Origin of the sequence: Exiguobacterium sp. s150 (assembly GCF_018618435.1) — a bacterium.
Lineage (GTDB): Bacteria > Bacillota > Bacilli > Exiguobacteriales > Exiguobacteriaceae > Exiguobacterium > Exiguobacterium alkaliphilum.
The window spans coordinates 171850-229394 of sequence record NZ_JACSMC010000001.1; the positions used below are offsets into that span (position 1 = coordinate 171850).

General features: G+C 55.1%; 58 protein-coding genes, 1 pseudogene and 1 riboswitch (2 of these 60 only partly in view). Of the genes and pseudogenes, 3 read left to right on the plus strand and 56 right to left on the minus strand.

Annotated features, from left to right (window positions below):
* The 17 genes from topA to smc form a co-directional block, all read right to left on the minus strand.
* Positions 1–1132, minus strand: partial view of a type I DNA topoisomerase gene (topA, locus tag KNP76_RS00910; RefSeq protein ID WP_214842136.1) — the 5' portion only. 965 nt of this gene lie to the left of the window's left edge; the window shows 1132 of its 2097 coding nt (coding positions 1–1132); it begins with the start codon at positions 1130–1132; the stop codon falls past the left edge of the window.
* Positions 1133–1197: 65 nt separating this feature from the next.
* Positions 1198–1986: a DNA-processing protein DprA gene (locus tag KNP76_RS00915; protein WP_214842139.1), complete on the minus strand. Its 789-nt coding sequence runs from the start codon at positions 1984–1986 to the stop codon at positions 1198–1200.
* A gap of 56 nt (positions 1987–2042) precedes the next feature.
* A complete protein-coding gene (gene sucD, locus KNP76_RS00920; protein ID WP_034808921.1) occupies positions 2043–2960 on the minus strand; it encodes a succinate--CoA ligase subunit alpha in 918 nt (305 codons plus the stop codon).
* A 12-nt stretch (positions 2961–2972) separates the two neighbouring features.
* Positions 2973–4133 carry an ADP-forming succinate--CoA ligase subunit beta gene (sucC, locus tag KNP76_RS00925; protein WP_034808924.1) on the minus strand — a complete coding sequence of 387 codons (1161 nt, stop codon included), beginning with the start codon at positions 4131–4133 and terminating at the stop codon, positions 2973–2975.
* Positions 4134–4244: 111 nt separating this feature from the next.
* On the minus strand, positions 4245–4514 hold the full coding sequence (locus KNP76_RS00930; RefSeq protein WP_214839373.1) for an EscU/YscU/HrcU family type III secretion system export apparatus switch protein: 270 nt from the start codon (positions 4512–4514) through the stop codon (positions 4245–4247).
* Entirely contained in the window at positions 4511–5350 is an 840-nt protein-coding gene (locus tag KNP76_RS00935; protein WP_214842158.1) for a hypothetical protein, read from the minus strand. Before KNP76_RS00935 ends, KNP76_RS00930 begins: the two co-directional genes overlap by 4 nt.
* A gap of 11 nt (positions 5351–5361) precedes the next feature.
* Positions 5362–6114 carry a ribonuclease HII gene (locus KNP76_RS00940; RefSeq protein WP_034808930.1) on the minus strand — a complete coding sequence of 251 codons (753 nt, stop codon included), beginning with the start codon at positions 6112–6114 and terminating at the stop codon, positions 5362–5364.
* Positions 6115–6155: 41 nt separating this feature from the next.
* Positions 6156–7016, minus strand: coding sequence for a ribosome biogenesis GTPase YlqF (gene ylqF / locus KNP76_RS00945; protein WP_034808931.1), 861 nt, complete (start codon positions 7014–7016; stop codon positions 6156–6158).
* A 12-nt stretch (positions 7017–7028) separates the two neighbouring features.
* On the minus strand, positions 7029–7574 hold the full coding sequence (lepB, locus tag KNP76_RS00950; protein WP_034808933.1) for a signal peptidase I: 546 nt from the start codon (positions 7572–7574) through the stop codon (positions 7029–7031).
* Positions 7575–7653: 79 nt separating this feature from the next.
* Positions 7654–8007: a 50S ribosomal protein L19 gene (gene rplS / locus KNP76_RS00955; RefSeq protein ID WP_024370083.1), complete on the minus strand. Its 354-nt coding sequence runs from the start codon at positions 8005–8007 to the stop codon at positions 7654–7656.
* Positions 8008–8121: 114 nt separating this feature from the next.
* Complete coding sequence (trmD, locus tag KNP76_RS00960) at positions 8122–8838, minus strand: tRNA (guanosine(37)-N1)-methyltransferase TrmD (RefSeq protein WP_034808935.1); 717 nt, start codon at positions 8836–8838, stop codon at positions 8122–8124.
* Positions 8828–9343: a ribosome maturation factor RimM gene (rimM, locus tag KNP76_RS00965; protein WP_034808938.1), complete on the minus strand. Its 516-nt coding sequence runs from the start codon at positions 9341–9343 to the stop codon at positions 8828–8830. Before rimM ends, trmD begins: the two co-directional genes overlap by 11 nt.
* 52 nt (positions 9344–9395) lie before the next feature.
* Positions 9396–9671 (minus strand): 30S ribosomal protein S16, encoded by a 276-nt coding sequence (rpsP, locus tag KNP76_RS00970; RefSeq protein WP_034808940.1) that lies wholly within the window; start codon positions 9669–9671, stop codon positions 9396–9398.
* Positions 9672–9753: 82 nt separating this feature from the next.
* Positions 9754–11094, minus strand: a complete 1341-nt coding sequence (ffh, locus tag KNP76_RS00975) for a signal recognition particle protein (protein WP_214842160.1) — start codon at positions 11092–11094, stop codon at positions 9754–9756.
* A gap of 11 nt (positions 11095–11105) precedes the next feature.
* A complete protein-coding gene (locus KNP76_RS00980) occupies positions 11106–11429 on the minus strand; it encodes a putative DNA-binding protein (protein ID WP_034808944.1) in 324 nt (107 codons plus the stop codon).
* Positions 11430–11525: 96 nt separating this feature from the next.
* The gene (gene ftsY / locus KNP76_RS00985) at positions 11526–12527 is read right to left on the minus strand and encodes a signal recognition particle-docking protein FtsY (protein ID WP_034808947.1); all 1002 of its coding nucleotides are present in this window, start codon (positions 12525–12527) and stop codon (positions 11526–11528) included.
* A complete protein-coding gene (gene smc / locus KNP76_RS00990) occupies positions 12524–16081 on the minus strand; it encodes a chromosome segregation protein SMC (protein WP_214842167.1) in 3558 nt (1185 codons plus the stop codon). Before smc ends, ftsY begins: the two co-directional genes overlap by 4 nt.
* A 115-nt stretch (positions 16082–16196) precedes the next feature.
* On the opposite strand from smc, the gene KNP76_RS00995 reads away from it, so the two are divergent.
* Entirely contained in the window at positions 16197–16391 is a 195-nt protein-coding gene (locus tag KNP76_RS00995; protein WP_034808954.1) for a DUF1128 family protein, read from the plus strand.
* A 31-nt stretch (positions 16392–16422) separates the two neighbouring features.
* Here KNP76_RS00995 and rnc read toward each other — a convergent pair whose 3' ends face one another.
* The 11 genes from rnc to KNP76_RS01050 form a co-directional block, all read right to left on the minus strand.
* Positions 16423–17202: a ribonuclease III gene (gene rnc / locus KNP76_RS01000; protein WP_051622719.1), complete on the minus strand. Its 780-nt coding sequence runs from the start codon at positions 17200–17202 to the stop codon at positions 16423–16425.
* 56 nt (positions 17203–17258) lie between these two features.
* Complete coding sequence (acpP, locus tag KNP76_RS01005; protein WP_034808956.1) at positions 17259–17498, minus strand: acyl carrier protein; 240 nt, start codon at positions 17496–17498, stop codon at positions 17259–17261.
* Positions 17499–17556: 58 nt separating this feature from the next.
* Complete coding sequence (gene fabG, locus KNP76_RS01010; RefSeq protein WP_214842169.1) at positions 17557–18297, minus strand: 3-oxoacyl-[acyl-carrier-protein] reductase; 741 nt, start codon at positions 18295–18297, stop codon at positions 17557–17559.
* A complete protein-coding gene (fabD, locus tag KNP76_RS01015; RefSeq protein ID WP_034815067.1) occupies positions 18290–19210 on the minus strand; it encodes an ACP S-malonyltransferase in 921 nt (306 codons plus the stop codon). The genes fabG and fabD overlap by 8 nt, the downstream gene beginning before the upstream one ends.
* A gap of 18 nt (positions 19211–19228) precedes the next feature.
* Positions 19229–20224: a phosphate acyltransferase PlsX gene (gene plsX / locus KNP76_RS01020; RefSeq protein WP_034808962.1), complete on the minus strand. Its 996-nt coding sequence runs from the start codon at positions 20222–20224 to the stop codon at positions 19229–19231.
* Positions 20221–20790, minus strand: coding sequence for a transcription factor FapR (gene fapR, locus KNP76_RS01025; RefSeq protein WP_034815065.1), 570 nt, complete (start codon positions 20788–20790; stop codon positions 20221–20223). The genes plsX and fapR overlap by 4 nt, the downstream gene beginning before the upstream one ends.
* 85 nt (positions 20791–20875) lie before the next feature.
* Positions 20876–22906, minus strand: coding sequence for an ATP-dependent DNA helicase RecG (gene recG, locus KNP76_RS01030; RefSeq protein ID WP_214842171.1), 2031 nt, complete (start codon positions 22904–22906; stop codon positions 20876–20878).
* Complete coding sequence (sdaAA, locus tag KNP76_RS01035; protein WP_034808968.1) at positions 22893–23780, minus strand: L-serine ammonia-lyase, iron-sulfur-dependent, subunit alpha; 888 nt, start codon at positions 23778–23780, stop codon at positions 22893–22895. Before sdaAA ends, recG begins: the two co-directional genes overlap by 14 nt.
* 12 nt (positions 23781–23792) lie before the next feature.
* A complete protein-coding gene (sdaAB, locus tag KNP76_RS01040) occupies positions 23793–24455 on the minus strand; it encodes an L-serine ammonia-lyase, iron-sulfur-dependent subunit beta (RefSeq protein WP_214842173.1) in 663 nt (220 codons plus the stop codon).
* A gap of 62 nt (positions 24456–24517) precedes the next feature.
* Entirely contained in the window at positions 24518–26212 is a 1695-nt protein-coding gene (locus KNP76_RS01045; RefSeq protein ID WP_214842175.1) for a DAK2 domain-containing protein, read from the minus strand.
* 22 nt (positions 26213–26234) lie between these two features.
* The gene (locus KNP76_RS01050; protein WP_034808973.1) at positions 26235–26597 is read right to left on the minus strand and encodes an Asp23/Gls24 family envelope stress response protein; all 363 of its coding nucleotides are present in this window, start codon (positions 26595–26597) and stop codon (positions 26235–26237) included.
* 252 nt (positions 26598–26849) lie between these two features.
* Here KNP76_RS01050 and rpmB point away from each other — a divergent pair, with 252 nt between their 5' ends.
* Positions 26850–27038 carry a 50S ribosomal protein L28 gene (gene rpmB, locus KNP76_RS01055; RefSeq protein ID WP_015881349.1) on the plus strand — a complete coding sequence of 63 codons (189 nt, stop codon included), beginning with the start codon at positions 26850–26852 and terminating at the stop codon, positions 27036–27038.
* 57 nt (positions 27039–27095) lie between these two features.
* Here the strand turns inward: rpmB and KNP76_RS01060 are convergent, their stop codons facing one another.
* From KNP76_RS01060 to gmk, 14 genes and pseudogenes are all read right to left on the minus strand, one after another.
* Positions 27096–27683, minus strand: coding sequence for a thiamine diphosphokinase (locus KNP76_RS01060; protein ID WP_034808974.1), 588 nt, complete (start codon positions 27681–27683; stop codon positions 27096–27098).
* Positions 27683–28255, minus strand: coding sequence for an energy-coupled thiamine transporter ThiT (gene thiT, locus KNP76_RS01065; protein WP_034808975.1), 573 nt, complete (start codon positions 28253–28255; stop codon positions 27683–27685). The genes KNP76_RS01060 and thiT overlap by 1 nt, the downstream gene beginning before the upstream one ends.
* 75 nt (positions 28256–28330) lie before the next feature.
* A riboswitch (TPP riboswitch) is annotated at positions 28331–28430 on the minus strand.
* Between the two features lie 19 nt (positions 28431–28449).
* Positions 28450–29106, minus strand: coding sequence for a ribulose-phosphate 3-epimerase (gene rpe, locus KNP76_RS01070; RefSeq protein ID WP_034815060.1), 657 nt, complete (start codon positions 29104–29106; stop codon positions 28450–28452).
* 4 nt (positions 29107–29110) lie between these two features.
* Complete coding sequence (gene rsgA, locus KNP76_RS01075; protein WP_214842177.1) at positions 29111–29995, minus strand: ribosome small subunit-dependent GTPase A; 885 nt, start codon at positions 29993–29995, stop codon at positions 29111–29113.
* Positions 29996–30041: 46 nt separating this feature from the next.
* Positions 30042–31985 carry a Stk1 family PASTA domain-containing Ser/Thr kinase gene (gene pknB / locus KNP76_RS01080; RefSeq protein ID WP_214842179.1) on the minus strand — a complete coding sequence of 648 codons (1944 nt, stop codon included), beginning with the start codon at positions 31983–31985 and terminating at the stop codon, positions 30042–30044.
* Between the two features lie 5 nt (positions 31986–31990).
* Complete coding sequence (locus KNP76_RS01085; protein WP_034808987.1) at positions 31991–32725, minus strand: Stp1/IreP family PP2C-type Ser/Thr phosphatase; 735 nt, start codon at positions 32723–32725, stop codon at positions 31991–31993.
* Between the two features lie 8 nt (positions 32726–32733).
* Positions 32734–33819 (minus strand): dual-specificity RNA methyltransferase RlmN, encoded by a 1086-nt coding sequence (gene rlmN / locus KNP76_RS01090; RefSeq protein ID WP_214842181.1) that lies wholly within the window; start codon positions 33817–33819, stop codon positions 32734–32736.
* A gap of 2 nt (positions 33820–33821) precedes the next feature.
* On the minus strand, positions 33822–35150 hold the full coding sequence (gene rsmB, locus KNP76_RS01095) for a 16S rRNA (cytosine(967)-C(5))-methyltransferase RsmB (RefSeq protein WP_034808980.1): 1329 nt from the start codon (positions 35148–35150) through the stop codon (positions 33822–33824).
* A 1-nt stretch (position 35151) separates the two neighbouring features.
* Entirely contained in the window at positions 35152–36123 is a 972-nt protein-coding gene (gene fmt / locus KNP76_RS01100; RefSeq protein WP_256440919.1) for a methionyl-tRNA formyltransferase, read from the minus strand.
* A pseudogene (gene def / locus KNP76_RS15760) lies at positions 36112–36537 on the minus strand (peptide deformylase); the annotation flags it as partial. The gene fmt and the pseudogene def, both read right to left, overlap by 12 nt.
* An 11-nt stretch (positions 36538–36548) precedes the next feature.
* A complete protein-coding gene (gene priA, locus KNP76_RS01105; protein ID WP_034806386.1) occupies positions 36549–38873 on the minus strand; it encodes a primosomal protein N' in 2325 nt (774 codons plus the stop codon).
* Complete coding sequence (gene coaBC / locus KNP76_RS01110; RefSeq protein WP_214842183.1) at positions 38870–40060, minus strand: bifunctional phosphopantothenoylcysteine decarboxylase/phosphopantothenate--cysteine ligase CoaBC; 1191 nt, start codon at positions 40058–40060, stop codon at positions 38870–38872. The genes priA and coaBC overlap by 4 nt, the downstream gene beginning before the upstream one ends.
* Positions 40061–40119: 59 nt before the next feature.
* Positions 40120–40329 carry a DNA-directed RNA polymerase subunit omega gene (gene rpoZ / locus KNP76_RS01115; protein WP_034806394.1) on the minus strand — a complete coding sequence of 70 codons (210 nt, stop codon included), beginning with the start codon at positions 40327–40329 and terminating at the stop codon, positions 40120–40122.
* Positions 40329–40952, minus strand: a complete 624-nt coding sequence (gene gmk, locus KNP76_RS01120; RefSeq protein ID WP_081825825.1) for a guanylate kinase — start codon at positions 40950–40952, stop codon at positions 40329–40331. The genes rpoZ and gmk overlap by 1 nt, the downstream gene beginning before the upstream one ends.
* 156 nt (positions 40953–41108) lie before the next feature.
* Here gmk and KNP76_RS01125 point away from each other — a divergent pair, with 156 nt between their 5' ends.
* Entirely contained in the window at positions 41109–42797 is a 1689-nt protein-coding gene (locus KNP76_RS01125; protein ID WP_034806400.1) for an Rqc2 family fibronectin-binding protein, read from the plus strand.
* Between the two features lie 196 nt (positions 42798–42993).
* Here the strand turns inward: KNP76_RS01125 and KNP76_RS01130 are convergent, their stop codons facing one another.
* The 14 genes from KNP76_RS01130 to lspA all read right to left on the minus strand — a co-directional run.
* Positions 42994–43947 (minus strand): FUSC family protein, encoded by a 954-nt coding sequence (locus KNP76_RS01130; RefSeq protein ID WP_251137275.1) that lies wholly within the window; start codon positions 43945–43947, stop codon positions 42994–42996.
* A complete protein-coding gene (locus KNP76_RS01135; protein ID WP_214839428.1) occupies positions 43947–44777 on the minus strand; it encodes a DUF4097 family beta strand repeat-containing protein in 831 nt (276 codons plus the stop codon). The genes KNP76_RS01130 and KNP76_RS01135 overlap by 1 nt, the downstream gene beginning before the upstream one ends.
* Positions 44778–44881: 104 nt before the next feature.
* The gene (gene pyrE, locus KNP76_RS01140; RefSeq protein WP_214842185.1) at positions 44882–45508 is read right to left on the minus strand and encodes an orotate phosphoribosyltransferase; all 627 of its coding nucleotides are present in this window, start codon (positions 45506–45508) and stop codon (positions 44882–44884) included.
* On the minus strand, positions 45492–46196 hold the full coding sequence (gene pyrF, locus KNP76_RS01145; RefSeq protein WP_214842187.1) for an orotidine-5'-phosphate decarboxylase: 705 nt from the start codon (positions 46194–46196) through the stop codon (positions 45492–45494). The genes pyrE and pyrF overlap by 17 nt, the downstream gene beginning before the upstream one ends.
* Positions 46171–47097: a dihydroorotate dehydrogenase gene (locus KNP76_RS01150; RefSeq protein ID WP_214842189.1), complete on the minus strand. Its 927-nt coding sequence runs from the start codon at positions 47095–47097 to the stop codon at positions 46171–46173. The genes pyrF and KNP76_RS01150 overlap by 26 nt, the downstream gene beginning before the upstream one ends.
* A complete protein-coding gene (locus KNP76_RS01155; RefSeq protein WP_034806414.1) occupies positions 47094–47813 on the minus strand; it encodes a dihydroorotate dehydrogenase electron transfer subunit in 720 nt (239 codons plus the stop codon). The genes KNP76_RS01150 and KNP76_RS01155 overlap by 4 nt, the downstream gene beginning before the upstream one ends.
* Positions 47810–51010, minus strand: coding sequence for a carbamoyl-phosphate synthase large subunit (gene carB, locus KNP76_RS01160; protein WP_214842191.1), 3201 nt, complete (start codon positions 51008–51010; stop codon positions 47810–47812). Before carB ends, KNP76_RS01155 begins: the two co-directional genes overlap by 4 nt.
* Before the next feature lies 1 nt (position 51011).
* The gene (locus KNP76_RS01165) at positions 51012–52094 is read right to left on the minus strand and encodes a carbamoyl phosphate synthase small subunit (RefSeq protein ID WP_034806420.1); all 1083 of its coding nucleotides are present in this window, start codon (positions 52092–52094) and stop codon (positions 51012–51014) included.
* Positions 52072–53352 (minus strand): dihydroorotase, encoded by a 1281-nt coding sequence (locus KNP76_RS01170; protein WP_051622587.1) that lies wholly within the window; start codon positions 53350–53352, stop codon positions 52072–52074. The genes KNP76_RS01165 and KNP76_RS01170 overlap by 23 nt, the downstream gene beginning before the upstream one ends.
* Positions 53349–54254 (minus strand): aspartate carbamoyltransferase catalytic subunit, encoded by a 906-nt coding sequence (locus tag KNP76_RS01175; RefSeq protein WP_034806422.1) that lies wholly within the window; start codon positions 54252–54254, stop codon positions 53349–53351. Before KNP76_RS01175 ends, KNP76_RS01170 begins: the two co-directional genes overlap by 4 nt.
* 130 nt (positions 54255–54384) lie before the next feature.
* Positions 54385–55686, minus strand: coding sequence for a uracil-xanthine permease family protein (locus KNP76_RS01180; RefSeq protein WP_034815044.1), 1302 nt, complete (start codon positions 55684–55686; stop codon positions 54385–54387).
* A 48-nt stretch (positions 55687–55734) separates the two neighbouring features.
* Positions 55735–56268: a bifunctional pyr operon transcriptional regulator/uracil phosphoribosyltransferase PyrR gene (gene pyrR / locus KNP76_RS01185; protein ID WP_034806428.1), complete on the minus strand. Its 534-nt coding sequence runs from the start codon at positions 56266–56268 to the stop codon at positions 55735–55737.
* Positions 56269–56460: 192 nt separating this feature from the next.
* Positions 56461–57372: an RluA family pseudouridine synthase gene (locus KNP76_RS01190; protein ID WP_214842193.1), complete on the minus strand. Its 912-nt coding sequence runs from the start codon at positions 57370–57372 to the stop codon at positions 56461–56463.
* On the minus strand, positions 57372–57545 hold the end of the coding sequence (lspA, locus tag KNP76_RS01195) for a signal peptidase II (RefSeq protein ID WP_034815042.1). Its footprint extends 300 nt past the window's final position; the window shows 174 of its 474 coding nt (coding positions 301–474); its start codon lies beyond the right edge, outside the window — the gene reads right to left on this strand; the stop codon is at positions 57372–57374. Before lspA ends, KNP76_RS01190 begins: the two co-directional genes overlap by 1 nt.

Consider the following 57545-nt stretch of genomic DNA (forward strand, 5'->3'; position numbering starts at 1 on the left):
GCCGTTCCCAAATGAGTTTGTACAACCGGAGTTGGTCACGTGACAAGTACGGTTTCATCATGGCCGGGTCACGCAGCGCCGACGTCGGACGAATCGCTTCGTGTGCGTCCTGGGCGTTCGTCGCTTTTTTCTCTTTTTGCTTTTGAAGCGCGACATATTCTTCGCCGAACGTCGATTCGATATATTCTTTCGCTTCAGCTTTCGCCAAATCGGAAATTCGCGTCGAATCGGTACGCATGTACGTGATTAAACCGACCGTGCCTTCTTTTTTGCCAAGGTCGATCCCTTCATACAACTGCTGGGCGAGCATCATTGTCTTTTTCGCACGGAAGTTCAGCTTACGGGCCGCATCTTGCTGAAGCGAGCTCGTCGTGAACGGGAGGGACGGGTTTCGTTTGCGTTCCTTTTTCGTGACGTCGACGACGTTAAACGAGTCCCCAATCGTGTTGAGCACTTCGTTCGCGTCAGCCTCTGTCTTCAGTTCGACTTTCTTGCCGTCTTTTCCGAAGAAAGAAGTCTCGAACGTCTCCCCGTCATGATTGAGGTTCAGTTTGATTGTCCAGTACTCTTCTGGGTCGAAAGCGTTGATTTCCCGCTCGCGATCGATAATCATCTTCACGGCGACCGACTGGACACGTCCAGCCGACAATCCTTTTTTCACTTTCTTCCATAATAACGGACTCATCCCGTATCCGACGAGACGGTCCAAGATCCGTCGCGCCTGTTGGGCATCGACGAGGTCGTGATTGATTTTACGCGGGTGTTTGAACGATTCTTTAATCGCATCTTTCGTGATCTCGTTGAAGACGACACGACATTCCGTCGTCTCATCGACACCGAGGGCACGGGCTAAATGCCATGCGATCGCTTCCCCTTCGCGATCCGGGTCAGCCGCGAGAAAGATTTTCGTCGCTTTTTTAGCGGCCGTCTTCAATTCTTTCAAGACCGGCCCTTTACCACGAATCGTAATATACTTCGGTTCAAAGTCGTGTTCGACGTCGACACCGAGCTGACTCTTCGGTAAATCAATGACGTGACCCATCGAGGCTTTGACCGTATAATTCGATCCTAAATACCGTTTAATTGTTTTTGCTTTCGCAGGTGATTCGACGATCACCAAATATTTTGCCATACATCTGCTCCCCTTTTAGAGGTCATTTAAATCCCTACCATAATATTCATGTTCTCGATGATTTGTCAACGTACAATCATGAGATCGTTTAGAAATTGATCGGGATTCGTCAATGGAATCGCACCTTCTTCAATCAATCGATTCGGTCCGGCGGCGAGTCGATCGAGCGGGCTGCCCGGGACGGCAAACACCGTCTTTCCTTGCTCGAGCGCATGGCTGACTGTATTCATCGTCCCACTTTTTTCCCTACCTTGGACGACGACGAGCCGATCGCCAAGCCCACTGACGAGACGATTCCGTTCCAAAAATTGAAATTTTTTTACTGGCGTGTCCGGCACGTATTCGCTCAACAATAATCCGGTTCGTTCAATCTTGTCAAACAACGGACCATGCGCGGTCGGATAAAGGTGAGAAAATCCCGATCCGAGAACGGCGACGGTCGGTCGATTGCGGACGAGCGAGGCTTCATGTACGAGCCCATCGATGCCTTTCGCCCCGCCCGAAATCGATACAGTTCCTTCTATTAAAGGATGCAAAAACTCGACGAGCGGACGACTGATGCGATTCAATTCACGGCTACCGACCAATGCGGTGGTTCTTTCATGTAGTACCTCTAAATCCCCTCGATAAAACAAACAATACGGAGGATTCGGGATGACGAGCAAACGCGTCGGGAACAACGGGTCTTCCCACGTCATGAAGTTGGTGTACGTCTCGGTATTTCGCTTCGCCCGTTCCACTTTCTTCAAGACGGCAGAAGAAGCGTAATACGTATCGAGCGTACCGGATAAATAATGATGAACGAACTCGACAGGCAACCGTTCGGCTGCAAAACGTGCTATTGTTTGATTCATCACAATCTCCTTTATAAGAAAGAGGGATGAACATTCATCCCTCAGACCGATTTGGCTTACGTCGTCGGTTGACCCGTGACACAAGCGTCGTATATCCCTTTTTCTTTCAAAACGCGAATGAGCGTCTCGCCGATGACAGCCGGCGTCTCGGCCACTTCAATCCCGTTGGCGTTGAGTGTCTTGATCTTCTCGGCTGCCGTTCCTTTACCGCCAGAGATGATGGCGCCAGCGTGACCCATCCGTTTGCCTTCTGGGGCCGTCTGGCCGCCGATGAAGCCGATGACCGGCTTCGTCATGTTCGCCTTCACCCATTCGGCCGCTTCTTCTTCCGCAGTCCCGCCAATCTCACCGATCATGATGACCGCTTTCGTGTCTTCGTCTTCGTTGAACGCTTTGAGCGTGTCGATGAAGTTCGTGCCGTTGACCGGGTCGCCCCCGATGCCGACTGCCGTCGATTGTCCGATACCGGCTGTCGTCAATTGATGCACCGCCTCATACGTGAGCGTACCTGAACGCGACACGATCCCGACGTGACCTTTCGTATGGATATACCCTGGCATGATTCCAAGCTTCGCTTCCCCTGGCGTGATAATCCCTGGACAGTTCGGTCCGATTAAACGAGCCGGTTTGTCCTCGAGATAACGTTTCACTTGGATCATGTCGATGACTGGAATCCCTTCCGTGATGCAGATGATGAGTTCGATTCCGCTATCGGCCGCTTCCATGATTGAGTCAGCAGCGAACGCAGGTGGCACGTAGATGATTGACGCGTTCGCGCCCGTCGCTTCGACTGCCTCAGACACCGTGTTGAAGACCGGCACACCATCAAGGACCGTCGTACCGCCCTTACCAGGCGTGACGCCTCCGACTAGCTTTGTGTTATAAGCCAACATCTGTTCGCCGTGGAACAGACCTTGTTTCCCTGTGATCCCTTGAATGATCACTTTTGTATCTTGATTCGCCCAAATACTCATGTCGTTTCCCCCTTATCGAACGAGTGCCGCGATTTTTTCTGCACCGTCAGCCATCGAGCTCGCCGACGTGATCGCAAGACCAGATTCATCGAGAATGCGTCGTCCCGCATCCACGTTTGTTCCCTCTAAACGAACGACGAGTGGTAAATCGAGTCCGATTTCTTTCGTCGCCGCGACGATTCCTTCAGCGATGATGTCACACTTCATGATGCCACCGAAGATGTTGACGAAGATCCCTTTGACTTGGTCGTCTGACAAAATCAACTTGAACGCTTCCGTTACTTTCTCTTTCGTCGCACCGCCGCCTACATCGAGGAAGTTGGCGGGCTCGGCGCCGTAATGCTTGATGATATCCATCGTCGCCATCGCGAGACCAGCCCCGTTGACGAGACATCCGATATTCCCATCGAGCGCGATATAGCTGAGGTCGTGTTTCGACGCTTCGACTTCACGTGGATCTTCTTCCGTCGTGTCGCGCAAATCGAGAATGTCTGAATGACGGTAGAGCGCGTTGCTATCGAAGTTGAGTTTCGCATCGAGCGCGATGACGTTGCCGTCTTTCGTCGTCACGAGCGGGTTGATTTCCGCGATCGTGCAATCTGTCTCGACGTATACTTTGTACAACTTCATGACCATGTCACTGAACTTGTTGACGAGCTTCGTTGGTACTTCCATCTTGAAAGCGAGACGACGGGCTTGGAACGGACGGAGTCCGACGACCGGGTCGACGATTTCTTTATGAATCTTCTCTGGTGTATGTTCAGCGACTTCTTCGATGTCCATACCACCTTCAGATGAACCCATGATGACGATTCGGCCGATCGAACGGTCAAGCACAAGTCCTAAGTAAAATTCTTGATCGATTGCCGATCCTTCTTCGATGTAAAGACGTTGAACGACTTTTCCTTCCGGTCCAGTCTGATGCGTGACGAGCGTTTTGCCGAGAATTTCAGACGCATACTGTTTGACTTCCTCATCCGTCTTCGCAAGTTTGACACCGCCGGCTTTGCCGCGGCCACCTGCATGGATTTGTGCTTTGACAACTTTCAATTCACCGTCTAGCTTGGCGGCGGCTGAAACTGCCTCCTCTACCGTAAACGCCGGATAACCGGTCGGTACGGCGACTCCAAATGCGCGGAGCAGTTCTTTTGCCTGATACTCATGGATATTCATTTGATTTCCCCCTTAGTCCCCTTTAATATCGGCACGTCTATTGTAACGAAAAACTGAAAGCGCTGTCTATCGTTCTTGCATTAACTTTTCATCTTTTTTTCACAAATAGCGCTAGACATCTATGATTTTATCCTGTTCCATTTGATAAAGAAACACAAACAGCTCGGCGATGACCTGATACAGGTCGTCCGGGATGTGCTCTTCGATTTGTAGTGCGTCGAGAAGCGACAACAGCGCCGGGTCCTCGTGAATCGGGATCCCGTTCGCTTGGGCGAGGGCGAGCATTCGCTCGGCGACGAGTCCGCCCCCTTTGGCGACGACGCGAGGCGACTCCATCGTTTGCTCATACGACAAGGCGATGGCTTGCTTACGTTCGGTCATATTCGACGATCCACCTTTCCGAGCGGGGCGAACGGCTCTGGCACCGCTTCTATTTTTTGTTCGAACGCGAATCGGGACAGTTCATACCCCGCGTTATGTAACGCCAAAGAGAGTGTTGGCTCATAGGCGCGGACGAACGGACCTAAGTCGTGGCCTTCGTTATACACTTTAATCGTGATTTGCCGCTTATGGACGAGCAAATCGATCCCCGTCTCGCCGAACCGGGGCGTCTCGAGGAAGAGGACGATGCGAGCATGATCGGCGTCGAGCATCTCACGTTTCGGACCCTCGAGACGGAACTTGACGTTCTCGAACGGTCCTAAATGCGGTATGTGAAATCCATGAGCAGCGAACGGAGAGGTCTGCAACGCGTTGAACGTCTCTTGGGCGCGCACGAACGGCTCGAACTTCGTATCTTTCGTTTTGAACAGTTCGCCAATCAACTGCTTCACCTCGCTGCCGGCGCCGCTGTCGAGCAACTTTTGCCCTTGCACCTTGATCTGTTCTGGCGTCTCGAGCGGTTGCCGGGCGAACTTGGCGAGCTCTGAAGTGAGTAAGGCGAGCGGCGAGCGTGCTGCTTGCGCTTCGGTCGTCTGCGGGACGACTTTCAACACGAGTTTCGGCTCGAGTTCTGTGACGACCATCTTATACGTGACGTTCTCTTTCACGTCGGCGTTCACCCCGACGCGAAACAGGCCTTGCGGCAGTTGCATGACGGCCTCACCGCCGGGCAATAACTGGAGCACCCTGCCGACGACCGTATTGCCGACGAGCAGTTGGCGTGACGTCTGTTCCGTCACTTTGAACGGCATGACGCCTTGGTGATCGATGCGCATCGTTTCCCCTCCTACATCTGTTTGATTGGCGCGAACGACTTCCGGTGAATCGGCGTGACGCCACGTTCGGCAAGACCAGACAGATGGTCTTTCGTCCCGTAGCCGGCGTTGCGCTCAAAGCCGTAGCCCGGATAGAGGACGGCGTAATCTTCCATCATCTTGTCCCGGACGACTTTGGCGACGACACTCGCCGCCGCAATCGAGACGCTCCGCGTGTCACCCTTGATGAGCGACGTCTGCGGCAGCTCGAGTTCGAGGCGCATCGCATCGATCAAGAGCGCATCGACGTCATCGAGCCGCTCGACCGCTTCCTGCATCGCTAGCTTCGTCGCCTCATAGATGTTCACCTCGTCGATGACGTCGGCGGCCACGATGCCGACCCCGACCGTCGCCTCGGCCATGATCTGCTCGAAGGCGCGCTCACGGGCTCGTTTCGACATCTTCTTCGAGTCGTTCAATCCAGGATGATAAAACGAATCGGGCAATACGACCGCTGCCGCGACGACCGGACCTGCGAGCGGGCCACGGCCCACTTCGTCGACACCGGCGATGCGTTCGAATCCCGAGGCGATCAGTTCCCGCTCGAACGCCATCCGGCTCGTGTAATCGTCCCGCTCGGCCTGTTCGTGTAAGAACTGCCTATCTTTTTTGGCGATGAGCGCTAGGACGCCTTTACGCGTCTCAGTGTCGAACGACGCGCGCACCGCTTCCCACTCCTCATATCGGACGGTCTCGAGCCGTCGTTTAATTTCTTCAATCGTCATCGTATCCCTCCTATCCAAAAAAGCCCTGTTTGCACAGGGCTTCACGCCAGCTCATGATCGGCCGGTGTCTCGAGTGAGATTCGGCCAATCTTTTCGTGACGCAACTCGTTTAACAACAACTCGCTCGCTTTCTCGAAATCGACGTAGCCGCCGCTAATGAGACCGCGTTTCTTGCCAATCAACTCAAGCAGTTCGACCGCATCCTCCGGCAACTCCTCGAGCTTGAAGCGGTCCTTCAACTGTTCCGGATACCGCGTCCGTAGCTCGCGCGCCGTGTAGAGGGCGATATCGTCCAAGTTCAAGATTTCGTCCTTGATTGCCCCTGTCGCCGCCAAACGATAGCCGACGAGCTGGTCCTCGAACTTCGGCCACAAAATCCCCGGTGTATCGAGCAGCTCCATCTCGCCGCCTTTCATCTTGATCCATTGCTGGCGCTTCGTCACACCCGGGCGGTCACCCGTGATGGCGATGTTGCGCCCGGCGAGGCGGTTGATGAGCGTCGACTTCCCGACGTTCGGGATCCCGATGATGAGGGCACGGATTGGACCAGGGTTACGGCCTTTCTCACGCATCCGGTCGTGCTTGTCTTTCATGAGCTTCTCGGCGCCCGTCATGAGCTGCTTCAAGCCTTTGCTGTGCTTCGAGTCGACGGCGACGACTTCGACGTCGTCCCGCTTGAACGCTTTGAGCCAAGCGTCTGTGACGGCAGGGTCGGCCATGTCGGCTTTATTGAGGACGATGAGACGCGGCTTGCCCGCCGTGATCTCATCGACGATCGGATTTCGGCTCGACTGCGGGACGCGTGCATCGACGAGCTCGATGACGACGTCAATCAGTTTAATCTTTTCTGTTACTTGTCTTCTTGCTTTGGCCATGTGGCCAGGAAACCATTGAATTGCCAAAAAAACACCACCTTATTCTTCTACCGTCCCGAAGTCGTCTAGCGGCCAGAACACGAAGTTCGTTTTGCCGACGACGTCCTCTTTCGAGACGAGACCGATCTCTCGGCTATCTTTCGAGTTTTGTCGATTGTCACCCATGACGAAGTATTGACCGTCCGGGACGACCGACTCGCCCGTCACTTGTTCGAGCGTAAAGTTCTCGGTGAGCGGGAACCCGTTCATTTGGGCGCGGAAGTCATCCAAATACGGCTCTTCCATCGCCTCTCCGTTCAAATAGAGCGTATCGTCACGATATTCGAGCGTGTCGCCTGGGATGGCGATGACGCGTTTGATGTAATCTTTCGATTCGGTCGCATGGAAGACGATAATGTCCCCACGATCGAGCTCTCCGACATAGTTCGAGATTTTACTGACGATCATGCGATCGGCATTTTGGAGCGTCGGCATCATCGATTCTCCTTCGACGATGACAGGTACAAAGATGAACGTCCGGATCACGAACGCGATGACGAGCGCTACAACGATCGCCTTAATCCAACTGAACACTTCTTTCAACATGCCTCACTCCTCTATCCGTTTGAACTTATTGTACTAGAAAAAAAGAAGCTTGTCGCAAGCGACAAGCTTAATCCCCATCTTAACGACGGATTTCTTTAATACGTGCTGCTTTACCGCGAAGGTTGCGGAGGTAGTAAAGTTTTGCACGGCGGACTTTACCGTAACGAACGACTTCGATTTGCGCGACACGTGGTGAGTGAAGCGGGAATGCACGCTCAACACCTACGCCGTAAGAAATCTTACGGACTGTGAATGTTTCGCTGATGCCGCCACCTTTACGTTTGATGACTACGCCTTCGAACATCTGGATACGCTCACGCGTTCCCTCTACGACTTTAACGTGGACACGTACTGTGTCACCAGGACGGAAAGCAGGTACGTCCGATTTGAATTGTTCTTCTGTGATTTCACGGAACAGTTTTTGTGTGTTCATGAATGTATTCTCCTTTTTCTTCAATGTTCATGTCTTCATATGCCCAGGCATCCAACAGCGGAACATCGGTAATCGGCGGGTTTAACCCACATGCTCAAACATAGCATAAATTGATCAATCGCGCAACGACTCGAGGAAGATTTTATCGCGTTCTGTCAGCTCGGCCGCTTCGAGTAAGTCCGGTCGCCGCTCATACGTCTTTAAAAGCGACTGCTCACGTCGCCACGCCTCGATTCTCGCATGGTTGCCGGACAAGAGGACGTCCGGCACCTTCAAGCCTCGGAAGTCGGCAGGACGGGTATAGTGCGGGTATTCGAGGAGGCCGGTCGAGAACGAATCGTCCTCGTGGCTCGCCTGCGCCCCTAAGACGTCCGGCAACAGCCGGACGGTCGCGTCGATCATGACCATGGCGGCGAGCTCGCCCCCGGTCAAGACGAAATCTCCGATCGACACTTCATCGGTCGCGAGCTCGTCATGGATCCGTTGGTCGAACCCTTCATAATGGCCGCACAGGAAGACGAGGTGGTCTTCCCCGGCCCATTCCTCGGCGATTTGTTGGGTGAACGGCCGGCCCGTCGGCGTCGTGACGATGACGCGCGGACGATTTGCGTCGAGCGAGGCGAACGCATCGAAAATCGGTTGCGGCGTCAGCAACATGCCGGCACCGCCCCCGTACGGATAGTCATCGACTTTATGATGTTTGTTCGTCGAGAAGTCTCGAAAGTTCGTGAAGCCGATGTCGACTTGCCCGAGCCCTTTCGCTCGCCCGACGATGGAATGGTCGAGCGGGGCGAACATCTCGGGGAAGAGCGTCAACACGTCAATCTTCATCTTCAATCATTCCCGGAATCGGGGTGATGACGACCCGCTTCGCTTCGACGTCAATCTCGCTGACGACCGACTCGATGTACGGAATCAACGCATCAGACTTTCCAGGCCGTTTGATGACCCAGACGTCGTTCGCGCCCGTCTCGAAGATATCATCGACGACGCCGATGACCTCACCGTCGACGACGACGTCGCAACCGATAATCTCATGGTAATAAAACTCGTGCTCCGGGAGCTCGTGCACGTGCTCGGCATGGACGTACAGCTTCATCCCTTTATACTTCTCGACGTGGTTGATGTTCTCGAACCCTTTGAACGTGACGAGATGGAACTGCTTATGGGGACGATACGTCGTGATGGTCATCTCTTGCTTCTTCCCATCGACGTCGAGGAAGAGCGTGTTTCCTTTTTTGAACCGTTCTTCCGGGAAGTCCGTCGCAGCCAAAATCTTCACTTCGCCTTTCAACCCATGGGTGTTGGCGATCTTTCCTACGTACAACCAATCCATTGTATCCCTCCTCATAAAAATAGGCCGACCTCATAAAAGGTCGGCCGCAGGCTTACTTCGCGTTTTTCGCGTTGTGGAATTTCTCCATGATCCCTGCTTTAGAGAACAAGTTACGAACTGTGTCAGATGGCTTCGCGCCGTCTGCCAACCATTTGAGCGCGAGTTCTTCGTCGATGCGAACTTCTGCCTCTGGTTTTGCAACCGGGTTGTAGTATCCTACTTGCTCGATGAAACGACCGTCACGTGGTGAACGTGAATCAGCGACAACGATCCGGTAGAAAGGTGATTTTTTTGCGCCCATGCGCTTAAGACGAATTTTAACTGCCATGGTAATATACCTCCATCATGTGTTTAAGAATTGACAACTTTAATAGTATACTGCTTTTTCGTCCGACTGACAAAAGGTTTCTTTAGAAGAACGGAAGACCGAGGCCTTTTTTCTTCCCTTTCATTTGTCCCGACATTTGCTTCATCAGCTTCTTCATGTCGTCGAACTGTTTGATGAGGCGGTTCACTTCCTGGATGGAGCGACCGCTTCCTTTTGCGATCCGTTTCCGACGACTCGCATTGAGCACTTCAGGATGAGCGCGCTCGTGCTTTGTCATCGAGCGGATAATCGCTTCGACGTGATCGAGTTGTTTCTCGTCGATTTGGACGTTCTTCAACCCTTTCATCTTACCTGCACCAGGTAACATCGAAAGTAACTCATCAATCGGGCCCATGTTTTTCACTTGACCCAATTGCTCGATAAAATCATCGAACGTGAATGATGCATCGCGCATTTTGCTCTCGAGCTCTTTGGCGGCATCTTGGTCCATCTGCGACTCGGCTTTTTCAATGAGCGTGAGCACGTCACCCATCCCAAGAATCCGTGACGCCATGCGTTCCGGATGGAATGGTTCGAGGGCATCCAACTTTTCACCGAGACCGACGAACTTAATCGGCGCTCCCGTGACTGCCTTGATTGAAAGGGCTGCCCCACCACGCGTATCACCGTCGAGCTTCGTGAGCACGACGCCGGTAATTCCGAGCAAATCATTGAAGCTGTCGGCCACATTGACCGCATCTTGTCCCGTCATCGCATCGACGACGAGGAAGATTTCATTTGGTTTGGCGATCGATTTCACGTTTTCGAGCTCACCCATGAGCGTCTCGTCAATGTGAAGGCGACCGGCCGTATCTATCAACACGAAGTCGTGATGATTCGTTTTCGCGTACTCGAGCGCTTGCGTGACAATCTCTTCCGGTGTCACTTGATCCCCAAGCGAGAAGACCGGTAAATCGAGTTGCTTGCCGAGCGTCTCAAGTTGCTTGATGGCCGCGGGACGATAAATATCGGCCGCGACGAGGAGCGGACTCCGGTTGTGCTTTTTGCGAATCAAGTTCGCGAGCTTGCCGGTCGTCGTCGTTTTCCCCGCGCCTTGTAGTCCGACCATCATGACGACCGTCGGCGGTTTTTGGCTAAAGGTGATTGGGACGACGTCGCTACCCATCAGAGTCGTTAACTCATCGTGAACGATTTTGACGACTTGTTGTCCTGGTGTCAACGATTTCATGACGTCTTGGCCGATGGCCCGTTCTTTCACGTCGTTGACGAACTGTTTGACGACTTTGAAGTTGACATCGGCTTCTAGGAGCGCGAGGCGAACTTCACGCATCATCTCTTTGACGTCTGCCTCCGAGATTTTCCCTTTGCCGCGCATCTTCGCAAGTGACGCCTGCAATCGTTCTGATAATCCTTCAAATGCCATGCTCCAGCCCCCTACTCTAAATTCTCAAGCGCTGAAATCGTCGCTGTCACGTCGGGGGTTGTCCCGACTTGACGTTTGAGCGTCTGAAGCAACTGTTGGCGCTGTTCGTGTTTCTCGAACAGACCGAGCTTTGCTTCGTACTGCTCGAGCATCGTTTCCGTGCGCTTTATGTTATCGTAGACCGCTTGACGGCTGACTTCGAACTCTTCTGCAATTTCTCCGAGCGAAAAGTCATCTAGGTAATAAAGAGACATATAGTTGCGCTGTTTCGGTGTGAGAAGCGCCTGATAAAAATCGAATAAATAGTTCATCCGATTCGTCTTTTCTAGCGACATCCGTTCCACCTCCACATGTTAAGTGAAATCCCTTTACAACTAACAATAGTACAGCCGTCCTAACTTCTTGTCAAGTTTTTTTCTTAACAGTGAAAGTCAGGCGAGGTCATCGTTTGTCTGTTCTTTTTCCTCGAACACGTCACCGAACAGACCGAGGACGAACTGCTCTGGGTCGAACGGTTGCAAATCATCGATTTTCTCACCGAGCCCGACGTATTTGACCGGGATATCGAGCTCGTTTCGAATCGCGAGCACGATCCCACCTTTGGCCGTCCCGTCGAGTTTCGTCAACACGATGCCGCTCACGTTCGTCGCTTCTCGGAACGACTTCGCTTGCAACATCGCGTTTTGGCCCGTCGTCGCATCGAGTGCAAGGAGCACCTCGTGTGGTCCGTTCGGCACTTCCCGTTCGATGACACGCTTCACTTTTTCAAGTTCTTTCATCAAGTTGACCTTGTTTTGGAGACGTCCGGCCGTGTCACAAATGAGGACATCGACCCCGCGCGACTTCGCCGCTTGGACGGCATCGAACACGACCGCGGCCGGGTCAGACCCTTCCGCTTGACGAATGACCGGCACGCCGGCCCGTTCGCCCCAAACTTGGAGCTGGTCGATGGCCCCGGCGCGGAACGTATCGCCTGCCGCAAGCATGACCGAGCGGCCCTCTGATTTCAATTGGTGGGCGAGTTTGCCAATCGTCGTCGTCTTGCCGACCCCGTTCACACCGACGAACAGGATGACCGTGAGACCGTCCTGCATGTTGAGTTCACGCTCCGACTCGTCCTCTTGAAGACGTTTCGCCACGACCTCGACGAGCGCATCGCGGACGGCGGCCGGGTCTTTTAAGTTGCGGCGTTTCACTTCTTCTTTCAAGTCTTCAACGAGATCCATCGTCGTCGTCACGCCGACGTCCGCCTGGATGAGCAAGTCTTCGAGTTCATCGAAGAAGTCCTCGTCGACTTCACGAAAGCGATAGACGAGGTCGTTGACGGCGCTCGCGAATCCGTCACGCGTCTTCGTCAAACCGTCTGTAAACTTTTGCGACACCTCTTGGGTCGAGGTCGTCAATTTATCTTTTAACTTCTTAAAAAAACTCAAGTCAATTCCTCCATCTCTTGTTCCGTCTCGACGACGCGCTTCGCCTCGGCCAGTTCGACCGAGAGCACTTCGGAGACCCCGTTTTGTTGCATCGTCACGCCGTAAAGCGTGTCGGCCGCCTCCATCGTCCCTTTGCGATGGGTGATGATGACGAATTGTGTATCGATTGAGAGCGTGCGGACGTATTCACCGAAACGATGGACGTTCGCTTCGTCGAGTGCCGCCTCGACTTCATCAAGGACGCAAAACGGCACCGGACGCGTCTTCAAGATCGCGAATAACAACGCGATCGCGGTCAAGGCACGTTCACCGCCAGAAAGCAGGCTGAGCGTCTGCAACTTCTTGCCCGGCGGTTTGGCGACGATATCGATCCCGGTATTGAGCAAGTCATGTTCATCCACTAGTTTCAAATCGGCCTCGCCGCCGCCAAACAGTTCGATGAACGTCTGTTTGAAGTGGGCGCGGACGGACGTGTATGTCTCCTTGAAGAGACGGGTCACTTCCTGGTCCATCTCGGAGATGATCGCATACAAGTCCTCTTTCGCGCTGACGAGGTCGTCGCGCTGTTCCGATAAGAACGTGAAGCGCTCGTTGACGACGTCGAACTCTTCGATCGCATTGATGTTGACCGGACCGATCTCCTCGATTTGACGGACGAGCAACTTGAACTCCTCACGCGCCTCTTCTAAGGCGATTTCGAGTGCCGGGAGGAGCTCGTAGACGAGTCCACGCTCCTCGAGGGCATCGAGTTTCCACTGTCGTTTCAACTCGAGTTCGTTATGTGTCGACTCGATTTTCCGGACGTCACTTTCCATGCGCCGGAGCACGTCCGTCGCCTGTTGCTCACGTTGACGAATAATCCGGTGCGATTCTTCGAGTGCTTTAAGTGAAGCCGTCTCGGTCTCGATGTGACGTTTGAGCGCCTCCATCTCGCCCTGCGCCGCCTCGTGGGTGAGACGGAGTTCAGCAGACGAGACGATTTTTCCGGTCGCGAGACGGTCGAGCTCGGCCTCGATTTGACCGATCCGTTCGGTGAGCTTCACACGTTCTTGATTGAACCGCTCGACTTCCGCCTCGACCCGTTCGAATTCGAGCGCATAACGCTGGCGGTCGAGCTCGAGTTGACGCATCTGTTCGCGCAAGTCCCCCGTCGTCTCGACACTTTTCGCTTGTTCGACACGGAGTGACTCGAGCTGTTTGCGGAGGACCGTCTCTTTCGCTGCTGTCGCCGCGATCTCCTCGGTCAGACGAGCGAGCTCGGACGTCGACGCATCAATCGTTCGTGCGTATCGATTCATCTCATGGTCGAACAGTTCGAGTTGTGCTTTCGCGTCTTGGCTGACGCGTTCGAGGTCACGATAACTCGCCTCGCGTTCGCGAAGGGTAATCTCTTGCTCACGTTTTTCTGTCCGTACCGTCTCGAGTTCTGCCTCGAGACGTTTAATCTCGTCCGTATACTCCGTCACCCGTAACTGCTGCTCATGGAGCATGGCGAGCCCTTGCGTCAATCCTTGCTTCAAGTCATCGAGCTCGCGTGACTGCGTGAACAACGCCACACCTTGTTTCCGGCTCCCCCCCGTCATCGAACCACCGACGTTGACGATGTCCCCGTCGAGGGTGACGATGCGGTAGCGATACCCCGTCGTCTGGGCAATCCGGTTCGCCACTTCGAGCGACTTCGCGACGACGACCGCGCCGAGAAGCGACCGCTTCAATCGATCATACGACTCGTCTGTCGTGACGAGGTCGGCGGCGACCCCGACGAACCCGTCCATCGCTTCGAGGCGATGCACGACCTCACTCGGAACGTACCGCTCCTTCACCGTCGTCATCGGGACGAACGTCGCCCGACCGGCGTTCGCCCGGCGCAACTTGTCAATCTCGCGCCGGCCGACTGCCTCGTCGGCGACGACGATGTGTTGTTGCGTCTGTCCGAGCGCCGTCTCGATGGCGGCTTCGTAAGACGGCTGGACTTGAATCAGTTCGGCCACGGCACCGAGGACGCCCGGGCCCCGGTCTTTCAGCACGAACTTGACGGCATGGAAGTAGCCTTCATACGATTGCTTCATCCGCTCGAGCATATCGATTCGGTCTTCGGTCTTCTGGCGACGGCGGTCGAGGTCATGGTACGACTGTTCGGCACGCGTCAACTTGTCTCGGAGCGCACGCTCACGAGTCGTCAACTCGTCTTCGCGTTCGAGCAACTGTTGCCATGCCGCCCGCGCAACCTCGAGCGTCGAGCGCTCCGCGTCGAGCGCGGTCGTCTGTTCGCTTCGCACGTCAAGCCGGTCCTTGTTCTCACGCAGGAGGCGTTCGGTCGCTTCTCTCGCTTGCTCGATATCTCGTTCTTCGCGCTTCTGCTGATTCGTCAACGTGGCTCGTGTCGTCGCAAGTTCGAACGCTTCGCCCTGAAGCTGCTCAATTTCCGACTCGAAATCGCGTGACGCCGCCACGAGTTTTTGATCGAGCGCGTCACGCGAAGTGTCGGCCACCTCGAGCGTCGACCGTTTCTTCGCCATATCGTCCCGTGCGATGGACAAGCGGGCCTCGAGCTGTTCCAGCTCAGCAGCCAACTCTTCACGTTGTCGTTCAAGGCGTTCTTTCGTCTCGGCACCATGCTCTTCACGAGCCTTTGCCAAGTTGATCTCGCCAACCAAACGTTCGAGCTCGGTCGCCTGTGACCGCTCGGTTTGATGCGACGACTCGAGATGATCCCGTTTGTCCGAAAGATTCGTCTCGAGTTCGGCTCGCTCCGCTTGTAGCGTAGCCAGCGACTCGTTCAAACGCTGTTGTTCTTTCGTCGCCGCATCGAGCTCCGTCTGACAGGTCGTCAACTTTTGACCGAGCTCGGTGATTTCGGCTCCGAGGATGCCGGTCTCGAGTTCGTCATGCCGTATTTTTGCGACTTGATATTCCCGTGCGAGTGCCGCTTGTTCACGTAGCGGTTCGACACGATCGGCGAGCTCATATAAGATGTCGTCGACACGAGACAAGTTGAGCTCCGTGTCTTGCAATTTGCGCTCGGCTTGCTTCTTCCGTTGACGATACTTCAGTACACCAGCCGCCTCTTCGATGACGGCACGACGGTCTTCCGGTTTACCAGAGATGACCTGTTCGACCCGGCCTTGTCCGATGATGGCGAACGCGTCACGGGAAAGACCTGTATCCATGAACAAATCAAGGACGTCTTTTAGACGACATGGCTTTTTATTCATGAAGTAATCGCTATCCCCGCTCCTTGAAACGCGTCGCGTCACACTCACTTCTTCATAAGGGAGTCGCAGATGAGCGTCAGAATTATCGAGCACGAGGGTCACTTCGGCGACGTTCCGATGATTCTCTCCCTCACTCCCGGCAAAGATGACATCTTCCATCTTCGCGCCGCGTAGCGATTTGGCCGATTGCTCCCCGAGCACCCAGCGTACCGCGTCCGATATATTTGATTTCCCGCTCCCGTTCGGCCCAACGACCGCCGTGACACCAGGACGGAAATCTAGTTCAATCCGCTTGGCAAATGATTTAAAGCCCGCGAGTTCAATTCGTTTTAAGTGCATCGTGACCATCCTATCCTCAGTAAGCATTCATTCGTTTATTTTACCACAGTTGACAGTTCGTCAAAATGCTAGAATCATGCTATTCTAAAAAGAACTGTAGAAAGGGGTACGACACATGACGAACGAACAAATGATCGAGGCGATTCTCGACAAGATGAACATCATCAACCGCGGCGCAATCAAAGCCGAAGAATATAACCGGGCCGACAGCTCGGCCGTGAAAGAGATTTATGACTACGTGATGAACCGCTCATCGCTCTCCATCTCTGAAGTCGACGGCATCGTCGAGGAGCTCGGACAATTGAACTGAAAAAGAGTGAGCCGCGGCGGCTCACTCTTTTTCATAGGTCGGCGTAGCGCCGATTGAATTCAATTAACGCCTCTTTCGCGGCAATCTGTTCTGCTTCCTTTTTCGAGCGACCGACCCCTTCTCCGACGATATCGTCAGACAAACGGGCGTGCGCGACGAACTCCCGGCTATGGGCCGGACCGCGCTCTTCGATAATCGTATAGGAGACCGGACCGAGACCTTCCCGCTGGACGCTCTCTTGCAGCTGGCTCTTATAATCCGTCTGTTCTTCAAACACACCGGCCAAGACTTTCGGAAAAACCGCTTCGGCGAGGAACTGTTCGACTGGTTCGATCCCTTGGTCGAGATAGAGTGCGCCGATGTAAGATTCGAACACATCAGCGAGCAACGCCGGACGTTTACGTCCACCCGTCAACTCTTCTCCTTTCCCAAGCAGGATGAACTCAGAGAAAGCGTAAGCTTCGGCAAAGTTGACGAGCGATGGCTCACACACGATGGCAGCCCGTAACTTCGTTAATTCCCCCTCGGAGCGCTCCGGGTACGTCTCATACAAAAATCGTGAGACGGTCAGTTCGAGGACTGCGTCTCCTAAAAACTCCAATCGTTCATTGTCTTTCTTCAGTCCACGTTGTTCATTCACATATGAGGAATGCGTGAACGCCTGCATCAATAGCTCTTTATTCGCGAACTGAACCGAGAGCTTTCGTTCGAGCGCATTGAACTGCTCGAGGATGCGCGCGCGTTCGATTTCGTTTCGTCGGCGCCGCTGTGCCGACCCTTGACGGTCAAACCGTCGTTTGTCTTTTGTCATGGTTCCCTCCAAATAGAAGCATGCCCACCGCTCGGAATGAGCGGTGGGAAGCTGGATTACACTTTTGTTTCGATATACGCGACGACGTCGCCGACCGTTGCGAGTTTCTCTGCATCTTCGTCCTCGATCGTGATGTCGAACTTGTCTTCGAGGTCCATGACCATTTCCATCACTTCGAGCGAGTCCGCGCCGAGGTCGTCCTTAAACGATTTGTCAGCCGTTACTTCTGCCACGTCTACGCCGAGCTTCTCGGCCACTGCTGCTTGTACGTCTACTAAGATTTGTTCTTTTGTCATGATAAAATCCCTCCAGATTAAAGTATATAAAATGTGTTGTGATTGGTAAAGTTCTGTTTTACGCCATTGTCATGCCGCCGTCGACGGCAATCGTTTGACCGGTGACGTAGGCGGCTTTGTCTGATGCGAGGAACGAGACGAGGTTCGCCACTTCTTCGACTTGACCGAAGCGATTGAACGGGATTTGCCCGAGCGTCGCGTCGCGTTGCGCTTCCGTGAGCGCATCGGTCATATCGGTCTCGATGAATCCAGGACAAACGGCGTTGACCGTCACGTGGCGACCGGCAAGTTCACGGGCGACCGACTTCGTCAATCCGATAAGTCCAGCCTTCGCCGCCGCATAGTTCGCCTGGCCGGCATTTCCGGTAATGCCGACGACCGAGGCGATGTTGATGATGCGCCCAGTAGATGACTTGAGAAGTGGGCGCGTCACGGCTTGTGACGTCAAGAACGCCCCTTTCAAGTTCGTCGAGAGCACATCATCAAAATCGGCCTCTTTCATGCGCATGAGCAATCCGTCACGCGTGATGCCGGCGTTGTTGACGAGACAGTCGAGACGACCGAACGTCTCAATCGTCGTCTTGACGAGCGCCTTCACATCATCGGCGTTCGAGACGTCGGCCTGAACGGCGATCGCCTCGCCACCATTTTCTTCAATCGCGGCTACGACCGCGTTTGCTTTCTCGACACTACCCGAGTAATTCACGACGACCCGAAAGCCGTCCTCCCCTAAACGCTTCGCGATGGCGGCCCCAATTCCTCGGGACGCACCGGTCACGATGGCTACATGGTCATGCACGTACTTCTCCTCCTAACGATGCCACTTCCTCTAACGTCGTCACTTGCTTGAGCGTCACGTTCTTGTCGATTCGCTTAATCAAGCCTGAAAGCGGCGAGCTCGGCCCGAATTCGATGAACGTATCGACGCCTGAGTCAATCGCTTTACGGACACAATCCTCAAAACGGACCGATGCGTACAGTTGCTCGGCAAGTAACGCCTTTAGCTGATCCGGGTCCGTATGGACGTCAGCATCGACGTTCGAGACGATGCCGATTGACGCCGGCTTGAACGGCGACGACGCTAAGACGTCTTTGAAGCGTGACGCAGCAGGCATCATGTAGGCGCTATGGAACGCCCCTGAGACGTCGAGCGGCAAGACACGTTTCGCGCCCGCTGCCTTCAGTTCCGTCTCTGCTTGCTTAATCGCGTCGACGTGCCCTGAGATGACGAATTGACCCGGACAGTTATAGTTGGCGATTTGTACAAGGTTGCCGCTAGCACTGATTTTTTCGGTGACGTGGAACGCTTCGGCGACATCGGTCATCCCGATCACCGCTGCCATCGTCCCGTCTTTCACCTCGGACATGAGTTTCCCGCGTTCACGTACGAGAACGCTCGCCTCTTCCAAATCGATGACGCCCGCGATGACGAGGGCCGCATATTCGCCGACGCTGTGACCGATGACGACATCTGGCGCCGCCCCGGTCTCCCCATACGCGAGTGCGAGCGATGCCGCATGCGCCACGATGGCCGGTTGGGCCACCTCGGTCTGTTGAAGCTCTTCTTTCGACCCGGCTGCCATCACATCGAGTAAGTCAAACCCGAGGCGACGACCAATCGTTTGTAACGTTTCAGGACGGTCTAAGAACGTTTGGCCCATGCCGACGGCTTGTGAGCCTTGTCCCGGAAATATCCATGCTGTCTTCCCCATGTACTCACCTTCTTTACGTTAATCTGCGGTCTTCGCAGTGGCTTGTTTGATTTTAGCGACGACGTCGTGCTCCACCATGATTTTCGCTTGTTTGAGCGCGCTCATGATGGCGAGGGCGTCGCTCGATCCGTGGGCCTTGATGACAGGTGCGTTGATGCCGAACAATCCGGCCCCACCTTGCTCACGGTAATCTAGCGTCTGTTTCAATTTTTTCAACTTCGGTTTTAAGACGAGAGCAGCAAGCTTCGAGACGACGTCGCTTGTGAATTGCTCTTTCATCATCTTCATGAGCATCGACGAAGAGCCTTCGACACCTTTCAATAAAATGTTTCCGGCAAATCCTTCCGTCACGATGACGTCGACGTCGCCTGACATCGCCTCTCGGGCTTCGACGTTACCGACGAAGTGGACCGGTGCTTGTTCAAGGAGGGGGAACGCTTCTTTCGTCAGCGCATTTCCTTTCCCTGCCTCGGTCCCGATATTGAGGAGTGCGACGCGCGGACGACTGACACCGCGGACGTGCTCCGCATAGAGCGAACCCATGATGGCGTAGTCGACCAAATGTTCAGGCTTCGCGTCGGGGTTCGCCCCGACGTCTAGAATGACGACGCCGCTTCCCGTATATGTAGGGAACGTTGGCGATAGGGCCGGGCGTTCGATTCCTGGAATCCGTCCGATGACGAATAACGAGACCGCCATGAGCGCCCCAGTATTACCCGCTGACACGAGTGCGTCGGCTTTCCCGTCTTTGACGAGTTGTGCCGCCACGACGAGCGAGCTGTCTTTTTTACGGCGAACCGCCCGGACCGGCTCGTCTTCTCCGGTGATGACTTCACTTGCAGGCACGATTGTGACCCGCGAATCGGTCAATCCGTAGGAAGCGAGCTTCACCGCGTCCCCGACTAAAAAGAGTTCCATTTGTTCGTTCGGGAAGCGGTCGACGAATTGCTTGACGCCATCCACGATCGCTTTCGGGGCATGATCCCCGCCCATTGCATCGATTGCTAACTTCATGCTTGTTCCTCCTCACCGCGACGATAAATCGTGAAGTCTCCACTGAAGACACATTCATCGCCGACATAACTTTCCACTGTGACGTCCGTCCGTCCGTCCCGACGCAGTTTGATCACACGAGCCTTGGCAACGACTCGCTCACCGAGATGCACTTGGCGACTAAAGCGGATTTCCGCTTTAGTGGTCAACGCCAATTCATCGTTGATGAGCGCCACCGCTAACGAGTTGGCCTGGGCGAACAAGACGTGCCCCCGGGCGATTTCGTTGCGGCTAAAGACGTGTTCTCGCTCTATGTCGAGGACCGAGATAGCCGATTCGTCAAGTTTCAAGTCAATCATATCACCGATGACCTCGCTCATCGCGAGCGACTTCACTTCATCGAGGTGTTCTGAAGCAACATGCTTGATCCGTTCCCGTACTTCCGGAATCTTTAGCTCCATCCGATCGAGTCGAATCGTTTGAATGCTGACAGCGAACTGTTTGGATAGTTCGTCGTCCTTGATGAACGGGTTTTGTTCAATCGTTTCTTGCAGCAAGCGTTGCCGCTCTTTCTTAGGTACCCGCATTCAGTTCCCTCCTAAACTCTATGCTAAAGAACTTAATACCTGGTACTAATAGCAGTATATATTCTTTAGGTTTTATTTTCAAGTGTTATTCTAACCTTTCGCCGACGAGCAAATCGAGACGCTTCAAATAGTCGCGAAGCGGTCCGTATGCCGGTTCGTGCCAAAACGTGTCGCTACCGAGCAGACGGACCGCGTCTTGCATCGCGACCTCCATTACTTTCAGGTCGAGGACGGGATCGGCGACACGGAAGCTCGGCAGGCCGCTCTGGGCCGTCCCGAAGAAGTCACCCGCCCCTCGCAGCTCGAGATCTTTCTCGGCCAAGACGAAACCGTCGTTCGTCTCGGTCATCGTCTTCAGGCGCAACTTCCCGACGTCCGATTTCGGGTCGCCGATTAAAATACAGTACGATTGGTCGGCACCCCGTCCGACACGTCCTCTCAATTGGTGCAACTGCGCCAAGCCGAACCGTTCGGCGTCGTGGATGATGATGAGCGAGGCGTTCGGTACGTTCACGCCTACCTCGACGACCGTCGTCGAGACGAGCACTTTTAACTCAGCGGCCGCGAACGCCTTCATGACCTCATCTTTTTCGCTACTCGCCAACTTCCCGTGCATGAGACCAATCGCCGTACTCGGGAAACGCTGTTGCAACAGTTCAAAGAGCGCCGTCGCACTCTCGACTTCGAGCGTATCCGATTCCTCGATGAGCGGCGCGATGACGTACGCTTGGCGCCCGAGGGCGAGTTCCCGTTCGACCATCGTATGGACGCGTTCGATTTGGTCGGGTTTGGCCCAATACGTCTCAATCGGTTTTCGACCGGCCGGCATCTCGTCAATCGTCGACACGTCCATCTCCCCGAACGCGCTAATCGCGAGCGTTCGGGGAATCGGTGTTGCCGTCATGTAGAGCACGTCGGCGAGTTCGGCCTTGTCGCGAAGCATTTTGCGCTGTTCGACGCCGAACCGATGCTGTTCATCCGTGATGGCCAAGTGTAATCGATTGAACTCGACCGGTCCTTGAATCAACGCGTGCGTCCCGACGATGATATCGATGTCCCCCGATTTGATGGCGGCGAGCAGTTCCGTCCGGGCTTTACCTTTGACCGAACTCGTGAGTAGCGCGACGCGGATGCCGTACGGCTCGAAAAGGGCTTGAAGTGACGCGACGTGTTGTTCGGCCAATATCTCAGTCGGGACCATGAGCGCCCCTTGGAATCCCGCTCGCACGGTCGCATACAAGGCAATCGCGGCAACGACGGTCTTCCCGCTCCCGACATCCCCTTGTAACAAGCGGTTCATCCGTTCTGGCCGTTCCAGGTCGCCGATGATTTCCCGGACGACGCGCGTCTGCGCACCGGTGAGCGGAAACGCCAACTGTTTGACGAACGCGTTCAACTGTTGCTTGTCGAGTGTGAGGGCGCGTCCTTTCCCGGACCGTTCCATTTTACGAAACGCCTGCAACTTCAATTGATAGAGCAGGCACTCCTCATAGACGTAACTGCGGCGCGCTTGCTTGTACGCGTCGACCGATTCCGGGAAATGCATCCCTCTAAGCATCGAGGCCCGGTCTTTGAGACGATAGCGTTCACGGATTGACGTCGGCAAACGGTCCTCGAACGTCGTCACTTCGTTGAACGCGAGCTTGACGATCCGGCTGAAGTTCTTTTGGGTCAGGCCGGCTCGGAGCGAGTAAATCGGTTGGAGCCCATCCGACAATTCCCCGAACTCGAGATCGGTCGCACTGATCGTCATCCGGTTCATATCCCATTTCCCTTTGACCGTCACGGTCGATCCGAGCGTCAATTTGTCTTTATAGAACGCGCGGTTGAACATCGTCACGTGCACGACGTACCGCTCCTCGAGTAAGAGCCGGAACTGAAGCCGGTTCTTCCCTTTACTATAATAGCGGACGAGCGGTTCGGCTTGCACCGTGCCGCTCCATTTGACGAGATCCCCATGCACGGCCGTCGTCACCGTCCCACTATTATAGTTCTCATAACGAAACGGGACGTGCTCAAGCACGTCCTCGATTCGTTCGAGACCCATCGCCTCTAATTTTTTGGCCATTTCCGGCCCGATACCTTTTAGTGTCGTGAGCGGCTCACTTCTCGACATTTTCTTTCGCTCCGAAGATGTTTTTCTCGAGTCGACGAGCCGTCGGTGTGTTCGCCAATCCGCCACGTGCCGTCTCTTTGAGCGCCGTCGGCATCATTTGACCAATCTCATGCATCGCCGAGATGACTTCGTCACACGGGATGCGCGACGTGATGCCCGCGAGCGCCATATCGGCCGCAACGACCGCATTGGCGCCGCCCATGGCGTTTCGTTTCACGCACGGCACTTCGACGAGCCCGGCGACCGGGTCACAGACGAGCCCGAGCATGTTTTTCAAGGCGATTGCGAACGCTGTCGCCGACTGTTCTGGCGTCCCGCCGGCAGCTTCGACGATTGCCGCAGCCGCCATTCCCGTCGCGGAACCGACCTCGGCTTGACAACCACCGGCCGCACCAGAGATTGAGGCGTTGTTCGCCACGACGAACCCGAACGCACCGGACGTGAACAAGTAACGGACCATCGCTTCACGGTCCATCTCAAGCCGGTCTTTCACCGCAAAGAGTGTACCCGGTACGACACCAGCGCTCCCTGCCGTCGGCGTCGCACAAATCCGTCCCATCGCAGCGTTCACTTCGTTCGTCCCAATCGCTTTGGCGACCGCATCTAAAATCAAATCGCCGGCGAGCGATTTCCCGGACCGGACGTAGTCTTGCATGAGCACGGCATCGTTGCCTGTGAGGCCGGTGACGGACGTCACGCCTTGGAGCGCACGCTCGACCGCTTCTTCCATCACCTCGAGGTTCCGTTCCATCATCCCGAACACGTCCTCGCGGGACGCCCGACGTACGTGCATCTCTTGCTCAATCATCACTTCCGAGATCGGGACGCCTCGTTCCGTCGCCGTCCGGACCAATTCTTCTACTGATTTAAACATAATCGATTCTCCTTATTCCCCAAAGATGGTTACCCGTTCGATTTGTGGTAACCGTTCAATCTCCGCCAACACGTCTTTTGATAAATGTTCATCAATCTCGATCGCCATAAGCGCTTGTTTGCCTTTTTCATGGCGGCTCACTTCCATATGGCCGATGTTCAGTTCGTGCTTGGCGAGGATGCCCGTCACCGCCGCAATCGCCCCGAAGCGATCATGATGCAAGACGACGAGCGCCGGGCCACCGCCAGATAGTTTCAGCGGGAAGCCGTTCAACTCGGTGATTTCAATCGTACCACCACCAATCGAGATTCCGACGATTTCAAACGTCCCGTCCTCATCCTCGAGATGGACGCGGGCCGTGTTCGGATGGTCCGTCAATGCATCGCTCGTCTCGAACCGGACCTCGATTCCGCATTCGCGAGCGATGTCAAGCGCTTGTGGGATGCGCAAATCGAACGTATCGAATCCCATGATGCCGCCGACGATGGCGACATCGGTCCCGTGTCCGCGATACGTGTCGGCAAAACTACCGTAAAACGTGATGCGGGCGACGCGCGGTTGCCGACCGAACAACTTCCCAGCCATGAGACCGATACGCGCGGCGCCGGCCGTATGCGAACTGGACGGTCCGACCATGACCGGACCGATGATATCAAACACACTGCGATATTTCATCGCATTTCCCCCTTTCAAAAAACCCTACCTTCATTATACAGAAGGTAGGGCCGAGATACAGCTTATTCCACACTAAAAATATAGGAGTAGAGCGGTTGCTTCCCGTCATGAACTTCGATTTCAATCTCATCGTTCTTCGATTCGATATAAGCCGACAGTTCCGCGACGTCTTCAGCCGATGAACCTTCTCCTGTTAAAATCGTGATAATCTCATCGTCTGCATCGATGAGCGCGTCGACGAGTTGTTTTGCCGCTTCGAGACTCGAAGCCGACGAGGCGACGATCTTCTTCTCGGCAATGGCCATATGGTCGTCTTTCCGAATCTCGACACCGTCGATACTCGTATCACGGACGGCGTACGTCACTTGGCCAGACTTGACCGCACTTGCCGCCGATTTCATGCCTGACTCGTTCGTCTCGACGTCCGCCTCTGGATTGAAGGCGATTGCCGCTGCGAGTCCTTGTGGGACCGTCTTCGTCGGGATGACCGAGACACCGCATGGGGCGACCGAAGCTGCTTGCTCCGCTGCCATGATGATGTTTGAGTTGTTCGGGAAGATGAAGACGTGCTCGGCGTTCGCCGCTTCGACTGCCTTGACGATATCTTCCGTCGATGGGTTCATCGTCTGCCCGCCTTCGATGACGTGTGCTGCTCCGAGTGAGCGGAACAAGTCGCTGACGCCTTCACCCATCGCAACCGTGACGATTGCGTATGGCGCTTTTGGTTTCGGAGCTGTCGCTACTGGAGTCGGTTGGACACCGTGTTGGTTCGCGCCGTGCTCTTCTTCGAGAATCGTCGAATGCTGTTGACGCATGTTCTCGATTTTGACCGCGACGAGCTCGCCGAAACGTTGTCCTTTCGTGATGACGTCTCCTGGCGTCTCGACGTGGACGTGAACTTTGAGCAATTCTTCGTCGGCGACGACGAGGAGCGAGTCTCCGAGTTCAGACAGTTCGTTCCGGAACGCATCTTCATTGAACGGTGCGTCTTTCAACTTCTCATCTTGGAAACGAACCATGATTTCCGTGCAGTAACCAAATTCGATGTCTTCGGTCGACATGAATCCTTGGGCCGCATGGGCGTGATGTTCGGCTTCGATGAGCGCGTCCATGACTGGTGTGTGCGGTTTTTCAAGTTCTTTCCCTTCGAGCGTGGCAAGGAACCCTTCATAGATGACGAGTAACCCTTGTCCACCAGAGTCGACGACGCCGACTTCTTTCAATACCGGAAGCAAGTCCGGTGTGCGATCGAGCGACGCTTTCGCCTCGGCGACGATTCGCTCCATCAACTCGTTGAAGTCACTTGTCGACTCGGCCGCGACGAGTGCCTCGTCTGCCGCTTCACGGGCGACCGTCAAAATCGTTCCTTCAACCGGTTTCATGACCGCTTTATACGCCGTATCGACACCGCGTTTGAGCGCCTCTGCGAAATCGAGAGTCGAGAGTTCTGACTTGCCTTCAATCGACTTGCCGAATCCACGGAATAATTGACTTAAGATGACGCCTGAGTTCCCACGCGCCCCCATCAATAACCCGCGCGCAAATTTCGCCGACACGTCGGCCGTGTTCTCCGTGTTGAGTGCCGCGACTTCCTTCGCTCCTGACGTCATCGTCAAGTTCATGTTCGTTCCTGTATCCCCGTCTGGGACCGGGAAAACGTTAAGCGAATCCACGTAATCCGCATTTTGACTTAAGTTGGCTGCTCCGTTTGCAATCATGTTCGCGAGCACCAATCCATCTAGACGTTTTAAACCCACACCAAATCCTCCTCCGTTTCCGTCAGTCATTCGTCAGCCGAACGCCTTGGACGAATATGTTTACTGACGAAACGTTTAATCCTAACGTTTCACCGAGCGTGTACTTCACGCGACTTTGCACGTTATATGCCACTTCTGACACTTTCGTACCGTAGCTGACAATAATGTGCATGTCGATATGTACATCATCACCATCTTGTCGTACGACGACACCGCGCGCGTAGTTCTCACGTTTCAATAGTTCCGCGATTCCGTCTTTCAATTGAGCTTGAGACGCCATGCCGACGACTCCGAAACATTCCATCGCCGCGCCACCCGCGAGTGTTGCCACGACGTCGTTCGTAATGTCAATATTGCCATATGTTGTCTTCATATCAATTGCCATATGGAGTAGCCTCCTTCATTCGGAATGATTCCTTCACTACATTCTACAATATCTACCTCGTTATTTAAAGGACCTGCTCCTAAACTCGGTCAATTGTGGTCGTAACCCTCATCCATTATTAAAATCCTTACCAGTAATGTCAAGTTTTTTTCTTGTCATACTATTATTTTCTAGTTGCATCGGGAAAAAACCCGTGCTAATATAAACGAGTGTCTATTAGGACGAACCCACATAAAAAAGGAGGGGAAACGCATGGCACGTAAATGCTACGTAACAGGTAAATCACCTAAGTCAGGTAACAACCGTTCGCACGCACTCAACAAGACGAAACGTACTTGGGGTGTAAACGTACAAAAAGTTCGTATTCTCGTTGACGGTAAACCGAAACGCGTTTGGGTTTCAGCTCGCGCTCTTAAATCAGGTCTCGTTGAACGCGTATAATCTTATACACGAACGAAACAAATCCCAGCGGCATGCGCCGATGGGATTTTTTTATGCTTATTTTTTGACGTACAAGACGAGGACCATACCGTCATGTACGACGAGTTCTGCCGTTTTTGCGTCCCACTCGTTTGAAATCGTCAACGCCTCGTGGCTGACGACGTCGTGACGGTCGAGCGGGTATTTGACGCCACGGATCGTGACGTTCGCCCGCTTCCATGGAATAAGCGACAAATAATGGTCGTCACGCCGCGCAAGCGCGTGTCGGCCCTCCCGTGCGAGAGAGACGATTTGGCCGTCGGCATAAAGACACATCTCCGGGTAAGCCTCGAGCAACCCGATGTTCCCGAGCGTCATGTCGAGCCTGCCTCCGAGCGCCCCGTAGACGAGCATCTCGTCAGCCCCATGCCCGCGTGCCGCCTCGAGGGCGATCTCGAGGTCGGTCACGTCTTTTTCAGACGGATAGCGTAACGCCTCATCCGGTACGACTCCCGTGAACGAATCGAAGTCGCCGACGACGAGGTTCGGTTCGATCCCTTGGGCGAGGAGCGTCGCGTAACCCCCGTCGACAGCGATGACGTAATCGACGTCGTCGGGAAGAGACGGAACGGGTGACGGACTAGCCGCCACAATCAAGACACGCATTAGCGGACGTCCCGCGTGGCGAGCGTCGCGAAGCGCGGCGCCGTCGTGAACAAGAGCACGAGCACGATCGTCGCAATCAAGAAGGACGGGAGCATATACGTCATGTTATAGCCGAGCGAATAGGCGACGACCGGCCCTTCCGCATATTGGGCGAAGAAGACGATTCCCGACAGGACGTGCGCGGCGTAACGGAGGAGCGAACCGAGGAGCGCCCCGAGCACCAAATAGAGGACGAGCGTCTTTTTCGAACCGTCTTTGGCGGCCCGTTTCACTTGTCCGGCGAAGACGCCCGCCATCCCGACGAGGCCATACGCGAACGTGTAGTCGACTAAAAATTGGACCGGCGTGAAGATGTAGGCGCCGAACAGCAGTTGGAGCGTCCCGACGAGCGCGCCGGTCGCGAGACCGCCTTTTAATCCATGGCGATACGCCATCACGAAAATCGGCAACATGACGAGTGTGATCGACCCACCTTGCGGCATCCGATACGGCATGAGCAAATCAAAGATCAAGGCGAGCGCCGAGAAGAGTGAAATCTCAATCAGCGCCTGTAGTGTTAATTTTTGTTTCATTTTCCATTTCCCCCTTTATCGTAAAGAACGACAAAAAGCAGCATGACGTAAACGCCATGCTGCTTGGATTCGCAACGTGCATTTTCGCCACATCCCTACGTCCGTGTGAACGGAACAGGTTCAAAGGGTTAGCGCATGCCTCTCAGCCACAGATGTGACACCCCTTGCGACAATATTTGTTGTTCTATCCTCGATTATACACGAGATGCGTTGCGAATGCCATCGATTGCTGCTTTATAGTCCGGTTCGTTGTAAATCGCCGAGCCCGCAACGAGGACGTCAGCCCCTGCGTCGATGCACAGTTTCGCCGTCGTCGCGTTCACGCCGCCATCAATCTCGATTTCAAAGTCGAGCCCACGTGCTTGACGCATCTCGCGGAGTGCCGCGATTTTCGGAACGACCGACTCGATGAACGCCTGCCCCCCAAAGCCCGGGTTCACGGTCATAAGAAGCACCATGTCGACGTCTTGGACGACATGCTCAATCGTACTGATTGGCGTATGCGGGTTCAAGACGACCCCACTTTTCGCCCCGGCCGCCTTGATTTGTTGCAAGACGCGATGTACGTGATTCGTCGCCTCGACGTGGATCGTGACGATGTCCGCTCCCGCTTTAATGAAATCATCGACGAACCGTTCCGGCTGGTCAATCATCAAGTGGACGTCCAATACCATGTCGGTCTTTTGACGTAAGCTCGAAAGGACAGGCAAGCCAATCGAGATGTTCGGGACGAACTGTCCGTCCATGACGTCAAAATGGATATAATCGGCCCCGGCCGTCTCGACCGCTTTCACTTCTGCTTCTAGGTTGGCGAAGTCCGCCGCTAAAATCGATGGTGCAATTTTAATCATCAGTTCAGTACCTCCGTTGTCTATCGTTAATCTCTTCCATAAACGTAACATAGTTGTCGTAACGAGTGGAAGCGATTTCGCCCGATTCGACGGCCGCCTTGACGGCACAGCCCGGCTCGTTCACGTGGGCACAGCCCCGGAACTTGCAGTCGTCATGTCGTTCGACGAACTCGGGGAAGCACCAACGCAACTCTTCCGCTTCGAGCTCTTGTGGGAACTCGAGGCTTGAGAAGCCAGGCGTGTCGGCGACGAGACCACCGCCGAGTTGAATTAGCGTGACATGACGCGTCGTATGCTTCCCGCGGCCGAGCGACTTCGAGATTTTCCCGGTCGCAAGCTCAAGTTCAGGCGCGACGGCGTTCAACAGTGAACTCTTCCCGACACCGGTCTGACCCGCGAACACGCTCGTCTTCGCCTCGAACAAGTCCCGTATCGCCTCGACCCCAGACCCTCTCTCTGTCGACGTCTCGATGACGTCATAGCCAATCGACCGATAGAGCGAAGCCGCCTGTTCAATTGCTTCCATCTCATCCTCATTCAGCAGGTCCATCTTCGTCAACACGATGATCGGATGAATCTGTTTCGATTCAATCAAGACGAGAAAACGATCGAGCAAGTGATACGAGAAAGCCGGTTCCTTCACCGAGAACAGTAAGAACGCTTGATCGATATTGGCGATCGGTGGTCGGACGAGGTGGTTCGACCGCTCGTCAACGGCTAAAATGTAGCCGGTCCCGTCTTTTTGATCTTGAATCTCAACATCGTCTCCGACGACCGGCGAGATGTTGCGATTACGGAAATTTCCGCGTGCACGACAGCGAATCTCTTGCTTTGTTTCTGTCATGACATCGTAAAAACCGCCTTGTAGGCGAATGATCGTTCCTTTCATCCTGTTTCCTCCTAGAAAAAGAGGTGACGCGCACGCCACCTCTTTGTTATTGTGCATCCTTCGCTTGGGCGTACGTGACCGTGTCGGTCCGAACGACTTCCCCATCGACTTCAATCGTCGCCGTCCCGACTTCGTCAGGCGCGATGACGAGCGTATAGGAGTATGTCGTCGTCTCCGTTATCTTATCACGGAGCACTTCAATCTCGCCACGCGCATCGACCGTCCGAATGACGACCTCGACGGGCTCAGGCGTCTCGCCTTCTGCCGGTGGTTCAATCTCAACGCTCACTTCTCGTTCGATGGACGCATCCGTCGGTTCGACACCGAGCGAGACGATGACCGTCAATTCCGTACCTGGGTCAACGGCCGTGCCTGCTGTCGGCAGCTGGCGGATGATTTGGTTCGAAGGTACGCTCGTCGAATACTCGTCACGCTTGACGATTTTCAAGTTGTTTTGTTCGGCGTACGTCGTCGCTTCTTCGAACGTGTAACCGGCCAAGTTGGCAAGTTCGATTTTATTGCTGCCCGTCGACACGACGAGCGTGACCGTCACTTCTGACGGGACGACTTCTTCGCCCGGAGCGAGCGATTGTGAGATGACATCTCCGTTATCGACCGTCTCCGAAGCTTCTTTTTGGATGTCGATATCCGTGAAGTCCAAGTCTTTTAACGTTCGCTCTGCCGCCGACTGGGACAACCCTTCGACGTCCGGCATCCGGACCGTCTCTTTCCCTGCCGAGACGACGAGCGTGACCGTCGTACCGCGTTTTGGCTTCCGTCCGGCCGGTGGATTTTGTGAAATGACGTTACCAGCTTCGATGTTGTCACTAGCCCGTTCCGTCACATCGACGACGAAGCCCGAAGCCTCGAGTTCTGTCGTCGCCTCGTCTTCAGTCATTCCGACGACGTCAGGTACGACGGACCGTGACATCTCGTCTGCGACGACATACGCCCCGATTCCACCGCCGATGAGTAACAGCGCGAGCAATAACCAGAGCCACCATTTGCGTTTCTTCGGCTTCTTGGCGTCCGGTTTCGGTTCGACCGGTGCGACCGGTTTTGACGGCTGCTCGCTCGGTGGCGTCGTCTCTTCCGCGACGACCGGTGCCATGACCAGCGTCTGGTCGAACGCATCTTGTTCCGCATTCACTCGTTTCGGCTCGTTCGCGCGCGCCGGATCGAGAGAAGTCATGCAGTCTTTCTTGAATGAGGCGACCGACGTGTGTCGTGCGCCAGGCGATTTCGCGAGCGCCTGCATGATACAGTTCTCGAGCGCTTGCGGAATTTTCGGGTTCAAGTCCATCGGTCGAATCGGGTCGTCTTGCAGATGCTGAAGTGCGACGGCGACCGGTGTCTCTCCGATGAACGGAACACGTCCGGTCACGAGTTCGTACAACACGGCACCGAGCGAATAAATATCCGATTTCTCGTCGGCGAACTTTCCACGTGCCTGCTCTGGTGAGAAGTAATGGACCGAGCCGAGCACCGACATCGTATGCGTGAGCGTCGCGTTCGACATGGCGACGGCGATTCCGAAGTCGGTCACTTTCACGTTCCCGTTTTGGTCGATCATCATGTTTTGCGGTTTGATGTCGCGATGGATGATTCGGTTCGCATGGGCGTGGTCAATTGCATCACAAATCTGTCCCATGATGCGTAACGCCTCTTCGACAGATATGTATTCTTCTTGCAAGTATTGTTTGAGCGTCATCCCATCGACATGTTCCATGACGATATAATAGATGTCTTGCTCATCCCCGACGTCATAGATGGCGACGATGTTCGGATGGTTGAGGCTAGTTGCCGCGTGGGCTTCTCGTTCGAACCGTCGGATAAACTGTTCGTTATGCGAGAATTCAGATCGTAACACTTTGATGGCGACAGTACGGTTCAAAATCTCATCGTGGGCCCGATAGACATTTGCCATACCCCCGCTGCCGATTTGCTGTTCGATCCGATAACGATCGTTAATTCGTTCTCCGCTTCGCATCGGATTCATCCTCTCTTTCTATCTGTAAATTGGACGATAGCGACGGTAATGTTGTCGCTTCCGCCCAAGCGGTTGGCTTGATTGATCAATTGATCGGCTTTGACGTCAGCAGAAATCGGACGTTCGAGCACGAGCAAAATATCTTCATCCGTCAAGTGATTCGTCAACCCGTCCGTACAGATTAAGATCGTGTCGAATTCAGGTTCGGCAAATACTTGTAAATCAGGTTCGACGTGCTCGTTCGAACCAATCGCGCGCGTGATGATGTTCCGTTTCGGATGGACCCGCATCTCTTCCTCGGTCAGTTCACCGAGCTGTTTCAAGACGTTGACGTAAGAATGGTCTTCGGTCAACTGATGCAGCGCCCCGTCGCGTAACGCGTAGACGCGGCTGTCCCCGACGTGAACGATGACGATCGTCTCATCGTGCCAGCACACCCCGGCAATCGTCGTCCCCATCATGACGAGGTTCGACTGTTTTGAAAAGGCGAGCACTTGTTCATTGGCTAGTTCCACGTTGTCGCGGAACCACTGCTCCATTTCCATCGGCGTGGCCGGAAGCGTCGGGAAAGCGCGTCGGAACTGTTCGATGACGAGTTCACTCGCGACTTCCCCGGCTTCATGCCCGCCCATCCCGTCGGCAACGAGGGCGATTCCGGCGTGCTCGTCCCCTAAAATCAGAACGGCATCCTCGTTTTGCGTCCTCACTTGCCCACGGTCGGTTCGATAGGCTAATTCCATCTTTCCCATTACCTCGTTTCTTGTTCGCGCTCCTTCGCTCGAAGCTGCCCACAAGCGGCATCGATATCCGAACCTTGTTCGCGACGAATCGTCACGTTCACTTTTCGATCTTTGAGCACTTTTTCAAAGGCAAAAATTTGTTTACGCGGTGTGCGGACGTAGTCACGCTCGAGTACGTGGTTGACCGGAATCAAGTTGACGTGACATTTGACGCCTTTCAACAAGTCGGCGAGTTGATGCGCGTGCTCTTCCGTGTCGTTGACGCCGCCAAATAAACCGTATTCGAACGTGATGCGGCGACCGCTTTTCTCCGTATAGTAATTGACGGCTTCCATCAACTTATCCAAGTTGTAGGCCCGGTTGATCGGCATGAGGCGTGTCCGGATTTCCGTCGTCGGCGCGTGAAGCGAGATGGCGAAGTTGATACGCATCCCTTCATCGGCGAACTTGTAGATTTTCGGTACGATCCCACTCGTCGACACCGTGATGTGGCGTGAACCGATGTTCAAGCCGTCGTCGTGGTTGACCGTGCGCAAAAAGCGCATCAATTCGTCGTAGTTATCGAACGGTTCGCCAATTCCCATGACGACGATCGAGTCGACACGTTCACCGCTCGCGTCGAGCGCGCGTTGGACGTCGAGCACCTGGGCCGTGATTTCACCGGCTTCTAGGTTACGTTTCAAACCGCCGAGCGTCGAGGCACAAAACGTGCAGCCGATGCGGCAGCCGACTTGGGTCGTGACACAGACCGAGTTGCCGTACTCATGGCGCATGAGCACCGTCTCGATGGAATAACCGTCTTGAAGCTCGAACAAGAACTTGATTGTCCCGTCCTGTGACTCTTGACGGACGAGTTCTTTGAGTGTCGTCAATTGGAACGCCGCATCTAATTTCTCGCGGAGCGGTTTCGAGACGTTCGTCATTTCGTCGAACGATGTCACCCGCTTGACGTACATCCAGTCGTATAACTGTTTCGCGCGGAACGACTTTTCTCCTGCCTCGATGAGCCACTGTTCGAGCTCTGCGTACGTGAGGGAATAAAGTGACGGTTTGGCACCGACCAATGGATTTTTTTCAACTGCTTTTGGATTCATGTTTATACCTCTTTCTTGAATGCGGCGATATAGAAGCCGTCCGTCCCGAACGACGTCGGGAGTAATTTAAGTTCAGCACGGTCCGATGGCACCATCGAACGTACAGCGTGCGGGAGTCGCTCACGGAGCGTGTCATCCCACGTCAATCCGTTCGACAAGATATAGTCGGCCTGCTGCTCATTCTCAGACGGGTCGATTGTACATGTCGAGTACACTAGCGTACCACCTCGTTTTAAGAGAGGCAAGACAGCGTCGATAATTTCCCGCTGGACTTTCGGTAGCCCTGCGAGTCCGGCTTTGTCTTTTGTCCACTTGATGTCCGGTTTCCGGCGAATGACGCCTAACCCTGAACACGGGACGTCGAGCAAAATTCGGTCAAAGCTCTCTCGTTCGAACTTGTCTCCGGCGCTACGCGCATCGAGGGCAAGTGCGGTCACTCCATCGATCTGAAGACGTTTCGCTTGGCGTTCAATCAATTTTGCTTTGTGCGGGTGCAAGTCGAGCGCCGTGAGCGAGCCACCGTCCATCCGTTCGGCCGTATGCATCGCTTTACCGCCCGGGGCGGCACATGCGTCGAGCACGTCATCATTCGCGTCGACACCGATCGCGTCGGCGACGAGCATCGAACTCTCATCTTGGACGGAGAGCAACCCTTCATCAATCAAGGATGTCGCGTGGACGTTCCCCGATTCGATGACGAGCCCGTCTTCTGACAACTCGGAACGTGACGTCAGTACCCCTTCGTCGGCTAAACGGTTCATCACCGCCTCGACGGTCGTCTGTTTCCGGTTGACCCGGACGGTGACCGGTGCCGGCTCATTGTTCAATTTACACATCGCCTCTGTCGCTTCGACGCCGTACGTATCGACCCAATCGGCGACGAGCCAATCGGGATGGCTATGTTCGATGGCGATGCGTTCCACGTCCGGCAATGTCGACAAATCAGGGAATCCGTCGCGAAGCACGTTTCGGAGTACGCCGTTCACGAATTTACCGGTGCCCGAATGGCCACGCTTTTTCGCGATTTCGACCGCCTCATGCAAGACGGCGCGGTCAGGCACTTTGTCGAGATAAAACAGTTGATACACACTCATGCGCAACAACGGCAAAACGAAACGGTCGAGCTTCCTCGGGTTCTGAATCCGTTTCTCTAAAATATAATCGAGCGTCCGTTTCCGCCCGAGCGTCCCGTAGACGAGTTCTGTGTAGAGGCCGACATCTTTCGGGGCCAACTTCTTTTGTTTCAACAAATCGTTGACGGCAATCGTCGAATAGGCCCCGCCTTGTTCAATTTTAATCAGCGTATCAAGCGCTGCTTGTCTTACGTTCATGTCATCCTCCTAATTGGTCGCCCACTTGCAGTTTCTGTCCAGCTCCACGCATGAACGTGGCACCGTCCATTTGTTTTTTTCCAGCCGGTTGTAACAACGTCACTTTGATGGCGACATCATTTCCGGTCGCGACGACAAATCCGTCCTCCTCGAGGCGGACGATCGTGCCCGCTTCCCCGCTGCCCGTCGTCTTCTCGCTCGCGAACACTTTGACGCGTTCTCCGGCAATCGTCGTATAGGCGGTCGGGAACGGGTTCATCCCGCGGATATGGTTGTAAATCGTTTCGCCCGGTTGCGTCCAGTCGAGCGCTTCCCGCTCGCGACTGATGTTCGGCGCGAACGTGACGTCTTGCTCGTCTTGCGGCACTGCTTCAATCCAGCCTGCCAAAAATGCCGGTAGCGTCCGAATCAACAAGTCAGAGCCAGAAACGGCGAGCTTGTCGAACAGTGTGCCGACCGTATCCGTCTCCTCGATTGGCACGATCGTATTCGCAATCATGTCACCCGCGTCGAGCTTATCGACCATATACATGATCGTGACGCCCGTCTCGCGCTCTCCATCGAGAATTGCTTGGTGAATCGGCGCCCCGCCGCGGTACTTTGGTAGCAATGAAGCGTGAACGTTGATGGCGCCGTGTGGCGGTGCCTCTAACAGCTCCGTCGGGACGATTTGTCCATATGCGGCCGTCACGATCAAGTCTGGCTTGAGCGCGAGGATGTCCGCATAATCGGTGCGAACTTTTTCCGGTTGCAACACCGGGATGTCGTGGCGAAGCGCACACGCTTTCACCGGTGTCGGTTTCAATTCACGTTTGCGGCCGACCGGTTTATCCGGTTGCGAGACGACACCTACGACATTGTATCCTTCTTCGAGCAGGCGCTCAAGCACAGATACGGCAAACGTCGGCGTTCCCATGAAGACGATTCGCTTGTCCGTCCCTTTATCCGGAACGGCGAGCTTATCCGTGAACAACACACCATCTAAGTGGTCAATCTCATGTTGAATCGCTCGAGCGAAAAAACCGCTCGCTTTCACGCGCTGCTCGCGCCCTTTTAAATCTTGTGTCTTGACGACAATCGTCTCATGGCGTTCGACGAAACCGAATTCACCCGGAATGCTCAAACAGCCTTCGAGCCCGACTTCTTGACCCGACGTCTCGATGATCTCCGGGTTAATCAAGACGAGCGGTCCCGTCTCGTCATCCGTATGGACGACGGCGAGACGTTGGTTCAAGTTCACTTGCGGCGCGGCGACGCCGACCCCGTCATACTCGTACATCGTGTCGAACAGACGGTCGACCGTTTGACGCAACTTTTTATCAAACTTCGTCACCGGCTCACAGACGACCCGTAAAATCTCGTTTGGTACTTCTACTACTTTATACATCAAGTTCCACCTCACATGAATACGTATGGATTTACATCGATACTCAATTGATATTCTTTTTTGCTTATCGCTTTCGCCCGTGCCTGTTGGAGCGTGGCGAGCGCCGGATAGAGCGACTCGGGCTGTTTCGTCTTGATGAACAGCTGATAGCGATACATATTTTTCAATTTTGACAGCGGCGCCGGCATCGGTCCGTTCAATCGCGATTGGTCGATGTGCATGTTCATAAAGTCTTCGGCGAACTGCTCGGCCTCGGTCTGCGCGACGAGCGGGTTCTCGGCCGCGATCGTGACGAGCGTGACGTACCAATACGGTGGATGCGTCCCGACTTGCCGCAGTCGCATCTCCTGCTCATAAAATGCTTCATAGTCATGTTCACTCGCCGTCTCGATGACGTAATGCTCCGGGTTGTACGTTTGGACGTACGCCTCTCCCGGAAGCTTACCTCGACCGGCACGGCCCGCCACTTGTGTGACGAGTTGGAACGTGCGCTCGGTCGCCCGAAAGTCCGGCATGCCGAGCGTCGCATCGGCCGCGAGTACCCCGACGAGCGTGACGTTCGGGAAGTCGAGCCCTTTGGCAATCATTTGCGTGCCGAGCAAGATGTCGGCCTCGCCGTCCTCGAACCGTTTCAGCAGTTGTTCATGCGCTCCTTTGCGTGACGTCGTGTCTTGGTCCATTCGGATGATTCTCGCGTCCGGGATGCGGTTGAGCAGCTCCGTCTCGATTTTCTGGGTACCGGTACCGAACTGTTTAATTTTTTTACTGTCGCACGATGGACATTTGGATGGCATCCCCATCTCATAACCACAATAGTGACACTTCAATCGATCGCCGTGTTGATGATACGTCAAGTTGACGGCACAGTGCGGGCACGTCAGTCCCTCCCCGCAATCCCGACACATGACGAACGTCGTGAACCCGCGCCGGTTGAGCAAGATGACACATTGTTCTTTTTTCGCGATGCGGTCGTTGATGGCGACAAACAAATCTTCCGAGAACATCGTCGTGTTGCCTCGTGCGAGTTCGCGCCGCATATCGATAATGTGCACCGGCGGCATCTTACCACCGTAACGCTCTTTCAAATGAAGATAGCGATAGACGCCGCGTTGCGCCCGTGCATACGACTCGAGCGACGGTGTCGCACTGCCGAGCACGACCGGACAGCCGTGATAGCGGGCCCGCCAAATCGCCACGTCCCGCGCATGATAGCGCGGGTTCTCTTCTTGCTTATACGTCGTCTCATGCTCTTCATCTAAAATGATGAGCCCGATGTTCTCGAGCGGGGCAAATACGGCCGAACGGGCCCCGACGACGACGTCGACTTCACGGCGCTTAATTTTACGCCATTCGTCGTATTTCTCTCCTTGGGAAAGCGCGCTATGGAGCACAGCGACGCGGTCCCCGAAACGGCGTTTGAATCGCTTCACCATCATTGGGGTCAAACTGATTTCCGGGACGAGTAAAATCGCTTGTCTGCCTTCATCGACGACTTGGCCAATCGCTTCGAGATATACTTCAGTCTTTCCGCTCCCTGTCACGCCATGCAACAACAGCGTCTCCCCGGCCTCCGCTTCACGAATCGCTCTCACGGCGACCGTCTGACTGTCGTTTAACTCGACCGTCTCGGTCACTTGCTCAATCAAGGCGTACGGGTCACGATTCAATTCAACCTCGGTCACCCGGACGGCGCCGAGCGCCTCGAGTTTTTGAAGCTGTGCCCGTGACAGGCCGATTTGCCTGAGCGACGACCAATACATGCGGGGCACGTCTTCAAGCAGACGCATCGCTTCTTGTTGCTTTTTCGCCCGGGCCGGAACGACACTCGCATCCAATCGTTCGATGACGAGGTCTGTCTTCACGGTCCGTTTTTCTTTTAATACAGGTGACAACGAGAGCTCGCCTTTTTTGGCGAGATCGAGAATGACGGACTGGACGTCTTTCGGATATTCCGACAAATGTGTACCGGCCCGAACCCCTTCCGGGAGCACTTCGCCTTTAATCTCTTTGTCATAGCTGACTTTGAGCGCGGCCGGGAGCATGGCGAGTAAGGCTGATGATCGGAAACAGAGCGTCGTCTGTTTCACGTGGGTCGACAAATCGAGCAGCTCATCGGTCAAGGACGATTCCTCATCAAGAAGTGCCTCGAGCGGCTTGAGCCCGTCCCGGGTCCCTTCGGACAGACCGGTGACGATTCCAAGGAGTCGCCGCGTTCCGAACGGGACCGAGACACGCATCCCCGGCTCGATGAGCGATTCGAACTGGACCGGCACTTCGTAATCGAACGGCCGGTCAATCGTGATGACCGGTGCATCGACGTGGACGTGTGCAATCATCGAATCGCTTCCTTAAATTGAAGCAACAGCGCATGCGCCAACTCCTGTTTCGATTGGCGCGGTAGCCGGTGAACCGAGCCGTCCGCACGGAAGAGGGTGACCTCGTTCTCGTCTGCCCCGAACCCGATGCCCGGTGTCGCCACGTGATTCGCCACGAGATAATCGACACGCTTTTTCTCGAGTTTGGCGCGGGCATGCGTCTCGAGCTGCTCGGTCTCGGCGGCGAAACCGACGAGTATTTGGTCCCTTTTCTTCATCCCGAGCGTCTTTAATATATCTGTCGTCTCTTCGAGCTCGATCGTCAACGGCCCATGGACTTTCTTATGTTTCTCGGCATGGACGGTCGTCGGTCGATAGTCGGCGACCGCGGCCGATTTAATGACGAGGTGCTGGTCGTCGAAATGTGCGAGCACCGTCTCGAGCATTTCCGCGCTCGACTCGACGGGGAGCGCGGTCACGCCGTCGGGAATCGGGATTTGAAGCGGCCCGTGCACGAGCGTGACGTAGGCGCCCATATCCCGGGCCGCCTCGGCGAGGGCGACACCCATCTTCCCGGATGAGTCGTTCGAAAGGAACCGGACCGGATCAATCCGTTCGACCGTCGGGCCGGCTGTCACGAGCACGCGTTTACCGAGGAGATGTTTTGGGACGAATTGGCTCGCGATGATGCGCAGTAAGTCTTCCGGTTCCGGCAGACGTCCTCCGCCAATCCAACCGCAGGCGAGGTTGCCGACGCCAGGTTCAATGATTTGATACCCGTATGATTTGAGCGTCTCGATGTTACGGCGCGTCGCCGGATGGTCGAGCATGTTGACGTTCATCGCCGGCGAGATGATGACCGGACACGTCGCCGCTAAAATCGAAGTCGTGATAAAATCGTCCGCTAACCCGTTCGCGAGCTTTGCAATCATGTTCGCCGTCGCTGGTGCGACGACGATCAAGTCACTCGTATCCGGGACGTCGATGTGCGCGATTTTTGTCGGGTCATGTTCTTCGAACACATCCGTATAGACCGGATTCCGGCTGAGCGCTTGGAACGTCGCTTGACCGACGAACTGCTCGGCAGATGCGGTCATGGCGACGCGCACGTTCGCGCCCGCTTGTACGAGTTTCGACGTGAGTGCACACGCCTTGTAAGCAGCGATCCCACCGCTCACACAAAGCAAGATGTTCCGATCGTTCACCATTCACCATTCTCCCCTTTATAGACAATGAGACCCAAGTCGCAAACGACTTGGGTCACACTTCATCCGTTGTTCTTTTCGTTCGCGATGATTGTCGTGTCACCCGAATACAGTTCTTCTAGCGCTTGTCCGACCGGCTTATACGATTTTGGCGCGGCAACTTTCGGAGCTTTTCCGTCCTGAATTTGACGGGCCCGTTTAGCAGCGACCGTCACGATCGTGTACTTCGACGGGATTGTACGTTGTAAGGCATCAATCGAAGGGTATAACATTAAATGACCTCCATCATGGCTTTTTTATAGAGAGACGCGACACGTTCACGTTTGCAATGCTCGGCCGTCACGATCGCTTTGATGCGTTCAATCGCTTTTTCGACTTCATCATTGGTCACAACGTAATCATAGGCATCCATCAATTCGATTTCTTCACGAGCGACGAGCAGACGTTGTTTGATGACTTCTTCCGATTCCGTACCTCGACCGACGAGGCGGTTGCGGAGCTCTTGCAGGCTCGGCGGGGCCAAGAATAAAAAGACGGCTTCCGGGAAGCGTTCCTTCACTTGGAACGCACCTTGGACTTCAATCTCTAAAATGACGTCCTTCCCACCTTCGAGCGTTTCGCGTACCCACTCGACCGGTGTCCCGTAATAGTTCCCGACGAACTCGGCATGCTCGAGCAATTGCTTATGCTCAATCATGTCTTCAAACTGTTCTCTCGTTTTAAAGAAGTAATGCACTCCTTCAATCTCACCTTCACGTGGTTTCCGTGTCGTCGCCGATACAGAATATTGAAGGTTGTTATCCTCTTCCTCACGGAGTACGCGGCAAACGGTTCCTTTGCCGACACCGCTTGGACCGGACAAGACGATTAATAAACCTCGTTCTTTAAAATTCAATGCATTGCCCTCCATCTTCTAACATCACATTTCATAATAATAGCAGTCCACCGATTGTTACGGCAAGAAGAAGTTCGGATTTCCTACTTCATCGTACCATATTTTCCGTTAATCTGATAACGTAGAGACAGAAAAAGAACAAAGGTGATGAGACTAGTGGCATATGATGGATTAATGACATACCGAGTCGTGACGGAACTTCAGGCGCTCGTCGGTGGACGAATCAACCGCGTCCACCAGCCGTATGCGCTCGACTTGATGATGCAAGTGAGATCGAATCGACAGAACGTACAATTGCTCGTGTCAGCGAACGCGATGTACGCCCGACTTCAATTGACTGATACCGCAATTAAAAATCCGCAAGAACCTCCGATGTTTTGCATGATTTTACGAAAACATATCGAAGGTGGATTTATCACGGCTGTCGAACAAGTCGGCCGTGACCGTGTCATCGTCATTTCGGTCCGTTCGCGAAACGAGCTCGGTGACGAGGAGAACAAACGGGTATATATCGAATTGATGGGGCGTCACTCGAACGTCGTCTTGACGAATGAGGACGGCAAAATTTTAGACGCCATCAAACATTTACCACCGTCCCAAAACACGTACCGGACAATCATGCCGGGTAGCGAGTACTTGTTGCCACCCGCTCAAGACAAATGCGACCCGCTGACAGAACGAGTGGAAGGATTAAAACGCATCGACTGGAATGCAGGCAAGCTCGATAAACAGCTCGTCTCAAGTTTCGCCGGGATGAGCCCACAAATCGCACAAGAAATCGTCTATCGGGCCAAAACGCCTAACCGCGCGAGTCTCGAGGCGGCGTTTGACAGTGTCATTGCTGACCTTGAAGGCGAATACGTCTTCCAACAGCTCGCCTCCGGAAAAGAACGGTTCGCTCCCGTCCGCTTGACGTTCGGTGACGTCATGTCAGAAGAGACGTATGACTCGAGTAAAGACGTGCTCGACCGCTTCTTCTATGAGAAAGCGAACCGCGACCGCGTCAAACAGCAGGCGCACGATGTCGAACGGTTGCTCAAATCCGAGCTCGAGAAAAATCAGTTGAAACGAAAACGTCTGCTCGATGATTTGAAGGCGACGGAACGGTCCGATGAGCTCCAAAAGTATGGCGAGCTGTTGACGACCTACTTATTCCAACTCGAGAAAGGGATGACCGTCGCTCACGTCGTCGATTATTATGACGAGGACGGTGCCATGATCGACATCCCACTCGACCCGCTCAAGACACCGAACGAGAACGCGCAACGCTATTATAAGAAATACAACAAATTGAAAGTCGCAAAAGTCGAGGTGCAAAAGCAAATCGAGTTGAACGAAGCTGAGATCGTCTATTTGGAGACGTTGATCGCGCAACTCGATGTCGCCGCGCCGTCTGACATTATCGAAATTAGAGAAGAACTCGCTGAAGGCGGGTATATCCGTCAAAAGGCGCAAAAGAAGAAACAGACGAAAAAGATTGCCCTCGAAGGGTACGTCTCGTCGACCGGCACGGAGTTTTATGTCGGGAAGAACAACACGCAAAACGACCATTTGACGTTCAAATTCGCACGACGTGACGAGATTTGGCTTCACGTGAAAGACATTCCAGGCTCCCACGTCATCATCCGTTCGGTTGAACCGGACGAGACGACACTCCTCGAGGCGGCGACGGTCGCCGCCTACTTCTCGAAGGCGCGTGCCTCGAGCGGGGTTCCGGTCGACTACACGAAAGCGCGCCACGTGAAAAAACCGAGCGGCGCGAAGCCCGGGTTCGTCATCTACACGGATCAGCAGACGGTGTACGTCACGCCGGATGAGCGGCTCGTCAAATCACTCCAGCAATGAGCATTGGCCACGTCGCATGACGTGGTCTTGTTTGTGTAGATTCTTAGTATTGCCTTCGCTGGCACCCTCCATTCCTGGGGTGATGCGACGGAGACCCAGCAGCGACTTCATGTCGCGATGCGGCTCCGGGATTGCCTGAGGAAAGCGTAGGCGCCGAGAGGACGAGCATTTTTATGAATCATGAACACAGGCTCCGTCATCGCGACGGAGCCTGTGTTTGTTTCGGGTCATGTTTGAACAACTCAAGCTGTTCATGGTAGTCAAGCAAGTGCCCGTGCAAGATTTCTGAGACGGATAAGTCTTCATGGGGCAACGTGAACAGCGAGTACGGCTTATCACACGTATAGAGGATGTCATGGTGATGGGCGAGTAAATATAAAAACTCGGCCTCGAACGTCTTTCGATCCTCCTCATCCATCAATAAGAGCGCCTCGCGATGTTCCGCTAAACTCTCGAGCAAGAGGACGAGCTTGTCCTCAAGGTGAATCAACAACCGATATTGTTTAATCGTTAAATGCTTCAACTTCACGTTCGTGACTTTCATGTCCTCTTGTAGCATCATGTGCAGTTCTTGATGACCGAGGATGCGGGCCCTCGTCTCGAGCAGTTCGGCCGGCGAACCGACGAGTTCACGCCAATGATGGAACATATAAGACGACGTCTTCCGAATCTCGCCGAGGAGTCGCTCCTCGTAACGCGGCGGCATGAACGCATAGTTCACACCGAGTGAGACGAAGACACCGACCGCGGTCAATAACGACCGGGTCCACGCGTAGTGGAAGAAGTCGGTCGTCGGATTCTCGAGCATGAGGACGATGGCGAACGCGGCGTACGTCGACATATGCGTCTTATCGAACGTCGTGTTCAGCGTCAAGGCGACGATGACGGCGAGTCCGATTGAGATCGGGTTGACACCGAACGCATAGACGATGAGGAGGCCACACATCAGTCCGACCATCGTCCCGAAGATTCGACTGAAGACGATTTTTGACGAACGTTTGACGGTCGGCTGCATCGCAACGACTGCAGCGATTGCACCCATACCGGAATAAATACCGAATACATACCATGACAACGCGATGGTGATGGCGACGGCAATACCCGTCTTCAACGTCCGGAGACCGACTTTCGGGATATATCGCTTATCCATCATTTCAATTCAACCTTCCCTGTCTCCGCGATTAAATGGATGGTCGGACGATTTGAGTTGGACAGCTGATACACCCCATCACCCAGCTCGTTGTAGCGATCACTCGCGGTCACACTGCCACCCGTATCGACGTTCACTTGTCCAGTCGCATGGCGCGGCTCGAATGTAAGCGCACCAGCCTCCGTCTGAACCGTCAACGCCTGATTGACGACAATGTCACTTACGGACGCCTCCCGGTAAGATCGGATATCAGCTTGGACGACCCGGACCGTCTCGAGCGTCACATCACTCCGCGTCTCGACACGCAACCGGTCCGATTCGACTTTCGTCAGATTAACCGCATTCGCATCCAAAACGATGGATTTCGCAATCAACCCTTGTCCCGTCACTTGTTCGGCCGTCACATCGATGGATGTCATCGAACTTGGCAAGGCGACGCGGATTTTATAACGTGACGGCGAATCGCTCGGTCGGCTCCCGAACTGGCTGAAGCGCCCGAACCGCTCGACGATTGAAATCGTATCCCCGACCGCCTTCACTTTTACCGTCCGTTCCTTCGAGTTCGTCTGTAACACCTCGACCTGGACTTTTTCATTCGTGCTACGGACGAACTCGACATTGCCATGCGCCGTCTCAAGCCGCAGCTTCTTCATTTGGTAGCGGTCCTCGTATTTGTCTCCAAGGGCCAACACGTCGCTAAATACGAATAAGTTCACGAAAAAGAGGACGGGGAGGACGAGGAGGACGAGACCGAACGTGATTTTACGATGTTTCGGGACGTCTTGAAACCGGGCTTTCCATGACTTCCCTTTCATTCTAGAGTACGCCATATCTATCTCCTTCTTCATCTGCTTTCCCTATTCTAACACGTTCAGTATGTCATGATGCACAAAGAAAAAGAATCCGCCCGGAGGTGGATTCTTAGAAGAATGGATTATGATGTGACGCGTTCACTCCAACTTGTCGGGTCCGTTCGCCAATCATGTAAAGAAGCGGCCTCATCTTCACGGATGAGTTGTTGATCGACGGCGACATCAAGCAAATCTGATAAGGTCGTCAGTGCATCCGCAGTTAGGCCAGAGTCCAACAGGTTGATGGCGAGACGGTTCAAGCTGTACGAGATAATCGCTTGAATCTTCACGACTTCGCCGCCCGCTGTCTCGACCGCTCGAGCGGCTTTGATGCTCGATTCCCCGGTCGACAACAAATCTTCAATCACGACGACACGAGCCCCTCGTTCGAACCGGCCCTCGATTAAATTCCCTTTGCCATGACCTTTCGCGCTTGAACGGACATAGACGAGTGGTAACCCAAGACGGTCGGCAACAAGCGTCGCATGCGGAATCCCCGCTGTCGCCGTCCCTGCGATGACATCGACGTCGAGCGGTCGAATCGCTTCGACGAGCGCGTCGACAATCAAGTTCCGAACCTCGGGATGGCTAAGCGTCAAGCGGTTGTCACAATAGATCGGACTTTTCAGTCCGCTCGACCATGTGTACGGGTTCTCCGGCGAGAGTGTCACGGCTTCAATCTTTAGCAATGCTTCAGCGATTTGTTTCATACGTTCTACTCCATTCGTTAAGGTAATGTGTGTAAGCGGCGTTCGGGTCAACGGATCGGGTGATCGGTCGGCCGACGACGATGGCGGACACGCCGGCGTCGCGGGCTGCCTGAGGCGTGGCGACGCGTACTTGGTCGTCGGCTGCCTCGTTCAGTCGGATACCCGGCGTCACCGTCAAAAAGGTTGAGCCGAGCGCTTGGTGAATCGCCTCGGCTTCATGGACCGATGCGACGACCCCGTCGAGCCCCGCCCGTTGTGCCATCGATGCCTGCCTGAGGACGGCCTGTTCGAGCCCATCGCGAATGTGTAGCTCATCGGCGAGCATCCGTTCATCGGTCGACGTGAGCTGAGTGACCCCAATCAATCGCGTCGTGTCATTCACGTCACGCAATCCCTCTAAGGCGTAACGCATCATCGTCTCGCCCCCAAGTGTATGAACGTTCGTCAATTCGACACCGAGACGGCCGATTTGGCGCAGCGTCCGGCGTGCCGTCTCGGGAATATCATGGACTTTGACGTCTAAAAACACCGGATACCCTTCGCCGACGAGCCGTTCGACGAATCGCCCTCCTTCGCGATAGAACAGCTCCATGCCGACTTTTACGGCCGGTCGTGCCTCGATGCGCTGTAATAAACGAAACGCATCATCCGCCGTTTCGACATCAAGTGCGAGATACAATCTGTTCATACGCTTTCCCCCTCACGTCTAAAATATGATCGATTCCGAGTTCGTCAAGTCTGTGCGGTAACGCTTCGATAATTTCTTGACAGACGTACGGATTCTCAAAGTTTGCCGTCCCGACGGCGACAGCCGATGCGCCCGCATAGATGAACTCGAGCACGTCATCGACCGTCCGCACGCCGCCCATGCCGATAATGGGGATATCGACGGCCTGGGCAACTTCGTATACCATCCGAATCGCGACCGGTTTGATGGCAGGCCCTGATAGACCCCCGATGCGGTTGGCAAGAATCGGTGTCCCCGTCGTGACGTCGATGCGCATGCCGACGAGCGTATTGATCATCGTGATGCCATCGGCTCCGGCCGCCTCAACCGCCTTCGCCATGTTCGTGATGGACGTGACGTTCGGTGACAACTTGACGTATACCGGTTTGGATGATACCGCTTTGACGAGACGGGTCAGTTCGGCCGCCATGACCGGATCGGTCCCGAACTGCATCCCGCCACACTTCACGTTCGGGCACGAGATGTTCAGTTCGAGCGCTTTCACAGTCGGGTCCGCACTCATCGTCTCGGCGACGTACACGTACTCTTCCGGCGTTGAACCGGCGACGTTCGCGATAATCTCGGTATCGAACGTTGAGAGAAACGGAAGTTTGTCCGAAACAATCGCTTCAGCACCGGGATTTTGAAGCCCGATTGCGTTCAACATTCCTTCCGCCGTCTCAGCGACGCGCGGCGTCGCGTTACCGAACCGTGACTCGCCCGTCGCTGCCTTGATCATAATGCCGCCAAGCATCGATAAATCATATAATTTCGCGAACTCTTCCCCGAAACCGAAACAACCGGATGCCGGCATGATCGGATTCTTTAATTGAAGCCCAGGTAAACTGACATGTAACCTCATAGCGTCACCTCCTCTGCTCGGAACACTGGCCCGTCGCTACACACTTTGACATAACCGCCAGGCGCCTCGCACACACAAGCGAAGCACGCCCCGATGCCACATCCCATCCGGTTTTCAATTGAGACGAAGCGCTCTTTGATATGCGACGCCGCGACCGCCTTGAGCATCGGTTCCGGCCCACAGCTGAACAAGACGTCGGCCTCGATGTCTGCGAGGGGACCGGTCACAAATCCGGCTTCCCCGTAGGAACCATCGACCGTCGTGATGATCGTCTCCCCGAGCGCACGGAACGCCTCTTCATAGAACACACTTTCTTTTGTATCAAACCCGAGAATCGCAATCGTTTCAATCCCCCGTTCCGTGAGCAGCCGTCTCGTATAATATAGCGGCGGCACGCCGATGCCACCACCGACGAGGACGACACGCTTACCCGTCTGTTCGAGTGGAAACCCGTTGCCGAGCGGACCGAGGACGTCTAATACGTCACCCGGCCGTCGTGCAGCGAGGTCTTGTGTCCCTTTCCCGATGACTTTGTATAGGAAGGTCACGACGTCCCCCTCGACGTTCGCGACCGACAGCGGGCGCCGGAGTAACTCGGACGTCTTCACATGGAAGAACGTCCCTGGCGCGATCACGCTGTCCTCGACCGACACTTTCATCTCCATCGCCCCTTTTGCGATTGGATGATTCGACAATACGGTTGCGAACTGTCTCATACGGTCACTCCGAACTCGGTGAATGCCGGCAGGCTCGTCGTCTGGAACGAGAGGCTCTCGATGACTTGGAGCAGCGCCTTCACCGTATCGAGCGACGTCAGGCAGAGCACCCCTTGCTCGGCCGCGGCCCGACGGATGATGAACCCGTCTTTCGTCGTGAGGGCGTCGCGTGTCGTCGTGTTCAAGACGATGTCGACACCACGTTCGATGACGCTCAGCATCGTCTCGCCTTCCTCACTGATTTTCCCGACCCGTTTTACTGGAAGTGCCGCTTGCTCGAGAGCGTGTGCCGTACCGCTCGTCGCCATCAATCGGAATCCGAGACGATGGAACCGCCGCGCGATGTCGAGCGCTTCGGCTTTATCTTGATCGGCGATTGTCAACAGGACGTTCCCTTTCAAGGCAATCGTCATGCCGGCGGCGACGAGCCCTTTATACAGCGCCTTCTCGAGCGTCCGGTCGGTCGCCATGACTTCACCGGTCGACTTCATTTCCGGCCCGAGCGTTGGATCGACTTCTTTTAGTTTTGCGAAACTGAATACCGGTACTTTGACCGAGATGGCGTCCGCTTCCGGATGCAAGCCGGTCCCAAGCCCGAGGTCTTTCAAACTCGTCCCGAGAATCGCCTGCGTGGCGATGCGCGCGACCGGGAGGCCTGTCACTTTCGAGATGAACGGGACGGTCCGGCTCGCCCGTGGATTGACCTCGATGACGTATAAGTCGTCGGCATAGACGAACTGGATGTTGAGCAGCCCTTTTATGCGGAACGCCTTGGCAAGTTTAATCGTGTAGTCGACGACTTGTCGTTTCAACTCGTCAGAGAGTCGCTGTGGTGGATAGACGGCGATTGAGTCGCCCGAGTGAACGCCAGCCCGCTCGATATGTTCCATGATGCCCGGGATATAGACGTCCGTCCCGTCACAGATGGCGTCGACTTCAATCTCGATGCCTGTCAAGTAGCGGTCGATGAGTACCGGGCGCTCTTTTGAGGCGACGACGGCATGGCGCATGTAGCGTTCGAGCTCCGACTGCTCATACACGATTTCCATCGCCCGTCCGCCGAGCACGTAGGACGGTCGGACGAGGACCGGATAGCCGAGCATGTCGGCACAGGCGACGGCTTCTTCGACCGTCACCGCTGTCTTCCCTGGTGGCTGGGCGAGTCCTTCTTTTGTCAACGTCGCCTCGAACGCTTTCCGGTCTTCGGCGCGGTCGAGGTCCTCGAGTGACGTCCCTAAAATCTTGACGCCTTCCGCTTCGAGCGAGGCCGCCAAGTTGATGGCCGTCTGACCGCCGAACTGGACGATGACGCCGAGCGGCTGTTCGTTCCGAATGACTTCGAGCACGTCTTCGGTCGTGAGCGGTTCGAAGTAGAGCCGGTCCGAGATGGAGAAGTCGGTGGACACCGTCTCCGGGTTGTTGTTGATGATGATTGCTTCATAGCCCGCGTCACGAATCGTCTGAATCGAGTGGACGGTCGCATAGTCGAACTCGACGCCTTGTCCGATGCGGATCGGACCCGAGCCGAGGACGAGAATCGACGGTTTTTCGGTCTTCACGGCCTCGTTCTCGACTTCGTACGTCCCATAAAAGTACGGCGTCTCCGAGGCGAACTCGGCGGCACACGTATCCACCATCTTATACACTGGCCGGACACCCCAGTCGTTCCGGAGCGATGTGATCGTCTCCACATTCTCGTTCACGATCCGGGCGATCATCTTGTCGCTGAAGCCGAGTCGTTTCGACTCGACGAGGCTGGCTGGTGTGAGCGGTTCACGCCGGAGCGTCGCTTCCTGTTGCCAAATGCGGGCGAGTTTCGACAGGAAGAAGCGGTCGATTTTCGTCAACTCATGTAACTGCTCTGGCGAATACCCGCGACGAAGCGCCTCATACAGCATCCATAACCGCTCGTCGGTCGGCGTCGTCAACTCGCGTTCAAGTTCATGTTGACTCAATTGTGCGAGTCGCGGCACGGCCATGTCCTCTATCCCGAGTTCGAGTGAGCGGACGGCCTTGAGGAGCGCCTCTTCGACGTTACGCCCGATCGCCATCACTTCCCCAGTCGCTTTCATTTGCGTGCCGAGACGGCGGTCAGCCGATTCGAACTTGTCGAAGGCGAAGCGCGGAATTTTGGCGACGACGTAGTCGAGCGCCGGTTCGAACGAGGCGTAACTCGTCTCCGTCACCGGGTTCTTCAGCTCCGACAGCTTATAGCCGACGGCGACCTTGGCCGCGAGCTTGGCAATCGGGTAGCCCGTCGCTTTCGAGGCGAGCGCCGAACTGCGCGACACGCGCGGGTTGACTTCGATGACGTAGTACGTGAAGCTGTCCGGGTCGAGGGCGAACTGGATGTTGCATCCCCCTTCGATGCCGAGGGCGCGGATGATGTCGAGCGAGACGCTACGGAGCATCTGATAGTCGCGATCCGACAACGTCTGAGTCGGGGCGAAGACGATCGAGTCGCCCGTATGGACCCCGACCGGATCAAAGTTTTCCATCGCACAGACGATGATCGCCTGGTCGCTCGAGTCGCGCATGACCTCATATTCGACTTCTTTCATCCCGGCGATCGACTTCTCGAGCAACACTTGTGTCACCGGGCTCGCCTTGAGACCTGACTCGACGATTTGCTCGAACGACGCCCGGTCATGGGCGATCCCGCCACCGGTTCCTCCGAGCGTGTACGCCGGACGGATGATGATCGGATACCCGATTTGCTCCGCGAAGCCCCAGGCCGCGTCGAGCGACTGGACGATCTCGCTTTCCGGTACCCCGTGGCCGAGCTTGTACATCAAGTCGCGGAACTGTTCCCGGTCCTCCGCTTGTTCGATGGCCGACAGTTTCGTCCCGAGCAATTCGACACCGCAGTCCGCCAAGACACCGCGACGGTCCAGTTCCATCGCCAAGTTGAGTCCGGTCTGGCCACCGAGTGTGGCGAGAAGCGCGTCGGGACGCTCTTGACGAATGATCCGTTCGACGAACTCCGGTTCGAGCGGTTCGATATAGACACGGTCCGCCGTCGTCGGGTCGGTCATGATCGTAGCGGGGTTCGAGTTGACGAGGATGACTTCGTAGCCTTCTTCTTTCAAGGCAAGACATGCCTGTGTACCAGCATAGTCAAATTCTGCCGCCTGTCCGATGACGATGGGGCCTGATCCGATGACGAGGATTTTCTGAATATCTGGTCGTTTTGGCATGTCACATTCCTACTTTCTGTTTGTTTTCTTGAACGAGTTGCATGAAACGGTCGAATAAATCGTTAGCGTCGTACGGTCCAGGTGCCGCCTCAGGGTGGTATTGGACCGAGAACGTCGGATAGTGGAGATGTTTGACGCCTTCGACGGTCCCGTCGTTGACGGCACGGTGCGTGACGACGAGCCCAGTTGTCGCGAGTGACGACTCATCGACGGCGTAGCCGTGGTTTTGGGACGTGATCGTCACCGCCCCGGTCTCTAGTTCGAGCACGGGATGGTTGGCACCGCGATGGCCGAACGGGAGTTTGAACGTGTCTGCCCCGCCGGCGAGGCTAATCAATTGATGGCCGAGACAGATGCCAAACAGCGGTAACTTCGGCATGAGCGTCTCGATGAGCGGGAGCGCCGTCGGGACGTCTTTCGGGTCCCCCGGTCCGTTCGACAACATGATGCCGTCCGGTTCGTAGCGCAAAACTTCTTCCGCCGTCACGTCGTGCGGCAAGACGACGACTTCACAGTCACGTTTGACGAGTTCGCGCATAATCCCGAGCTTCGCCCCGAAATCGATGAGGGCGATGCGGGGACCGCTGCCGGTCGTCACATAGGCCCGCTTCGTCGAGACGCGTTCGACTTGGTCGGTCGGAAGCAGACCGTCGAAGCGGTCTTTGACGAGGTCCCACGTCGATTCTCCGTCGACCATGACGCCGCGCATGACACCGCGAGAACGTAAGTGACGTGTGAGCATCCGTGTGTCGACGCCCGCAAGACCTGGAATGTTGAATCGTTTGAGCGTATCCGATAACGTCGCCGTCGAGCGGAAGTTTGAAGGTGCATCGCACACTTCCTTGACGATGAGACCTTTTGCCATCGGAACGGTCGTCTCGAAATCTTCACGGTTGACGCCATAGTTCCCAATCAACGGATTCGTCAGCACGATGAGTTGATCACAATAGGATGGATCGGACAACATCTCTTGATATCCGGTCATCCCAGTCTGAAAGACGACTTCCCCGGTCGTCTCGATGTCAGCACCAAACGCTGTCCCTACAAATGAAGTCCCGTCTTCAAGCCATAATGTTCGTTTCATCGAATCTCCCCTTATATACGATTTCTCCGGCCACGATCGTCAAGACCGGCCAGCCGACCAAGTGTTTCCCTGCGAACGGTGTGTTCTTTCCTTTCGACTTGAACGTCGTCGGGTCGACGACCCGTTCCGTCTCCGTGTCAACGAGGACGAGGTCCGCCGCTCGTCCGACTTCGATCGCACCGTACGGCAATCCGAATACGTCACTCGGACGTTTCGTCATCCACTCGATGAGCGCGACTTCTTCTAGCTGTCCCGTCTTGACGAACGTCGTGTATAGAAGCGGGAACGCCGTCTCGAATCCGGTGATGCCGAACGGGGCCCGCTCCATTCCTTCTGCTTTCTCTGCTGCCGTATGCGGAGCGTGATCGGTCGCAATCATGTCAATCGTCCCGTCCATCAACCCTTCGATAAGCGCCGCACGGTCGTCCGCACTTCGGAGCGGCGGGTTCATCTTGAAGTTTGGATCAAGACCCGGGATGTCGTCTTCACAGAGGACGAGGTGGTGTGGGGTCACTTCGGCCGTGACGTGGATGCCGGCACGTTTGGCGTCCCGGATGACGCGGACCGATTGCCGTGACGAGACGTGACAGACGTGATAGTGACAGCCCGTCTCTTCGGCGATTAAAACGTCGCGGGCGATATGGATACTCTCGGCGAGGCTCGGAATGCCTTGGATGCCGTGTTCTTCACTGAAGCGACCTTCGTGAACCGAACCGGCCTTCAGCGTATTGTCCTCACAGTGGGCGACGACTGCCTTGCCGAGTCGTTTCGCTTCCCGCATCGCCTGACGCATCATCGCGGCAGACTGTACGCCGACCCCGTCATCGGTGAAGGCGAACGCGTCCTTAAGCGAATCCATGTCGACTTGTTCGGTTCCGAGTTGCCGCTTCGTGATGGCAGCGTACGGAAGGACACGGACGATGGCGTCTTCTTCGATTTTACGAACCAGTCGATCCATCGTCTCGCGGTCGTCTGGGACAGGGCGCGTGTTCGGCATCGCACAGATTGTGGTGAAACCACCAGCTGCCGCGGCTTCGGTCCCGGTCTTAATCGTCTCTTTCTTCTCCCCGCCCGGTTCGCGCAGATGGACGTGGACGTCGACGAGTCCCGGGATGAGGAGCTTTCCGCTCGCGTCGATGACTTCGTGGCCATCGGTCGTGCCGTCATAGTCGACAGCGCGAATCTCGCCGTGTTCGATTAAGATGTTCGTCGTCCGTTTTGTGTTCCCGTCATACCAGGTTGCGTGTTGAAGTATCATGATTGTCCCCCTAATGCTCGATGTAAGATGGCCATCCGGGCGTATACGCCGTTCGTCATCTGTGGAAAGATGCGTGACTTTTCGTGTTCAATCAAACTGCCGGCAATCTCGACGTCCCGGTTGACCGGTGCCGGATGCATGATGATTGCGTCCGGTTTCATCCGTTCGACCCGATCGACCGTCAAGCCGAACTGGGTGTGATAGTCTTCTTTCGAGAAGATGTCGCCCATGATGTGACGCTCGTGTTGGACCCGGAGCAACATGATGACGTCACTCTCGTGTAACACGTCGTCGATGTTTCGCCGCTCGAGTCCCATCGACTCGTCCCACCACGACTCCGGGCTGCAGCCGACGACGTTCGCGCCGAGCCGTCGCAAGACCGAGGCGTTCGATCGGGCGACACGGCTATGGACGAGGTCGCCACAGATGGCGACGTTCAATCCTTGGAACGTCTTGAACTCCTCGTAAATCGTGACGAGGTCGAGGAGCGACTGGGACGGATGTTCCCCGCTCCCGTCCCCGCCGTTTAAGACCGGGATGTTCAATCTCTCGACGAGTTCGTGATAATAGCCCGCTTCCGGATGGCGGATGACGAGCGCATTGATGCCGATCGCCTCGAGCGTCTTGCACGTGTCGTAAAGCGTCTCGCCTTTCGTCACCGACGATGTCGCCACGTCGAACGGGATCTCTTGGATGTTCAAGTGACGCTCGGCCATTTGAAACGAGTTCTTCGTCCGCGTGGAGTTTTCAAAGAACAAGTTCGCGACCGTCTTCCCGTCAAACAGCGGCGGCATGTCGCCTTGCTTATAGCGGAGCGACTCTTCAATCAAGCCCATGATCTCATCGAGTGCGAGCGTGTCGAGACTGACAAAATGTTTCGGTTGTTGTTGAATCAAGTTCATGTTCGTCTCCTCCTTTTGTATAGAAGGCAAAGAGAAAAGGCGCCTCTTCACCTACGTGAAGGGACGCCTTCATTTGGGTGGACACACCCAAATAAACGAGCCTTCACTTTGCCGACCTCACGGGATCGAATTAAAAGTTACTTGCTTGTCGTGTTTCTTCAGTTGTTTCATTCGCTGATTCCGTCGGCTCTTCTTTCGGCAAGAAGGCGTTCAACAAAATGCCGACGATCGTCGCGAGTGCCATCCCTTGGACCGGGAAGCTGCCGAGTTGGACCATCGCCCCACCGAGACCGACGACGAGGATGACCGAGGCGATGATCAAGTTGCGTTTTTCGGCGAGGTCGACTTTGCTTTCGACCATCGTCCGAAGTCCGTTCGAGGCGATGACGCCGAACAAGAGAATCGAGATGCCGCCTTTGACCGGATTTGGAATCGTCGAGATGAACGCTTCGACGTGACCGAGGAAGCCGAAGCTGATGGCCATGAGCGCAGCACCGGCGATCACGTACACACTGTATACTTTCGTGATGGCCATGACACCGTTGTTTTCCCCGTACGTCGTACACGGTGGGCCACCGAGTGCCGAGGCGACCGCTTTCCCGACACCGTCGCCAAGGAGCGTGCGGTGAAGGCCCGGGTCTTTCATCGTCTCACGTCCGATAATCTTTGACGTGACCATCTGGTCGCCGATATGTTCCGTCATCGTGACGAGGGCGACCGGGACGATGGCGAGGAGTGCCCCGATTTGCCACATCGGCATGTAGTCGACGAACACCATCGTGAAGTCCGGGAGTTGGAACAAGCTCGCTTGTCCGATGGCCGAGTAGTCGATAATCCCGAACATGGCGGCGATGGCGTACCCTCCGACGATGCCGAACAGAATCGGCACGGCGCCCCAGACGCCTTTTAGCTTCGTCATCGCGAGCATCGTGATGCCGAGCGTGAGGAGTGCGATCGTGATGAACGTCCCGTTGTACGCCCCGTTGTCGTTCATCGACATGTCGATGGCGACCGGCGCGAGTGACAAGCCGATGACCATGATGACCGGGCCGACGACGACCGGCGGCAAGAGCCGTAACAGCCAGCGGACGCCCGTCTTATAAATGATGAGCGAGACGACGCCGTATACCGAGCCGGCGATGATGCCGCCGAACAAGGCGGCTTCGACGCCCCACTGTTGACTGACGGCGATAATCGGGGCGATGTAGGCGAAACTCGATCCGAGATACGTTGGGACTTTGAAACGGGTGATGGCTAAGAATGAGAGCGTGGCCACGCCGGAAGCGACGAGGGCGACCGATGTGTTGAGCCCCGTCAAAATCGGGACTAAAATCGTCGCTCCGAACATGGCGAAGACGTGTTGCAAGCTGAAGAGCAGCCATTGCGGCAAGTGAGCGGGACGCTCGTGGATGTTGAGGATAGGTTGTTTCATGTCGTTCTCCTTCCTGGCCTCTCTGGACCACCTTAAAGGTTTATTGGGTTATTGCTGATTGATGAAGACTTCGTCTGTCGCGTCGACTTCACTGAGTCGAACGACGACTTGTTCCGACTTCGACGTCGGGACGTTTTTTCCGATAAAGTCTGGGCGAATCGGTAACTCGCGGTGTCCGCGGTCAATCAAGACGGCGAGTTGGATGTAATCTGGGCGACCGTGGTCGACAAGGGCGTCCATTGCGGCACGCACCGTCCGACCGGTGTAGAGGACGTCGTCGATGAGGACGACCGTCTTTCCGTTAATGTCATGCGGAAGTTCCGTCGCTTTCACTTCCGGGTCGAGCGACTTTTTCGACAAGTCGTCACGATACATCGTGATGTCTAAATTGCCGAGGGCGATCGGCTTGCCTTCAATCTCTTCAATCCGGCGTGCGAGCCGGTCGGCGAGCGTCTCGCCTCGGGTTTTTATCCCGACGAGCACGACGTTATCCGTCCCTTTGTTGCGTTCGATAATCTCATGGGCGATTCGTGTGAGCGCGCGTCGGATGGCGGCTTCATCTAAAATGGTAGAACGTTTCATGGCGTTCCTCCTTTCTACAAAAAAAGAAGACTTCCTCGTCCGGCTGGAAAAGGAAGTCTTCATATGTGAGGGCAGACGTCTGCCTCAAATAATCGACGTGTCGTGGCCGCGGCCACATTCCTTTCACAGCCTCTCTGGACTGGGTTTAAAGGTGTTATGCTTTCTAGACTATAAATCGGAATGAGCGGAATGTCAACGCGTTTTCTCGATTTTGTCCAATTTGGCAAGTTCTGTCTCGAAGTCGGCCGGGAGCTTCGCCTCGAATTCGAGCCATTCGTTCGTCCGCGGATGGAAGAACCCAATCGTCGCCGCGTGAAGCGCCTGACCGTTCAATTGAATCGTCCGGCGCGGCCCATATTTCGGGTCTCCGGCGAGCGGGTGACCGATGTAGCGCATGTGGACGCGAATTTGGTGCGTCCGTCCCGTCTCGAGTTTACACTCGACGAGCGTGAAGTCTTTGTAACGCTCAAGCAGACGGAAGTGTGTCACCGCTTCTTTCGCGTTCTTATCCGTCACGGTCATACGCTGGCGGTCGTTCGTGTCGCGTCCGATCGGTGCCTCAATCGTGCCGAGCTCATGGACGAGTTCCCCGTGGACGAGCGCGATGTATTCACGCTTGATTTTACGGTCTTTCAACTGCGTCGCGAGCGACTCGTGAGCCAAGTCGTTTTTGGCGACCATCAAAAGACCGGTCGTGTCTTTATCGATGCGGTGAACGATGCCGGGACGTTTGACGCCGTTGATGCCTGACAAGTCATCACAATGGTAAAGGAGCGCGTTGACGAGCGTCCCTGACGTGTGACCGGCCGCCGGATGGACGACCATGCCACGTGCCTTGTTGACGACGATGACGTCCTCATCCTCATAAACGATCTCGAGCGGGATGTCTTCCGGTAAGACTTCAAGCTCGACCGCTTCCGGTACGTTGACGATGATCTCGTCGCCGATTTGTAGTTTATAGTTCGGTTTCACGGCTTGACCGTTCACGAGCAGGTCGCCCGCTTTAATCCAATCTTGAATTTGCGAACGGGACCAATCGCTCCGTTCACTCATCCATTTATCGATTCGTGCCTTTTCTTCGGCGACAAATGTGAATGTTTCCATTACGCATGTCCCCTTTCTTTGTTTAATTTTTCTTCGAACAAGACGCCGATGACCATAAAGATGACACCGAACGTGAGCGCCATATCGGCGACGTTAAAAATCGGGAAGTTGTAGCCGAACGGATACGTATCGACGAAATCGACGACTTCTCCTCGGAACAGGCGGTCGATGAA

Excerpts from the sequence above, each read along its gene's own strand:
- rnc (WP_051622719.1), bottom strand. The coding sequence starts at position 17,202 with ATGACAAAAGACAAACGACGGTTTGACCGTCAAGGGTCGGCACAGCGG.
- rlmN (WP_214842181.1), bottom strand. The coding sequence starts at position 33,819 with ATGAATCCAAAAGCAGTTGAAAAAAATCCATTGGTCGGTGCCAAACCG.
- acpP (WP_034808956.1), bottom strand. The coding sequence starts at position 17,498 with ATGACAAAAGAACAAATCTTAGTAGACGTACAAGCAGCAGTGGCCGAG.
- KNP76_RS01135 (WP_214839428.1), bottom strand. The coding sequence starts at position 44,777 with ATGGCGTACTCTAGAATGAAAGGGAAGTCATGGAAAGCCCGGTTTCAA.
- KNP76_RS01150 (WP_214842189.1), bottom strand. The coding sequence starts at position 47,097 with ATGAGGTTACATGTCAGTTTACCTGGGCTTCAATTAAAGAATCCGATC.
- rpmB (WP_015881349.1), top strand. The coding sequence starts at position 26,850 with ATGGCACGTAAATGCTACGTAACAGGTAAATCACCTAAGTCAGGTAAC.
- priA (WP_034806386.1), bottom strand. The coding sequence starts at position 38,873 with ATGATTGCACACGTCCACGTCGATGCACCGGTCATCACGATTGACCGG.
- rplS (WP_024370083.1), bottom strand. The coding sequence starts at position 8,007 with ATGAACACACAAAAACTGTTCCGTGAAATCACAGAAGAACAATTCAAA.
- pyrE (WP_214842185.1), bottom strand. The coding sequence starts at position 45,508 with ATGAAACAAATCGCTGAAGCATTGCTAAAGATTGAAGCCGTGACACTC.
- sdaAB (WP_214842173.1), bottom strand. The coding sequence starts at position 24,455 with ATGAAATATCGCAGTGTGTTTGATATCATCGGTCCGGTCATGGTCGGA.
- pknB (WP_214842179.1), bottom strand. The coding sequence starts at position 31,985 with ATGCGAAGCGGAGAACGAATTAACGATCGTTATCGGATCGAACAGCAA.
- fapR (WP_034815065.1), bottom strand. The coding sequence starts at position 20,790 with ATGCGGGTACCTAAGAAAGAGCGGCAACGCTTGCTGCAAGAAACGATT.
- KNP76_RS01050 (WP_034808973.1), bottom strand. The coding sequence starts at position 26,597 with ATGGCAATTGATATGAAGACAACATATGGCAATATTGACATTACGAAC.
- KNP76_RS00995 (WP_034808954.1), top strand. The coding sequence starts at position 16,197 with ATGACGAACGAACAAATGATCGAGGCGATTCTCGACAAGATGAACATC.
- recG (WP_214842171.1), bottom strand. The coding sequence starts at position 22,906 with ATGTCGAGAAGTGAGCCGCTCACGACACTAAAAGGTATCGGGCCGGAA.
- KNP76_RS00935 (WP_214842158.1), bottom strand. The coding sequence starts at position 5,350 with ATGCGCATCGATCACCAAGGCGTCATGCCGTTCAAAGTGACGGAACAG.
- KNP76_RS01130 (WP_251137275.1), bottom strand. The coding sequence starts at position 43,947 with ATGGATAAGCGATATATCCCGAAAGTCGGTCTCCGGACGTTGAAGACG.
- smc (WP_214842167.1), bottom strand. The coding sequence starts at position 16,081 with ATGCACTTAAAACGAATTGAACTCGCGGGCTTTAAATCATTTGCCAAG.
- thiT (WP_034808975.1), bottom strand. The coding sequence starts at position 28,255 with ATGAAACAAAAATTAACACTACAGGCGCTGATTGAGATTTCACTCTTC.
- sucC (WP_034808924.1), bottom strand. The coding sequence starts at position 4,133 with ATGAATATCCATGAGTATCAGGCAAAAGAACTGCTCCGCGCATTTGGA.
- rpsP (WP_034808940.1), bottom strand. The coding sequence starts at position 9,671 with ATGGCAGTTAAAATTCGTCTTAAGCGCATGGGCGCAAAAAAATCACCT.
- rpoZ (WP_034806394.1), bottom strand. The coding sequence starts at position 40,329 with ATGTTATACCCTTCGATTGATGCCTTACAACGTACAATCCCGTCGAAG.
- coaBC (WP_214842183.1), bottom strand. The coding sequence starts at position 40,060 with ATGGTGAACGATCGGAACATCTTGCTTTGTGTGAGCGGTGGGATCGCT.
- rpe (WP_034815060.1), bottom strand. The coding sequence starts at position 29,106 with ATGATTAAAATTGCACCATCGATTTTAGCGGCGGACTTCGCCAACCTA.
- fabD (WP_034815067.1), bottom strand. The coding sequence starts at position 19,210 with ATGGGGAAGACAGCATGGATATTTCCGGGACAAGGCTCACAAGCCGTC.
- pyrR (WP_034806428.1), bottom strand. The coding sequence starts at position 56,268 with ATGAAACGTTCTACCATTTTAGATGAAGCCGCCATCCGACGCGCGCTC.
- rsmB (WP_034808980.1), bottom strand. The coding sequence starts at position 35,150 with ATGAACGTAAGACAAGCAGCGCTTGATACGCTGATTAAAATTGAACAA.
- ffh (WP_214842160.1), bottom strand. The coding sequence starts at position 11,094 with ATGGCATTTGAAGGATTATCAGAACGATTGCAGGCGTCACTTGCGAAG.
- lepB (WP_034808933.1), bottom strand. The coding sequence starts at position 7,574 with ATGTTGAAAGAAGTGTTCAGTTGGATTAAGGCGATCGTTGTAGCGCTC.
- rimM (WP_034808938.1), bottom strand. The coding sequence starts at position 9,343 with ATGGATTGGTTGTACGTAGGAAAGATCGCCAACACCCATGGGTTGAAA.
- KNP76_RS00940 (WP_034808930.1), bottom strand. The coding sequence starts at position 6,114 with ATGACGATTGAAGAAATTAAACGACGGCTCGAGACCGTCCGATATGAG.
- KNP76_RS01180 (WP_034815044.1), bottom strand. The coding sequence starts at position 55,686 with ATGAAACAACCTATCCTCAACATCCACGAGCGTCCCGCTCACTTGCCG.
- trmD (WP_034808935.1), bottom strand. The coding sequence starts at position 8,838 with ATGAAGATTGACGTGTTGACGCTCTTCCCCGAGATGTTCGCCCCGCTC.
- sdaAA (WP_034808968.1), bottom strand. The coding sequence starts at position 23,780 with ATGTTTAAATCAGTAGAAGAATTGGTCCGGACGGCGACGGAACGAGGC.
- KNP76_RS00930 (WP_214839373.1), bottom strand. The coding sequence starts at position 4,514 with ATGACCGAACGTAAGCAAGCCATCGCCTTGTCGTATGAGCAAACGATG.
- pyrF (WP_214842187.1), bottom strand. The coding sequence starts at position 46,196 with ATGAACAGATTGTATCTCGCACTTGATGTCGAAACGGCGGATGATGCG.
- KNP76_RS01175 (WP_034806422.1), bottom strand. The coding sequence starts at position 54,254 with ATGAACTTGATTCAACAACAACCGAAACATTTTGTCAGTCTCGACACG.
- KNP76_RS01190 (WP_214842193.1), bottom strand. The coding sequence starts at position 57,372 with ATGGAAACATTCACATTTGTCGCCGAAGAAAAGGCACGAATCGATAAA.
- KNP76_RS01060 (WP_034808974.1), bottom strand. The coding sequence starts at position 27,683 with ATGCGTGTCTTGATTGTGGCGGCTAGTCCGTCACCCGTTCCGTCTCTT.
- carB (WP_214842191.1), bottom strand. The coding sequence starts at position 51,010 with ATGCCAAAACGACCAGATATTCAGAAAATCCTCGTCATCGGATCAGGC.
- KNP76_RS01165 (WP_034806420.1), bottom strand. The coding sequence starts at position 52,094 with ATGAAACGAACATTATGGCTTGAAGACGGGACTTCATTTGTAGGGACA.
- KNP76_RS00915 (WP_214842139.1), bottom strand. The coding sequence starts at position 1,986 with ATGAATCAAACAATAGCACGTTTTGCAGCCGAACGGTTGCCTGTCGAG.
- rsgA (WP_214842177.1), bottom strand. The coding sequence starts at position 29,995 with ATGAAAGGAACGATCATTCGCCTACAAGGCGGTTTTTACGATGTCATG.
- KNP76_RS01170 (WP_051622587.1), bottom strand. The coding sequence starts at position 53,352 with ATGATACTTCAACACGCAACCTGGTATGACGGGAACACAAAACGGACG.
- sucD (WP_034808921.1), bottom strand. The coding sequence starts at position 2,960 with ATGAGTATTTGGGCGAATCAAGATACAAAAGTGATCATTCAAGGGATC.
- plsX (WP_034808962.1), bottom strand. The coding sequence starts at position 20,224 with ATGAAGTTAGCAATCGATGCAATGGGCGGGGATCATGCCCCGAAAGCG.
- KNP76_RS01085 (WP_034808987.1), bottom strand. The coding sequence starts at position 32,725 with ATGGAATTAGCCTATCGAACCGACCGTGGGCAAGTGAGGACGCAAAAC.
- KNP76_RS01155 (WP_034806414.1), bottom strand. The coding sequence starts at position 47,813 with ATGAGACAGTTCGCAACCGTATTGTCGAATCATCCAATCGCAAAAGGG.
- KNP76_RS00980 (WP_034808944.1), bottom strand. The coding sequence starts at position 11,429 with ATGTCGCTAGAAAAGACGAATCGGATGAACTATTTATTCGATTTTTAT.